This is a genomic window from Rhizobium leguminosarum bv. viciae (assembly GCF_012276115.1).
GTDB lineage: Bacteria > Pseudomonadota > Alphaproteobacteria > Rhizobiales > Rhizobiaceae > Rhizobium > Rhizobium leguminosarum_T.
On the sequence record NZ_WIEU01000024.1, the window covers coordinates 1 to 56,717 of the forward strand.

At 60.8% G+C, this 56,717-nt stretch carries 52 protein-coding genes and 1 pseudogene (1 of these 53 running past the window's edge); 37 read left to right on the top strand and 16 right to left on the bottom strand.

Translation table 11 applies throughout. From position 1 onward, the window contains the following. Positions 1-199 precede the first annotated feature (199 nt). From GFM02_RS35770 to GFM02_RS29095, 7 genes are all read left to right on the top strand, one after another. On the top strand, positions 200-625 hold the full coding sequence (locus tag GFM02_RS35770) for a transposase (RefSeq protein ID WP_205930514.1): 426 nt from the start codon (positions 200-202) through the stop codon (positions 623-625). Between the two features lie 20 nt (positions 626-645). Then, positions 646-1,443 carry a DJ-1/PfpI family protein gene (locus GFM02_RS29070; protein ID WP_026264750.1) on the top strand — a complete coding sequence of 266 codons (798 nt, stop codon included), beginning with the start codon at positions 646-648 and terminating at the stop codon, positions 1,441-1,443. A 171-nt stretch (positions 1,444-1,614) separates the two neighbouring features. Next, entirely contained in the window at positions 1,615-2,370 is a 756-nt protein-coding gene (locus GFM02_RS29075; protein WP_131664920.1) for an alpha/beta hydrolase, read from the top strand. Positions 2,371-2,505: 135 nt separating this feature from the next. Continuing rightward, the gene (locus GFM02_RS29080; protein WP_020048011.1) at positions 2,506-3,480 is read left to right on the top strand and encodes an alpha/beta fold hydrolase; all 975 of its coding nucleotides are present in this window, start codon (positions 2,506-2,508) and stop codon (positions 3,478-3,480) included. A 146-nt stretch (positions 3,481-3,626) separates the two neighbouring features. Continuing rightward, positions 3,627-3,935, top strand: a complete 309-nt coding sequence (locus GFM02_RS29085; protein WP_020048010.1) for a putative quinol monooxygenase — start codon at positions 3,627-3,629, stop codon at positions 3,933-3,935. Between the two features lie 97 nt (positions 3,936-4,032). Further along, entirely contained in the window at positions 4,033-4,905 is an 873-nt protein-coding gene (locus GFM02_RS29090) for an alpha/beta fold hydrolase (protein WP_020048009.1), read from the top strand. 233 nt (positions 4,906-5,138) lie between these two features. Beyond that, a complete protein-coding gene (locus GFM02_RS29095; protein ID WP_168323553.1) occupies positions 5,139-5,714 on the top strand; it encodes a cupin domain-containing protein in 576 nt (191 codons plus the stop codon). A gap of 82 nt (positions 5,715-5,796) precedes the next feature. Here the strand turns inward: GFM02_RS29095 and GFM02_RS29100 are convergent, their stop codons facing one another. After that, positions 5,797-8,700 carry an ATP-binding protein gene (locus tag GFM02_RS29100; protein ID WP_168323554.1) on the bottom strand — a complete coding sequence of 968 codons (2,904 nt, stop codon included), beginning with the start codon at positions 8,698-8,700 and terminating at the stop codon, positions 5,797-5,799. 771 nt (positions 8,701-9,471) lie between these two features. On the opposite strand from GFM02_RS29100, the gene GFM02_RS29105 reads away from it, so the two are divergent. From GFM02_RS29105 to GFM02_RS29155, 11 genes are all read left to right on the top strand, one after another. Further along, entirely contained in the window at positions 9,472-10,074 is a 603-nt protein-coding gene (locus GFM02_RS29105) for an amino acid synthesis family protein (protein WP_168323555.1), read from the top strand. A 14-nt stretch (positions 10,075-10,088) separates the two neighbouring features. Next, complete coding sequence (locus GFM02_RS29110; protein ID WP_168323556.1) at positions 10,089-10,934, top strand: alpha/beta fold hydrolase; 846 nt, start codon at positions 10,089-10,091, stop codon at positions 10,932-10,934. Beyond that, positions 10,931-11,866, top strand: coding sequence for a flavin reductase family protein (locus tag GFM02_RS29115; protein ID WP_168323557.1), 936 nt, complete (start codon positions 10,931-10,933; stop codon positions 11,864-11,866). The genes GFM02_RS29110 and GFM02_RS29115 overlap by 4 nt, the downstream gene beginning before the upstream one ends. Then, positions 11,863-12,903 carry an LLM class flavin-dependent oxidoreductase gene (locus tag GFM02_RS29120; RefSeq protein ID WP_168323558.1) on the top strand — a complete coding sequence of 347 codons (1,041 nt, stop codon included), beginning with the start codon at positions 11,863-11,865 and terminating at the stop codon, positions 12,901-12,903. Before GFM02_RS29115 ends, GFM02_RS29120 begins: the two co-directional genes overlap by 4 nt. A 4-nt stretch (positions 12,904-12,907) precedes the next feature. Further along, complete coding sequence (locus tag GFM02_RS29125; RefSeq protein ID WP_168323559.1) at positions 12,908-14,371, top strand: aldehyde dehydrogenase; 1,464 nt, start codon at positions 12,908-12,910, stop codon at positions 14,369-14,371. A gap of 5 nt (positions 14,372-14,376) precedes the next feature. Then, positions 14,377-14,700, top strand: a complete 324-nt coding sequence (locus tag GFM02_RS29130; protein WP_003538302.1) for an NIPSNAP family protein — start codon at positions 14,377-14,379, stop codon at positions 14,698-14,700. A 44-nt stretch (positions 14,701-14,744) separates the two neighbouring features. After that, complete coding sequence (locus tag GFM02_RS29135) at positions 14,745-15,755, top strand: ABC transporter substrate-binding protein (protein WP_168323560.1); 1,011 nt, start codon at positions 14,745-14,747, stop codon at positions 15,753-15,755. Positions 15,756-15,867: 112 nt separating this feature from the next. Beyond that, the gene (locus tag GFM02_RS29140; protein WP_168323561.1) at positions 15,868-16,740 is read left to right on the top strand and encodes an ABC transporter permease; all 873 of its coding nucleotides are present in this window, start codon (positions 15,868-15,870) and stop codon (positions 16,738-16,740) included. Between the two features lies 1 nt (position 16,741). Next, positions 16,742-17,542: an ABC transporter permease gene (locus tag GFM02_RS29145; protein WP_168323562.1), complete on the top strand. Its 801-nt coding sequence runs from the start codon at positions 16,742-16,744 to the stop codon at positions 17,540-17,542. Continuing rightward, positions 17,539-18,618, top strand: coding sequence for an ABC transporter ATP-binding protein (locus tag GFM02_RS29150; RefSeq protein ID WP_168323563.1), 1,080 nt, complete (start codon positions 17,539-17,541; stop codon positions 18,616-18,618). Before GFM02_RS29145 ends, GFM02_RS29150 begins: the two co-directional genes overlap by 4 nt. A 10-nt stretch (positions 18,619-18,628) precedes the next feature. Beyond that, positions 18,629-20,083, top strand: coding sequence for an NAD-dependent succinate-semialdehyde dehydrogenase (locus GFM02_RS29155; protein ID WP_168323564.1), 1,455 nt, complete (start codon positions 18,629-18,631; stop codon positions 20,081-20,083). A gap of 57 nt (positions 20,084-20,140) precedes the next feature. Here GFM02_RS29155 and GFM02_RS29160 read toward each other — a convergent pair whose 3' ends face one another. The 5 genes from GFM02_RS29160 to GFM02_RS29180 form a co-directional block, all read right to left on the bottom strand. After that, positions 20,141-20,497 carry a RidA family protein gene (locus GFM02_RS29160; RefSeq protein ID WP_168304018.1) on the bottom strand — a complete coding sequence of 119 codons (357 nt, stop codon included), beginning with the start codon at positions 20,495-20,497 and terminating at the stop codon, positions 20,141-20,143. Between the two features lie 15 nt (positions 20,498-20,512). Beyond that, positions 20,513-21,334: an ABC transporter permease gene (locus tag GFM02_RS29165; RefSeq protein WP_164049027.1), complete on the bottom strand. Its 822-nt coding sequence runs from the start codon at positions 21,332-21,334 to the stop codon at positions 20,513-20,515. Next, the gene (locus GFM02_RS29170; RefSeq protein ID WP_168304019.1) at positions 21,334-22,590 is read right to left on the bottom strand and encodes an ABC transporter permease; all 1,257 of its coding nucleotides are present in this window, start codon (positions 22,588-22,590) and stop codon (positions 21,334-21,336) included. Before GFM02_RS29170 ends, GFM02_RS29165 begins: the two co-directional genes overlap by 1 nt. Before the next feature lie 68 nt (positions 22,591-22,658). Further along, on the bottom strand, positions 22,659-23,708 hold the full coding sequence (locus GFM02_RS29175) for an ABC transporter substrate-binding protein (protein WP_168304020.1): 1,050 nt from the start codon (positions 23,706-23,708) through the stop codon (positions 22,659-22,661). Between the two features lie 48 nt (positions 23,709-23,756). Continuing rightward, on the bottom strand, positions 23,757-24,839 hold the full coding sequence (locus tag GFM02_RS29180) for an ABC transporter ATP-binding protein (protein ID WP_168304021.1): 1,083 nt from the start codon (positions 24,837-24,839) through the stop codon (positions 23,757-23,759). A 231-nt stretch (positions 24,840-25,070) separates the two neighbouring features. Here GFM02_RS29180 and GFM02_RS29185 point away from each other — a divergent pair, with 231 nt between their 5' ends. The 4 genes from GFM02_RS29185 (at position 25,071) to GFM02_RS29200 (ending at position 28,527) form a co-directional block, all read left to right on the top strand. After that, positions 25,071-26,468, top strand: a complete 1,398-nt coding sequence (locus GFM02_RS29185) for a PLP-dependent aminotransferase family protein (RefSeq protein WP_168304022.1) — start codon at positions 25,071-25,073, stop codon at positions 26,466-26,468. 3 nt (positions 26,469-26,471) lie between these two features. After that, positions 26,472-27,764 carry an NAD(P)/FAD-dependent oxidoreductase gene (locus tag GFM02_RS29190; RefSeq protein ID WP_168304023.1) on the top strand — a complete coding sequence of 431 codons (1,293 nt, stop codon included), beginning with the start codon at positions 26,472-26,474 and terminating at the stop codon, positions 27,762-27,764. Between the two features lie 116 nt (positions 27,765-27,880). After that, positions 27,881-28,132 carry an AbrB/MazE/SpoVT family DNA-binding domain-containing protein gene (locus GFM02_RS29195; RefSeq protein WP_003538685.1) on the top strand — a complete coding sequence of 84 codons (252 nt, stop codon included), beginning with the start codon at positions 27,881-27,883 and terminating at the stop codon, positions 28,130-28,132. Next, a complete protein-coding gene (locus GFM02_RS29200; RefSeq protein ID WP_168256815.1) occupies positions 28,129-28,527 on the top strand; it encodes a type II toxin-antitoxin system VapC family toxin in 399 nt (132 codons plus the stop codon). The genes GFM02_RS29195 and GFM02_RS29200 overlap by 4 nt, the downstream gene beginning before the upstream one ends. A gap of 119 nt (positions 28,528-28,646) precedes the next feature. On the opposite strand, the gene GFM02_RS29205 is transcribed toward GFM02_RS29200, so the two are convergent. The 5 genes from GFM02_RS29205 to GFM02_RS29225 all read right to left on the bottom strand — a co-directional run bounded on the left by GFM02_RS29205 (position 28,647) and on the right by GFM02_RS29225 (position 35,040). After that, positions 28,647-29,624 carry an ABC transporter ATP-binding protein gene (locus tag GFM02_RS29205; protein WP_168269531.1) on the bottom strand — a complete coding sequence of 326 codons (978 nt, stop codon included), beginning with the start codon at positions 29,622-29,624 and terminating at the stop codon, positions 28,647-28,649. 4 nt (positions 29,625-29,628) lie between these two features. Continuing rightward, positions 29,629-30,456, bottom strand: coding sequence for a carbohydrate ABC transporter permease (locus tag GFM02_RS29210; protein ID WP_168323565.1), 828 nt, complete (start codon positions 30,454-30,456; stop codon positions 29,629-29,631). Beyond that, positions 30,453-31,331, bottom strand: a complete 879-nt coding sequence (locus GFM02_RS29215; protein WP_168269527.1) for a carbohydrate ABC transporter permease — start codon at positions 31,329-31,331, stop codon at positions 30,453-30,455. The genes GFM02_RS29210 and GFM02_RS29215 overlap by 4 nt, the downstream gene beginning before the upstream one ends. A 66-nt stretch (positions 31,332-31,397) precedes the next feature. Beyond that, positions 31,398-32,681, bottom strand: coding sequence for an ABC transporter substrate-binding protein (locus tag GFM02_RS29220; protein ID WP_168323566.1), 1,284 nt, complete (start codon positions 32,679-32,681; stop codon positions 31,398-31,400). Positions 32,682-32,718: 37 nt separating this feature from the next. Continuing rightward, positions 32,719-35,040, bottom strand: coding sequence for an alpha-L-rhamnosidase (locus GFM02_RS29225; RefSeq protein ID WP_168323567.1), 2,322 nt, complete (start codon positions 35,038-35,040; stop codon positions 32,719-32,721). 140 nt (positions 35,041-35,180) lie between these two features. Here GFM02_RS29225 and GFM02_RS29230 point away from each other — a divergent pair, with 140 nt between their 5' ends. Next, a complete protein-coding gene (locus tag GFM02_RS29230; protein WP_168323568.1) occupies positions 35,181-36,239 on the top strand; it encodes a LacI family DNA-binding transcriptional regulator in 1,059 nt (352 codons plus the stop codon). 35 nt (positions 36,240-36,274) lie between these two features. Here GFM02_RS29230 and GFM02_RS29235 read toward each other — a convergent pair whose 3' ends face one another. Then, a complete protein-coding gene (locus GFM02_RS29235; protein WP_168323569.1) occupies positions 36,275-37,291 on the bottom strand; it encodes a LacI family DNA-binding transcriptional regulator in 1,017 nt (338 codons plus the stop codon). 179 nt (positions 37,292-37,470) lie between these two features. Here GFM02_RS29235 and GFM02_RS29240 point away from each other — a divergent pair, with 179 nt between their 5' ends. From GFM02_RS29240 to GFM02_RS29260, 5 genes are all read left to right on the top strand, one after another. Next, positions 37,471-38,718 carry an ABC transporter substrate-binding protein gene (locus GFM02_RS29240; protein ID WP_168323570.1) on the top strand — a complete coding sequence of 416 codons (1,248 nt, stop codon included), beginning with the start codon at positions 37,471-37,473 and terminating at the stop codon, positions 38,716-38,718. Between the two features lie 84 nt (positions 38,719-38,802). After that, positions 38,803-39,726 (top strand): carbohydrate ABC transporter permease, encoded by a 924-nt coding sequence (locus tag GFM02_RS29245; protein ID WP_168323571.1) that lies wholly within the window; start codon positions 38,803-38,805, stop codon positions 39,724-39,726. Then, positions 39,727-40,596 (top strand): carbohydrate ABC transporter permease, encoded by an 870-nt coding sequence (locus GFM02_RS29250; protein WP_168323572.1) that lies wholly within the window; start codon positions 39,727-39,729, stop codon positions 40,594-40,596. It abuts the gene before it with no gap. Positions 40,597-40,622: 26 nt separating this feature from the next. Further along, the gene (locus tag GFM02_RS29255; RefSeq protein ID WP_168323573.1) at positions 40,623-42,566 is read left to right on the top strand and encodes a glycoside hydrolase family 127 protein; all 1,944 of its coding nucleotides are present in this window, start codon (positions 40,623-40,625) and stop codon (positions 42,564-42,566) included. Positions 42,567-42,575: 9 nt separating this feature from the next. Next, positions 42,576-43,676, top strand: coding sequence for an ABC transporter ATP-binding protein (locus GFM02_RS29260; RefSeq protein ID WP_168323574.1), 1,101 nt, complete (start codon positions 42,576-42,578; stop codon positions 43,674-43,676). A gap of 49 nt (positions 43,677-43,725) precedes the next feature. On the opposite strand, the gene GFM02_RS29265 is transcribed toward GFM02_RS29260, so the two are convergent. Further along, positions 43,726-44,637: a dihydrodipicolinate synthase family protein gene (locus GFM02_RS29265; protein ID WP_168323575.1), complete on the bottom strand. Its 912-nt coding sequence runs from the start codon at positions 44,635-44,637 to the stop codon at positions 43,726-43,728. Positions 44,638-44,787: 150 nt separating this feature from the next. On the opposite strand from GFM02_RS29265, the gene GFM02_RS29270 reads away from it, so the two are divergent. Further along, positions 44,788-45,492, top strand: coding sequence for a GntR family transcriptional regulator (locus GFM02_RS29270; protein ID WP_168323576.1), 705 nt, complete (start codon positions 44,788-44,790; stop codon positions 45,490-45,492). A gap of 28 nt (positions 45,493-45,520) precedes the next feature. Here GFM02_RS29270 and GFM02_RS35630 read toward each other — a convergent pair. Then, a pseudogene (locus tag GFM02_RS35630) lies at positions 45,521-45,673 on the bottom strand (alpha/beta fold hydrolase); the annotation flags it as partial. 159 nt (positions 45,674-45,832) lie between these two features. Here GFM02_RS35630 and GFM02_RS29280 point away from each other — a divergent pair. The 3 genes from GFM02_RS29280 to GFM02_RS29290 all read left to right on the top strand — a co-directional run bounded on the left by GFM02_RS29280 (position 45,833) and on the right by GFM02_RS29290 (position 48,084). Next, entirely contained in the window at positions 45,833-46,975 is a 1,143-nt protein-coding gene (locus GFM02_RS29280; RefSeq protein ID WP_168323577.1) for a M24 family metallopeptidase, read from the top strand. Between the two features lie 43 nt (positions 46,976-47,018). Continuing rightward, on the top strand, positions 47,019-47,210 hold the full coding sequence (locus tag GFM02_RS29285) for a hypothetical protein (protein WP_168323578.1): 192 nt from the start codon (positions 47,019-47,021) through the stop codon (positions 47,208-47,210). Between the two features lie 133 nt (positions 47,211-47,343). Continuing rightward, positions 47,344-48,084: a DUF4231 domain-containing protein gene (locus GFM02_RS29290; RefSeq protein WP_168304036.1), complete on the top strand. Its 741-nt coding sequence runs from the start codon at positions 47,344-47,346 to the stop codon at positions 48,082-48,084. A 105-nt stretch (positions 48,085-48,189) separates the two neighbouring features. Here GFM02_RS29290 and GFM02_RS29295 read toward each other — a convergent pair whose 3' ends face one another. Beyond that, entirely contained in the window at positions 48,190-49,527 is a 1,338-nt protein-coding gene (locus GFM02_RS29295) for an alpha-L-fucosidase (RefSeq protein WP_168323579.1), read from the bottom strand. A gap of 91 nt (positions 49,528-49,618) precedes the next feature. Beyond that, on the bottom strand, positions 49,619-50,626 hold the full coding sequence (locus GFM02_RS29300; RefSeq protein ID WP_168323618.1) for a LacI family DNA-binding transcriptional regulator: 1,008 nt from the start codon (positions 50,624-50,626) through the stop codon (positions 49,619-49,621). A gap of 191 nt (positions 50,627-50,817) precedes the next feature. Here GFM02_RS29300 and GFM02_RS29305 point away from each other — a divergent pair, with 191 nt between their 5' ends. The 5 genes from GFM02_RS29305 to GFM02_RS29325 form a co-directional block, all read left to right on the top strand. Further along, on the top strand, positions 50,818-52,743 hold the full coding sequence (locus tag GFM02_RS29305; RefSeq protein WP_168323580.1) for an ABC transporter substrate-binding protein: 1,926 nt from the start codon (positions 50,818-50,820) through the stop codon (positions 52,741-52,743). Between the two features lie 107 nt (positions 52,744-52,850). Then, positions 52,851-53,837 (top strand): ABC transporter permease, encoded by a 987-nt coding sequence (locus tag GFM02_RS29310; RefSeq protein ID WP_168323581.1) that lies wholly within the window; start codon positions 52,851-52,853, stop codon positions 53,835-53,837. A gap of 12 nt (positions 53,838-53,849) precedes the next feature. Continuing rightward, positions 53,850-54,983, top strand: coding sequence for an ABC transporter permease (locus tag GFM02_RS29315; RefSeq protein ID WP_168323582.1), 1,134 nt, complete (start codon positions 53,850-53,852; stop codon positions 54,981-54,983). Further along, positions 54,973-56,019 (top strand): ABC transporter ATP-binding protein, encoded by a 1,047-nt coding sequence (locus GFM02_RS29320; RefSeq protein WP_168323583.1) that lies wholly within the window; start codon positions 54,973-54,975, stop codon positions 56,017-56,019. The genes GFM02_RS29315 and GFM02_RS29320 overlap by 11 nt, the downstream gene beginning before the upstream one ends. After that, a protein-coding gene (locus tag GFM02_RS29325; RefSeq protein WP_205930516.1) for an ABC transporter ATP-binding protein crosses the window boundary here: on the top strand, positions 56,019-56,717 show its 5' portion. 360 nt of this gene lie beyond the right edge of the window; 699 of the gene's 1,059 nt are visible here — the first part of the coding sequence; the start codon lies at positions 56,019-56,021; the stop codon falls past the right edge of the window. Before GFM02_RS29320 ends, GFM02_RS29325 begins: the two co-directional genes overlap by 1 nt.

Here is a 56,717-nt window from a genome sequence, read left to right on the forward strand (position 1 = left end):
TTCACTATTTTGTATTGCTCGACGGATTGCCTCTGTCGTTGTGGCGCTCCCGTGTAGAACCTGGCCCATAGTGCCTCCCTCCATTCTAAGGAAAATAATGCACCATCAAATGCCGGGACTAAACACCTAGGGTCTGTTGAGATTCAGGGTTTCACCGATGGACGCATCATGATTCAAGCTCCTTTTGAAGAGTTTGAGGATGATTCGCACAGATTTGCCGGATAGGCAGTGGGAGAAGATAGCTCCCCATTGCCATGGCAAGGACACCGATCCCGGTCGCAGCGGCAACAACAACCGTCTCTTTCTTGAGACAGTCCTCTGGAGGGCTCGAACCAACAGTCCCTGGCGCGTTAGCCCCGCGTCGGTAAGCGGCGCGAGCTCCTCGAACTTCAGGTGCTTCCAGCATCTCCGATGCGCCGCTCGACGCCCACCGGCGCCTCGCAGAGGCAGCGCAACGCGTGCTCAAGGGTGTGGTCCGCCTCGTCTCGGCCCTGGTACGCCGCCGGTGCCGGAGAACAACTTTCACCGGATCAAGCGCCGTAAAAGCACCTTACCGGATTTAACCGCACCTAACCCCCATCTAGGGGAGAAAAGTATAAGACTTACTCCATCGCTGCACTCGTAATGCAAGGCACGGAGGAAGTCATGAGTAAGGGAAAAGTCGTGGTTCTTGGGTCGAACGCGACCCGGATCGAGACGAAGGGCGGTTATTGGGGCGTCACCGGCCAGTATCTCAATGAGACGGTCGTACCGGCGATGGCCCTGATCGAAGCCGGCTATGAGGTGGTGCTTGCGACGCCGGACGGAACACCGCCGACGATCGACCGGGCGTCGGACGCAGCCGCACATTTCGGCGGAGACGAGGCGGCTTATGCCCGCGCGAAGGACTACTACGCAAACGACCCGTCGATGAAGGCGCGCACCCTGCGCTCGGTACTCGATGAAGGACTGGACAGCTATGTTGGCCTGCACATTCCCGGCGGCCAGGCGCCGATCGTCGACCTGATGCAGGACCAGGAGATCGGCGAGATCCTGCGCCACTTCCACGAGCATTCTAAGCCCACCGCGATGCTATGCCACGGCCCGATCTCTGCCGTTGCGGCAATGCCCTATGCGCGCGAGTTCCGCGCGGCGCTGATCGCCGGCGATCCCGAGAAGGCGAAGGAATGGGCCAAGGGCTGGCAATATGCGGGCTACAAGATGACGGTCTTTTCGGCGACCGAGGAGAAGGTCATCGAGGACACCATCCTGCACGCCAAGATCTATTTCGACATGCCGTTCGCGCTAAACCTTGCGGGCGGCATCGTGGGCACCACGCCCGTCGACTTCGACCCCTATGTGATCGAGGATCGCGAATTGATCACCGGGCAGAATCCCCGTTCGGATCATCCGATTGCCGTGGCCCTGATCGCTGCGTTGGACCGGAAGCGCGCTGCAGCGTGACACGGCAGTGGCGCGTGGCCGCCTCGAAGCTCCCCGACGGCGATGGCTATCTCGCCGCGCTCATCAACTACCGCTTTATGGCCATGGCGTGTGGAGCACCGACGGGACAGTCGAAAAACTCCTCGCCGCGGCCGAATAGGCGGCTCAACTCAGAGATTGATGGAGACACTGATGAAACGGTCAATTTGGAGATTACTCGCTGCCATGATTGCTCTTGCTCCGGTCGCCTCCGCCGCCGCGGAGAAGCCAGTCTCGATCGCGCTTGTGCATGGAGCGTTCGTCGACGCCTCCGGCTGGCAGCTTGTCTACAACATGCTGTCAGCGGACGGATATGAAGTCCTGGTTGTCCAGAACCCCACGATCACCTTGGATGGTGATGTCGCGGCGACCAAGAGGGTCATCGCGAATGCCAAGCATCCGGTAGTGCTTGTCGGCCACTCCTATGGCGGGGCTGTAATTACCGAGGCCGGCGCCGACGCAAAGGTCAGGAGCCTTGTCTATATCGCTGCCTTTGCACCGGCGGCGGGAGAGTCGGTGTTTGATCTGGCGACTGCGCCGACGCCAGGCGAAGAAGGGGCTCCGCTGCTACCGCCAAGCGACGGTTTCATCCTTGTCGATCCAGCGAAGTTTCCCGCCGCTTTCGCCGCCGACGTCGATATCTCGACGACGCGGTTTATGGCTGCAGCTCAGGTGCCTTGGGGGCTCGGGGCCGTTCAGACCAAGATAACCAGCCCAGCCTGGAAGCAGAAGCCGAGCTATTTCATGGTGACTGCGCTGGATCGCATGGTTCCACCGAGCCGACAGCGCTCCATGGCCGCGAGGGCTGGCGCGAAGGTTATCGAAATCCAGAGCAGCCATGCGGTGATGCTATCGCATCCCAAGGATGTCGTCGACTTCATCACTAGCGCTGCGGCCGGGCCAAAGTAGCTATGGTGCTCGGACTACTGCCGCCGTGCCGCGGCGAGTGAAGCAAGACGGCCGTCATGGCTCACTGCGTCGAGATTTCCTTCTAAATATTGGAATCGACCTCGCGCTCAGCCGCAACTAATTATGGAGATGAAAATGAACCGACTGATCATTTCCCTGGTGCTTGCTACCGTCAGCCTGGTGCAGGTTCCTCAGGCGTTCGCCGCTCCGGCTCAGAACTCAGCGGCCAGTCCCCGGACGCCAATCACCGTCTTCTATCGTTCGACCAAGATCGATGGCGTCGACATGTTCTATCGTGAAGCCGGCCCGGCCGAGGGGCCGGTCGTGCTGCTTCTGCACGGCTTCCCGACATCCTCGCACATGTTCCGCAACCTCATTCCGCTGCTGGCAGATCGCTATCACGTCATCGCACCCGACTATCCGGGCTTCGGTCAGAGTGATGCACCCGATCACACCAAGTTCGCCTACACCTTCGGCCACTATGCAGACATGGTCGATACGCTGATGACCCAGCTCGGCGCCAAGAAATATGCGATGTATCTCATGGATTACGGCGCACCGGTCGGCTACCGTCTGGCTCTCAAGCACCCGGAACGGGTGAGCGGGTTGATCGTCCAGAACGGCAATGCCTATGAAGAAGGCCTGCGCGAGTTCTGGGATCCGATCAAGGCCTACTGGGCCGACGATTCGAAAGAGAAGCGCGAGGCTCTCTCCAATCTGGTGGTCCTCGAGACCACCAAGTTCCAGTACACGGACGGCGTCAAGGACCTCACCCGCATCAGCCCCGACAACTGGGTTCACGATCAGGCCTTGCTCGACCGGCCGGGCAACAAGGATATCCAGCTCGATCTCTTCCACGATTACGGCACGAACGTCCCGCTCTACCCGCAGTTCCAGGCCTTCTTCCGCGAACGCAAGCCGCCGACGCTGATCGTCTGGGGTAAGAATGACAAGATCTTCCCAGAGGACGGCGCCCATCCTTACCCGCGGGATCTTCCAGACGCTGAAATGCACCTCCTCGACACAGGCCATTTCGCCCTTGAAGACAAGCTGGATGAGATGGCGCCGCTCATTCACGATTTCCTCGATCGAAAAGTCGCAAGGCGTTAATCGGGAGTCATTGGCCACGCCCCGGCGCTCATTTCAGGCGGACACTGCAACGCTTCCGCTCGCTTTGGACGCTGGCCAACTGGGGGGCTCGGTATCAATTGCCACAGCCTTGATTGGCTTATGTCGGAGATTGAAAGGCTTAGTCCATGTCATCGTACGTTAAGATCACAGCAATCCTTAACTCTCGGCCAGACAAGGCAGAGAAGCTGCAGGCACTGCTTCTCGGAATGGCGACGGACTGCCGAGCAGAGCCGGGCAATCTGCGGTGGGATATTTGGCAGGACCAGTCTCGTCCCGACCGGTATGTTCTCGATGAACTGTATGTGGATGGCGCAGCCGTCGCAGCACACCGTGAGACCCACCACTATAAGAACTATCTCGCGCAGATCGGTGACTTAGCAGACCGCACCGCGTTGGTGCTGAGTCCGGTCGAGGTCGGGCATGCGCGTGTTTAACACTATATTTGCGAGATCGGGACGAGCCTTAATCTCACGCTCGATCTCCGACACCTGAGAATGAGAATGTTAGCCACTATGCTATGGGGAACAAGCGATGAGCTGGCACCGGGTGCGATATAAGAAGGTCAATCTCGGTGAGGTGGAGATGTTTTATCGCGAGGTAGGTGCTGAAGCAGCGCCTGTTCTGCTGCTGCTTCACGGCTTCCCAACGTCAAGCCACATGTACCGCGATCTCATTCTCCAACTCGCGGACAGACACAGGATAGTAGCGCCGGACCTTCCAGGGTTTGGATCAACAAAGGCACCCGCGCGTGGTGCATACGCCTACACGTTCGGCAATCTTTATAAGGCCGTTTTGGCGTTGGTGGACACGCTGAAGCTTGAACGGTTCGGACTGATGGTTTTCGATTATGGCGCGCCCGTCGGTTTTCGTTTAGCCGCGGCATATCCGAACCGAATTTCCGCCATCATCACGCAAAACGGCAATGTCTACGAAGTGGGATTAAGGGAGGCCAACATACAGCCCATGAGGGCCTATTGGGAAAATCCCAGCCCAGCGAATCGCGACGCGCTACGTTCGTTCCTCACCGTAGACGCCACACGGTTTCAGTACACACATGGCGTGCCCGAGGACAAACTCGAACTCGTCAGCCCCGACGCCGTTGCGCACGATCAGGCCATTCTCGACCGCGATCCGGAAGTGCAACTCGACTTGTTCGGCGACTATAAGTCGAACATCGCTCTCTATCCACGCTGGCAAGAGTATCTGCGGGCGACGAGGCCGCCTGTTCTAGCCGTTTGGGGAAACGGAGATCCCTTCTTCGCCCCGGCTGGCGCACATGCCTTCCGCAACGATGTTCCCGACGCCGAGATTCATCTCTTCGATACGGGGCACTTTGCCCTGGAGACTGACGGACCGGAAATCGCAGCGCTGATCAGGGATTTTCTAGGTCGTAAGGGCTGCTAGGAGTTCGAGAATGAAGCGCGCAAGTGAAGGACGATCAATGGATCAGTCTGGATCGAAAGATAAGACGTTAATGATCTGCGGAGAACTCCTTCACGAGCCGTTCAATGACTTGGGCAAGGAAGACGTAACCGCCTAAATATCGCTGGGTCACATCGCGACTCTAGAAATACTGGACGTCTCTTCGCTACTATGTCGCACTACAGGACCACCACCTATCCTCAAGGAGCATATCCATGTCCTTTCCGGGAATCCACCGCGTCGTCACCGGACATGATGCCGATGGCAAATCTATTGTCGCGATCAACGGACCGCTGCCAACAATCGTCGAATTGAATGCTATTCCTGGGATGATCTTCCACGAGGTTTGGGAAACGCGCGGCACACCGGCGCAGGTGGACAATGGTGCCGATCCGACCACCGGTGCGCTGATGCACCAGCCGCCAAAGCACGGCACCCGCATCCGCTTCGTCGACATGCCGCCAGACGCCGAATACCTTGCCGATGGCACATTGCAGATGAAGGAGCTGTTTAATGAGGTCAATGACCCCGGCGGTTTGACTGTAAAGACAGATTCGCCGCACCCGATGATGCACCGGAGCGAGGCCATCGACTATGGCATCGTTATCGAGGGTGAGATGACGCTGATGCTCGACGATTCCGAAGTGCCGCTCAAGCCCTACAGTGTCGTAATCCAGCGCGGCACCAACCACGCGTGGGCGAACCGCTCTGGCAAAATGTGCCGCATGTTGTTCATTCAAATAGACGGACAATATGAGCCGTCGATCGCTGCGGCGCTTGCGCGTCGATAAGCCGACGCCGATGCTCTGCTTTTGCGCCGGCTCGGGGGAATTCTTTAGCAGGGAATCGAAGGTAGGCCACTTGAAGGTCGGATCACGGCCGAGTTGTTAAGAGTGGGCCTCGATTTCTCTGGAGAGTGCTGAGCGAGCCGAGGATGTCGGCGGCGGCAACAAGGTCGCGCGTCTCGAACCCCTCCGTGAATTCGCTGAATATGGGCAATAGCATCTGATAAGCATCGTCGGCCCTCGACTGAGCGCACCAGAGGCGTGCGAGGTCGAGGGCCGTACGCAATCGCCATGACGAGGCACCTATTGCCTGCGCAAGTGTCATTGACTTTTTGAGTTGCATCTCAGCCCTGTCCGCCTGGCCTTGGGCAAGCAGAATGGAGGCTTGGACTCGCGACACCTCGGGCAGGCACCACAGGTCATTTTTCGCATCTGCTCGGTCAAGCGCGGCTCGGATCGTAGCCTCCGCGTCGCCAAGACGCCCACGCCGGGCTTGGAAGTCTGCGAGGACGCTTAGGTAGAAGGGCAATCGCGCTAGGTGCCTCGTGGAGTGGAATTCCGCAATGGCCCGCTCGAGGTCGTCAATACGTTGGGCCGCATCGTCGCCTTGCGCGCATGCTAGCGCCGCACGATAGAACATCGCGACTGGACGCCGGACGTCGAATCCGTGCCGCCTCGCTTGGTCATCGAGCATGGTGACATAACGACCACACTCGTCATAATGTCCTGCCCAATAGAATACCGGACAGACCCATGAGAGCGCATTGCCCAGTGAAAGGTGATGCTTGGTCTTGGACGCGTAGTCGACCGTTGCCCGCGCGGTGTCCAGAGCGATGTCTGGTGAACCCGTCAACCATTGTGCATGCGACAATAGATTCGTCACATCGACGATCCTATCGGAGAGGTACCGCACGTGCCGCCTTAAGCGTTGGGTATCGCTGATGTCTTCCAGATTGAGCAGGTGACGACGTTCGAAGCGTTGCCGGACGTCGTGGAGCTGGCCGATGAAGAGTTTGCCGATCCCGAGGGCTACTTCCGCCTCCAACACGGCGGAGGGGACCTCCGCGGCTGCAACCGAGGCGAAGGTCTCAAGTGTGCGGACCGCGGCGTCGTTCTCGCCGCGGAAAAGTTCAAACACTCCGATCAACCGAAGGCAACGAACACGGCAATCGGTGTCGCCAATTTGAACGGCGATGTCCAACGCCCGTTGCATGGCGTTTCGCGCCTGAGGCATGAGGCCTTGCGTGAACATAGTAGCGCCACCAAGCCACACCTGAAGCTGCATCTCAAACACGCTGCCGGCGAGTCCCGCCGGGCCAAGTTCTTCAATCGCCTGCGAAACATGAACGCGGCATTCTTCGGTGAGCGACAGATGGTTCCAGAGCAGGAGTCCAGCGACGGTCAGCCGGATGCGCAGAGACCGGTTCACTGTATCCTGAGCTGCCCACGCTAACGCACCACGCAAATCGTCGAGTACACGCCCATAGGCGGCTTCCCATTCACGGGCAGGGCGCTCAGCCCATTCTGCCGTGGCCCGCTCGAGCACCGTGCACACATGCTCCGCGTGGCGTTGGCGAATTATCTGATCCTCGCCGCTGACCCGCAGTCGTTCGAGACAATAAGCTCGCGTTGTTTCAAGGAGACGATATGCGACGCCGTCGGTGTCGACATCAAACGCAAGCAAAGACTTCGCTGCAAGCTGTGCCACGGCGTCCGCCGTTTCGGCGGGAGCGACGTTCGACACTGCCGAAGCGCCTTCGATATCGAAAAGACCTGCGAAAACGGATACAGCGCGTAGCAGCGCGGTCTCGCTTTCCGTCAGCAGGCCGTAGCTCCAGTCGAGCGTTTCAATCAGGGTGCGATGCCGCTCCGGGCCCGCCCGCCGCCCGACAAGAAGGCGGAATCGATCATCGAGTTGCTTCAACAGACCGCCGACTCCGAATGCATCGATGCGTGTCGCGGCAAGTTCTATTGCAAGCGCCAGGCCATCAAGTCTCCGGCATATCTCGGCAGCGGCCGGCGCATCGACGTCATGCAGCTCAAACAGTTCGAAGCTGTCGGTTGCTCGGTCCACAAAAAGCTCAATGGCAGGGAATGACAGTGCTTCGGCGGCGCTCAGCCGAGACGAGCGCGGCGGCGCGCCTAATCCCGGCAGCCTTCGCACGCGTTCCCCTTTCACTCGAAGTGGTTCTCGGCTGGTGGCGAGGATCCTCACGCCGGCAACTTCAGCCAGGAGGCGGTCTGCGCAGGACGCCGCAGCGTCAATGATGTGTTCGCAACTGTCGAGCACGAGCAACACCTCGCGATCGCGCAAGGAGTCACACAGGCTGGCAAGGGCGTCTGCAGAATGGACCGCCAGGCCGAGCGCTGTCGCTATGGCGTTGGGCGTTAGGGCCGGGTCCTTCAGAAGCGCCAGATCAACAAGCCAGACGCCATCCTTAAACGCCTTAAGTTCGTGCTCGGCGACAGCGAGCGCCACTGTCGTCTTTCCGATACCGCCGGCGCCAACGACCGACACCAGGCGGGATTCTCCCAGATCCCGTCGAATAGCATCAATTGTATCTGCCCTTCCAAAGATCGTCGACGTCGCAATCGGCAAATTGTGATTGCGTGGTGTTGGCGAACGAAAGGGCGCCGCAAGGCCCGATGATCCATGTCTCTGGACGGGAGAAGTGAACTGATATCCGCGCCCTGTCACGGTCGCGATATATTTCGCGGCGCCGGGTCCGTCCCCAAGCGTTCGCCGCAACGCCGCCATGTTGACCTTGAGGTTACCTTCGTCAACGATGATGTTTGGCCAAGCGCGAGCCATTAACTCGCGTTTGCTTACAAGTTCGCCAGGCCGCTCAACTAGTGCCGTCAGGATATCCAGCGCGCGGCCTCCTATCCGAACGGGCGCCTCGCCTTGCAAGAGCAGTTGGCGCTCGGGAATCAGCATGAACGGCCCGAAGGAGTAGGACCGCGAAGGCCGCTCGGCGAGGTCGCTTGTCATAGTTCCTTTCCTTCGAAAATCCCCTCTTGGTACGAATGAAAATTTAAATAGCACTTCGGTGAACAGTCATGCAGGGGGTAAACCAACATCTCGCCACATCTGGAGCTATACGGCTCATAAGGCCATTCGTGTTCCCCCTCTGAGTATCGATGCGATAAACCCGGTCGATCGACTAAGCGAGGCCACGGAGCACGCTACCAATAGGATGGCGCCGCGAAGAAGTATTCCTAAGATGTTGATGAAATGAAGCAAGAAATTTCCGAATTTTGGTAGAGATGAATTCGTATCAAGAGCAATCCAACTATAATAGTCGCCCTACGGTGTTTTGACTAGAGCATGATGCCGAAACGTGTAAGCGTCTTTTGGACGACATCCTGTTCTAGGCGCGGCGGAGACTGCTACGGTCTTCGTCAGCGGTGGATGGCAAAGCGCCGGCACCGAGCATCTGCCGATGTTACGCCAGCAGGCGCAATCACATTCCCAGGAATTCAGCAGACCCCGCACTCCACGCTTGACACCCAACTTTGCTCAATGTGATGGTATGCCATATTAAATAATATAGGTGGTATCATATGAACTGGATTCGGCCTGCGCCTACGGCCTCGCCGGGTCGTTTGTCAGCTGACAACGCACTGAAGGACGAAAGCGCTGCGCGGAGATTCGAGCGCGTACGCGCGCCACCGCCTCGGCCAGAATCTGTCGTCGGAAAGCCGACTTGACACTCCTGTATTATGGTATACCATAATACATAGTTGAGAAATGAGGTGCTCGATGGCCATTCAAATTCGCAAGACGGGACTGCAGATCGAAACGACGCTGATCGAAGGCGGTAAGGCCGCGGCGGTTCCGCTGAAGCTGTTTACCGCCTTCGCGGTCGTGAAGAATCCCTGGGCAGGTCGCGGCTTTGTAGACGACCTTAAGCCCGAAATTAACGCAGGCGCTCCGGTGCTCGGCGAGTTGCTGACCAAGATGATCATCGATGCAGTTGGGTCCGGCGAGGCTGTCGAAGGCTATGGAAAGTCCGCTGTCGTCGGCCTGGACGGCGAGATCGAACACGGGTCCGCGCTCATCCACACGCTGCGCTTCGGCAATTTTTATCGCCAGGCCGTCGGCGCCAAGTCCTATCTCGCCTTCTGCAACACACGCGGTCCGGCCAATGCACCGATCATGATCCCGCTGATGGACAAGAACGATGAAGGCCGCCGTTCGCACTACCTGACCATCCAGACGTCGATCCCCGACGCGCCTGCTGCCGACGAGATCGTCGTGGCTCTTGGCGCTTCGATAGGCGGGCGCCCGCATCACCGCATCGGCGACCGCTACCAGGATCTCAAAGCCCTGGGGCAGGACGTTGCCAATCCTGCGGGCGTTTGAGGGAGCGCTCCGAGATGCTGACAGCCGGATCGACCACACGCACCGCTGCAGCAACAAACGCCGCCGGTGCCTTGCCCCGAAAGACGACGGCAAGCGGAACGGCCTATCACGAGGCCGGCAGCGGTGAGCCGCTGGTTCTCATTCATGGCGTCGGCATGCGGCTCGAGGCCTGGGCTCCGCAGATCGCATTTCTGTCTGCAGGCCATCGCGTCATCGCTGTCGACATGCCGGGACATGGTGAGAGCGTAAAGCTGCCGGCGGGCTGCCGGCTCGAGGAGTTCGTCGCCTGGTTCGGACGTTTTCTCGACGAGATGGCAATCGACACGGCAAATGTTGCCGGGCACTCGATGGGCGCACTGGTTTCGGGAGGTGCGGCCGCGACCTTTGGCGAGCGGATCAGCCGCGTCGCTTACCTCAACGGCGTCTACAGGCGTGACCCTGAAGCAAAGGCCGCCGTGCTTTCGCGCGCCGCGGCCATTCCGGTATCGGGCGTCGACAAGGAAGGCCCTCTGGCCCGTTGGTTCGGCGATGATGCAGACAGCGTCGCTGCGCGTGAATTGACGCGAAAATGGCTGAACCTCGTCGATCCCCAGGGATATGCCGTCGCTTATGCCGCCTTCGCGGGCGGAGATGAGACCTATGCTGACGGCTGGAAAGACGTGGCTGGCCCGGCGCTGTTTCTGACGGGGTCCGATGATCCGAACTCGACGCCCTTGATGGCGACGCAAATGGCAGAGCTTGCGCCGCGGGGCTACGCCCGCATCGTCGAAGGTCATCGCCATATGGTGAACCTGACCGCACCTGATATCGTCAATTCGCTGCTCGCTGAGTGGCTGTCGTTCGGGGAGCATGAACGATGACAATCCAGACTGTCGACCCAAGAGCACTGCGAGATGCATTCGGGGCTTTTCCGACCGGCGTGACTGTCGTCACCGCCTGCGACGGGGAAGGACATCCGATCGGCTTCACAGCGAACTCCTTCACCTCGGTCTCGCTCAATCCGCCTTTGCTCCTGGTCTGCCTTGCCAAGACGTCGCGCAATTTTGCCATCATGACCGGAGCGCAGCATTTTGCGATCAACGTGCTTTCGGAAACGCAGAAAAACGTGTCGAACACCTTTGCACGCCCGGTCGAGGACAGGTTTGCGGCGGTCGAATGGGCGAAGGGATCGGCAGGCTGCCCGATATTCTCGAACGTGGCGGCCTGGTTCGAATGCGCCATGGAAGAGGTCATCGAGGCTGGCGACCACGTCATCTTGATGGGCCGCATCGAAGCTTTCGACAATAGCGGCCGCAACGGTCTCGGCTATGCGCGTGGCGGTTATTTCACGCCGACGCTCGCAAGCAAGGCGGTGTCAGCGGCAAGCGAAGGCAATATGGAACTTGCAGCCGTTGTCGAGCGCCGCGGAGAGGTTCTGCTGCTCGGCGAGGATGTGCTCTCCCTGCCAAGCGTCGACGCCCATGACGGCAGCCCGACCGAGGCACTGCAAAAATACCTGGAAACATCAACCGGGCTGAAGGTCAGCATCGGCTTTCTCTATTCGGTTTACGAGGGCAAGAGCGACGGCAAGCAGCACATTGTCTATCACGCAGTTGCCGGAGAGGGCGAGCCGGCCGGCGGCCGGTTCCTGAAGCCTGATGCATTGGTTGCGGCAAAGTTCAAGACCAGTTCGACCGCCGATATTATCAGCCGTTTCGCGATGGAAAGCTCGATCGGCAATTTCGGCGTCTATTTCGGCGACGAGACCGGCGGCACCGTTCACCCAATTCCAGCCAAGGACGCAAAAGCATGAAGTTCTCCCTCTTCGTCCATATGGAACGGCTCGACGCCAGCCAAAGCCACAAGAGCCTCTACGAGGAATTTGTCGCGCTCTGCGAGATCGCCGACAAGGGCGGCATGCATGCGATCTGGACGGGCGAACACCATGGCATGGATTTCACCATTGCGCCCAATCCGTTCGTGACCATTGCCGATCTGGCGCGCCGCACATCGCGGGCACGGCTCGGAACGGGGACGGTCATCGCCCCCTTCTGGCATCCGATCAAGCTCGCCGGCGAGGCGGCCATGGCCGACATCATCTGCGATGGACGACTTGACATCGGCATCGCGCGCGGAGCCTATTCCTTCGAATATGAGCGCCTGCTGCCCGGGCTCGATGCCTGGGGTGCCGGCCAGCGCATGCGCGAGCTCATCCCGGCCGTCAAGGGCATATGGGCCGGCGACTACGCGCATGATGGGGAATTCTTCAAGTTTCCGTCGACCACCTCGGCGCCGAAGCCGCTGCAGCAGCCGAACCCGCCCATATGGGTGGCGGCGCGCGATCCGAACTCGCACGAATTCGCCGTGGCCAACGGCTGCAACGTTCAGGTCACGCCACTCTGGCAGGGCGACGACGAGGTTCGGTCGTTGATGGAGCGCTTCAACGACGCCTGCGCCAAGAATCCCGAGATCGAGCGACCCAAGATCATGTTGCTGCGCCATACCTATGTCGGTTCGTCGGAGGACGATGTCGCCCAGGCCGCCCATGAACTCAGCGTGTACTACAATTATTTCTTCGCCTGGTTCAAGAATGAGAAGCCGATTGCCCAGGGTCTGATCGAACGGATTCCGGATGAACAGATCAGAGCAAACGCGATGCTGTCGGACCAGGTCATGCGCACCAACAATGTCGTTGGCGACGCTGAGACCGTCATCGACCGGCTCAAGGCGTATGAAGCGCTCGGCTATGACGAATATTCCTTCTGGATCGACACCGGCATGAGCTTCGAGCGCAAGAAGGCGTCGCTCGAGCGCTTTATCACCGAGGTCATGCCAGCTTTTCAGGAGTAAGACCATGCGACGTTTCCAGCACTACATCGACGGTGAATTCTCAGATGGCGAGGCCTGCTATCCGAGTATCGATCCAGCCACCGGCGCGGTCTGGGCTGAGATGCCCGAAGCGCGCGAGGGCGATGTCGATCGGGCTGTAAAAGCTGCCGACAGGGCGCTTTACGAAGGCCCCTGGCCGAAAATGACGGCCACCCAACGCGGCAAGTTGCTTTACAAGCTGGCCGATCTGGTTGCCGCCAACGCGCAGGTCCTCGCGGAACTGGAGACGCGCGACACCGGCAAGATCATCCGCGAAACCTCGGCGCAGATCGCTTATGTCGCCGAATACTATCGCTACTATGCCGGAATCGCCGACAAGATCGAAGGCGCCTACCTGCCGATCGACAAACCTGACATGGATGTCTGGCTTCGCCGCGAGCCGATCGGCGTCGTTGCGATGGTCGTGCCGTGGAACAGCCAGCTTTTCCTGTCGGCGGTGAAGATCGGCCCGGCGCTGGCGGCCGGCTGCACGATGGTGGTCAAGGCCTCGGAAGACGGGCCGGCGCCGCTTCTCGAATTTGCGCGGCTCGTGCACGAGGCAGGCTTTCCCGCCGGCGTCGTCAATATAATCACGGGTTTCGGCGCCTCCTGCGGCGCCGCCCTCGGCCGGCACCCGAAGGTCGCCCACGTCGCTTTTACCGGCGGCCCTGAAACCGCCCGGCACGTCGTTCGCAACTCGGCCGAAAACCTCGCCTCCACCTCGCTTGAACTCGGCGGCAAGTCGCCGTTCATCGTCTTTGCCGACGCAGATCTAGAAAGTGCGGCCAATGCCCAGGTCGCGGGCATTTTCGCCGCGACAGGGCAGAGCTGCGTTGCCGGGTCACGGCTGATCGTCGAACGCAGCATCAAGGACCAATTCGTCGCCCTGCTGCGTAAGAAGGCGGAGGCGATCCGAGTCGGTGCTCCGCTCGATATGGCGACCGAAGTCGGCCCGCTCGCCACCAAGCGCCAGCAGGACAACATCGGCGCCCTCGTCGCCAGGTCGATCGAAAGCGGCGCCCGCCTCGTCACGGGAGGGCGCAAGATCGACGGCGACGGCTATTATTTCCCGCCGACGATTCTCGACTGCGACGATGTCGCCTCGCCCTCGCTGATCGAGGAATTTTTCGGGCCGGTCCTGTCCGTCGTGTCGTTCGAGACGGAGGCCGAGGCGCTGCGGCTTGCCAACGATACCCGCTATGGCTTGGCTTCCGGCGTCTTCACCCAGAACCTGACCCGGGCGCACCGGCTGATGAAGGGGCTCCGTGCCGGGATCGTCTGGGTCAACACCTATCGCGTGGTGTCGCCGATTGCGCCGTTCGGCGGCTTCGGCCTGTCAGGCCATGGTAGGGAAGGCGGCATGGCCGCGGCTCTCGACTATACCCGCACCAAGACGATCTGGCTGAGGACATCGGACGATCCGATTCCCGATCCCTTCGTGATGAGGTAGCGCCGATGTTTTACGAAATCCGCACCTACCGGCTGAAGAACGGCACCATCCCGCAATATCTCAAAGTCGTCGAGGAAGAGGGGATCGAGATCCAGAAGAGCCATCTCGGTACGCTCGTCGGTTACTTCTTTTCGGAGATCGGAACAATCAACGAGATCGTTCACATCTGGGCTTTTGCGAGCCTGGACGACCGGGAAGCGAGGCGCCAGAGGCTTTTGGCCGATCCCCGATGGCAGGCCTTTCTGCCCAAGATCCGCGATCTGATCGAGGTGGCGGAAAACAAGATTATGAAGCCAGCTAACTTTTCTCCCAGGAGCGAGGCGCACTGACAGCATAAGGCATACAGGACAAACCAGAACAAGGATAAGGGAACATGAAAACAACATTTGCTTTCGCGGCGGTTGCCGCATTCGTGGCTGTGTCCGTACCGGCGCACGCCGACAACATGGTCTTTTCGAGCTGGGGAGGAACGACCCAGGACGCGCAGAAGGCCGCATGGGCAAGCCCGTTCACGGAGAAGACCGGTATCACCGTCGTACAGGACGGGCCGACGGATTACGGCAAGCTCAAGGCGATGGTCGAGGCCGGTCAGGTTACCTGGGACGTGGTCGACGTCGAAGGCGACTATGCCGCCCAGGCCGGCAAGAATGGCCAGCTGGAGAAACTCGATTTCTCCGTCATCGACAAATCCAAGCTCGATCCGCGCTTCGTGACCGACTATTCGGTCGGCAGTTTCTATTATTCCTTCGTGATCGGCTGCAATGCCGATGCCGTCAGCACCTGCCCGAAAACATGGGCGGACCTGTTCGACACGGCAAAGTTTCCGGGAAAGCGCACATTATACAAGTGGTCGGCTCCCGGCGTGATCGAAGCGGCGCTGCTTGCCGACGGCGTGGCTGCCGACAAGCTCTATCCGCTTGATCTCGACCGCGCCTTCAAGAAGCTCGATACGATCAAATCGGATATCGTCTGGTGGTCGGGCGGCGCACAGTCGCAGCAGCTTCTGGCATCCGCCGAGGCTCCCTTCGGCAGTGTCTGGAATGGCCGCATGACTGCGCTTGCGGCAAGCGGCATCAAGACCGAGACCTCATGGGAACAGAACATCACCGCTGCGGATTCGCTCGTCGTGCCGAAGGGTTCGCCGAACGTGGAAGCCGCGATGAAGTTCATTGCAATGGCGACCGCGGCCGAACCGCAGGCCGCCCTTGCAAAAGCCACCGGATATGCGCCAATCAACGTTGAGTCGGCCAAGCTGATGGATCCGGAGACGGCCAAGACCCTGCCGGATCAGCAGACGGCCAGCCAGGTGAATGCCGACATGAACTACTGGGCGGACAATCGCGATGCCATCGGCGAGAAGTGGTACGCCTGGCAGGCGAAATAACCTGAAACTTGAGATGAACGGGCACGGCGAATGTTCGCCGTGCCTCCCGCAGCGTCGGTGCCCATTGTTGGACCTCGGCGCCTGCGGAAATTGACGGGTGGGAAGGACTGTCATGTCGACATTTAGCGATGCCTCCGGCGCAATTGCGCCCGTGCCAAAGGCGCGCAAAGCAACAGGTTTCGGCGGGGTCCTTCCGGCCCTCGCCTTCGTGGCGATCTTCTTCATCGCGCCGGTGGCGGTACTGCTGCTGCGCAGCGTGCTGGAACCGGTGCCAGGCTTTGGAAACTATGCTCAGCTGATCGGGTCCGCGACCTATCTCAAGATTTTCGCCAACACCTTCATCGTCTCAGGTCTCGTCACGGTGATTTCGCTGCTGATCGGATTTCCCGTTGCCTGGGCACTGGCAATCATGCCCGGGCGGCTGACCTCGGTGATTTTTGCAATCCTGCTCCTGTCGATGTGGACCAACCTGCTGGCCCGCACCTATGCCTGGATGGTGCTGCTGCAGCGGACGGGGCTCATCAACAAGATGCTGATCGGAATGGGGCTGATCGACAAGCCCTTAGCACTCGTCAACAATCTGACGGGGGTCACGATCGGCATGACCTATATCATGCTGCCCTTCATCATCCTGCCGCTCTACGGCGTGATTAGGAAGATCGACCCGTCGACCCTGCAGGCGGCAGCACTTTGCGGCGCCAACCGGTGGCAGTGCCTGACCCGCGTTCTACTGCCCTTGGCCATGCCCGGCATGGCAGCCGGTGCCCTCATGGTCTTCGTCATGTCCCTTGGTTATTTCGTCACGCCGTCGCTTCTCGGCGGCACCGCGAACATGATGCTCGCAGAGTTGATCGCGCAATTCGTGCAGTCGCTGGTCAACTGGGGAATGGGAGGTGCCGCGGCGCTGGTTCTCCTCGTGGTGACCCTGGCGCTTTATGCCGTGCAGCTACGCTTCGTCGGCAACCAGAACCCTGGAGGGCGTTGACATGTTGCTCAATTTCGACCGGCTCGGCTGGTGGAAATATATCCTGCTGGCGGTCACGCTTCTGGCGGCGGCCTTTCTGCTGCTGCCGATTGTCTTTATCGCGGCGCTCTCCTTCGGCTCTTCGCAGTGGCTGATCTTTCCACCGCCCGGCTGGACGTTTCAGTGGTACAGCGAGCTCTTTGCCGATCCGCGCTGGCTGGAATCGGCCTGGACGAGCTTCAAGATCGCGGTCATCGTAACGATCCTGTCGGTGCTGCTCGGGCTCGTAACCTCCTTCGGGCTGGTGCGCGGTTCGTTCCTGTTCCGCGATGCGCTGAAAGCGCTGTTCGTGACGCCAATGATCCTGCCCGTCGTGGTCCTTGCGGTTGCCCTTTACGCCTTCTTCCTGAGGATCGGCCTCGGCGGCACCTTGGCTGGCTTCGTCATTTCGCACCTCGTTCTCGCACTGCCCTTCTCGATCCTGTCCATCTCAAGTGCGCTGGAGGGCTTCGACAAGTCGATCGAGGATGCGGCGGTTCTTTGTGGCGCTTCGCCTCTGGAAGCAAAGATCAGGGTCACCCTGCCGGCGATCAGCCACGGGCTGTTTTCGGCGGCCGTCTTCTCGTTCCTGACATCCTGGGATGAGGTGGTGGTGGCGATCTTCATGTCCAGCCCGACCCTGCAGACGCTGCCCGTAAAAGTATGGGCGACGCTGCGGCAGGACCTGACGCCCGTTGTCGCTGCGGCGTCGACCCTTCTCATCCTTTTGACGATCATCTTGATGGCGCTGGTTGCCGTCGTGCGTAAGGTACTGAAACAATGAAAGAACCATTCCTTCAGATCCGCGGAATACGCAAGGAATACGGCCCGGTGGTCGCCGTCCACGACGTCAATCTCGACGTTCGGCGCGGGGAGTTCCTGACCTTTCTCGGACCGTCCGGATCCGGCAAGAGCACGACGCTCTACATCCTGGCCGGTTTTGAAACGCCGACGAAAGGCGACATTACGCTGGAAGGCAAGACCCTGCTCGCCACGCCGTCGCACAAGCGCAACATCGGCATGGTGTTCCAGCGCTACACCCTGTTTCCGCATTTGACGGTGGGTGAGAATATCGCATTTCCGCTGAAGGTCAGGCGCAAATCCAAGGCCGAGGTCGACAGCAAGGTGAAGGAGATGCTGCGCCTCGTCAGGCTCGAAGGCTTCGAGGATCGAAAGCCTGCGCAAATGTCCGGCGGTCAGCAGCAACGCGTCGCCCTTGCCAGAGCCCTTGCCTATGATCCGCCGGTACTTCTGATGGACGAGCCGCTGTCGGCGCTCGACAAGAAGCTGCGTGAGGAAATCCAGCATGAGATACGCCGGATCCACCAGCAGACCGAAGTGACGATCCTCTATGTCACGCACGACCAGGAGGAGGCGCTGCGGCTCTCCAACCGCATCGCCGTCTTTTCCAAGGGCGTCATCGACCAGATCGGGACAGGCCCGGAACTCTACGCCAATCCGCGGACCCGCTTCGTGGCCGAATTCATCGGCGACAGCGACTTCATTTCATGCGACCTGCTGTCATCCTCCGATGGGCAGGCCACCATCTCGCTTGGCGGCGGGAGCGTCTTCAATCATATTCCGGTGCATGGAAAAGGAACCTCCGGGACGAGGGCAGCCCTGATGCTGAGGCCGGAGCGCATTCGGTTGTCGCGAAACCAGGCGGCCGGAGCGGGTCTTGCCGCAACGGTCAGCGACATTACCTTCCTCGGTAACAATATTCACGTCTCGACCGAGACGGCGACGGGCGAGGCACTGGCGGTTCGCCTGCCGTTTGGTCACGAGGCTATCGCGGGGCTCAGCCGTGGCGATATAGTCCATCTGAATTTCGATCCCGGTGCCGCTCACGTATTCTGTTGAAAGTTGTCATATGAAGCTCAATGATCCCTCGCTGTTCCGTCAGGCATGCCCCATCGCCGATCGCTGGATCGAAGCGGAAGGCCGCAAGGCGGCGACGGTCCGCAATCCGGCGACAGGCGAGCCGCTGGGGGTGGTGCCTGACCTCGGCGCCGCGGAAACGGAAGATGCCATCCGCGCCGCGGTTATCGCCCAGAAGCTTTGGGCGAAGAAGACCGCCGGGGAGCGCGCCGCCGTTCTCAAGAAATGGCACCGGCTGATGATCGAAAATCGCGACGATCTGGCGATGATCCTGACGCTGGAGCAGGGAAAACCCCTGGCCGAGGCCAAAGGGGAGATCACCTATGGTGCGAGCTTCATCGAATGGTTCGCCGAGGAGGCGAGACGCATCAACGGCGAGGTCGTACCAGGACATCAGCCGGACAAGCGGATCCTCGTCCTTCGCCAGCCGGCAGGCGTAGTGGCGGCGATCACGCCCTGGAACTTTCCGAACGCGATGATCACCCGCAAGATTGGCCCCGCGCTTGCCGCCGGCTGTGCCGTCGTTCTCAAGCCGGCGCTGCAGACGCCATTCTCCGCCATTGCGATCGCCGTTCTCGGTGAGCGCGCCGGCCTGCCGCCGGGGCTTCTCAACATCGTCACGGGTGACGCAGCGGCAATTGGCGGGGTGCTGACGGCAAGCCGTGACGTTCGGGTCCTGACATTCACGGGCTCCACCCGGACGGGCGAGCTGCTTTACCGACAATGCGCGCCGACGATCAAAAAGCTCGGCCTCGAACTTGGCGGCAATGCACCCTTCATCGTGTTCGACGATGCCGATCTCGACGCTGCCGTCGAAGGCGCGCTCATCGCCAAGTTCCGCAACAACGGTCAGACCTGCGTCTGCGCCAATCGCCTTTATGTCCAGGACGGCGTCTATGAGGCGTTTGCCGCCAAGCTCGCCGCGGCCGTTTCGGGCTTGAAGGTCGGCAACGGTCTCGACCGTGACGTCGTGCTTGGCCCGCTGATCGACGATAATGCTGTCGCCAAGGTCGAAAGCCATATCAGCGATGCCGTTTCAAAGGGTGCCGGGATCGTCTTAGGCGGCAAACGCCACGCGCTCGGCGGCCATTTCTTCGAGCCGACGATCCTGCGCGATGTTGCTGCCGGCATGCAGGTGGCGCGTGAGGAAACTTTCGGGCCGCTTGCACCGCTTTTCCGCTTCCGCGACGAAGAGGACGTCATCGAACAGGCAAACGACACCGAGTTCGGGCTCGCTTCGTATTTTTACGCCCGCGATCTGTCGCGGGTATTTCGCGTCGCCGAAGCGCTCGAATATGGGATGGTCGGCGTCAATACCGGTCTCGTCTCGACGGCCGAGGCTCCGTTCGGCGGCGTGAAGATGTCGGGTCTCGGTCGCGAAGGATCCAGGCATGGCTTGGACGAATATACCGAACTTAAATATGTGTGCCTGGGCGGTATTGCCTAACCTTGGTCGATGCTTGCGGTTTATCCGCACCGGCGAAATGACGTCCGGCGCCGACCGTCAGTTCCCGACCGCTGCGATGATGCCGATCTCGACGGCGAATTCCGGTCCGGCGAGCCTTGCCTCGACCGTGGCGCGCGCCGGCGCATGACCCGAAGGCACCCAGGCGTCCCAGACGGCATTCATGTCTTCGAAGCTGGAGATATCGGCAAGCCAGATCGTCGTGCTGACGATCCGTGTCGGATTGCTGCCCACGCTTTCCAGAAGCCGCGTGATCCGCGCCAGGATGTTGGTCGTCTGTTCGCGCACGGACGCGCCCGGCGCGTCGATTGCGACCTGGCCTGCGAGGAACACGAAGCCGCCATAGGTCACGCCCTGGCTCATCCGTTTTCCGGTTTCGTAGCGTTCGATCTGCATGCTCAACTCCCTGAATTAATCCCTATGCGCAATCTTCTGGCGTTCGGCGCGGCGCTGCAGCCATTGGATCGTGGCGAGAAACAGCGTCGAAAACAGGATGAGGAGCGTGGCGACGGCGGCGATCGTCGGACTCAGCGTTTCGCGCACGCCGCTCCACATCTGGCGCGGCAGCGTGCGTTCTTCGGAACCGGCGATGAAAAGCGCAATCACCACTTCGTCGAACGAGGTCACGAAGGCAAAGAGCGCGCCGGACGCCACCCCCGGCGCGATGATCGGCAGCATGATGCGCAAGGTCGCTTCGACCGGGGCTGCGCCGAGACTGGATGCCGCCCGCATCAGATTGTGATCGAAGCTTGCCAGCGTGGCGGTCACGGTGATCACCACGAAGGGGGCGCCGATCGCCGTATGCGCCAACACTAGCCCGGTCAGGCTGTTGAGCAGCCCGACGGCCGCGAAGGCATAATAGATGCCGACCGCCGAAACGATGACCGGCACGATCATCGGCGAAATCAGAATGGCGGTCAGCGTTGCACGTGCCGGGCAGGAGGGCCGGCTGAGGCCGATCGCGGCGAGCGTGCCGAGAAAGGTCGATAGAAGCGTGGCGAAGACGGCGACGATGATGCTGTTCTTGAGCGCCAGCTGCCAGACGTTGGAATCGAAGAATTCGCGATACCACCGCAGCGACAGGCCGGGCATGGGATAGGTGAAGAACGGCTCGGCATTGAAGGAGAGTGGCACGATCGCCACGATCGGTGCGATCAGGAACAGGATCACCAGGCCGCCAGCCAGCCACAAGAGGATCGAAAACAACCGCGGGAAAGAAAGGAAGTTCGTCATCAGCCTATCCTCAGCCGGTCGATGCCGACAATGCGATTGTAGACGGCATAGAGGATCAACACCGCCGCCAGCAGGATCGTGCTCAAAGCCGCCGCCATGCCCCAGTTCGTGACCTGATTTGAGTAATAGGCGATGAAATAGCTCACCATCTGGTCTCCCGGCCCGCCGACCAGGGCCGGGGTGATGTAGTAGCCAAGCGCCAGAATGAAGACGAGCAACCCGCCGGCACTGACACCAGGCATGCTCATCGGCAGGTATATGCGGAAGAAGGCCGACATCGGCGGCGCGCCAAGCGACGAGGCGGCACGCAGATAGACCGGAGGTATGCTCTTCATGACGCTGTAGATCGGCAGCACCATAAAGGGCAGGAGAATATGAGTCATGGCGATCAGCACGCCGACGCGATTGTAGATCAGGTCGAGGGGATGCGCTGGGTCGATCAGGCCCAACCAAATGAGCGCCGAGTTGATCACGCCGCGTCCCTGCAGCAAGACGACCCAGGCGCTGGTGCGGACCAGAAGCGAGGTCCAGAACGGCAGGAGCACCAGGATCATCAGCGTATTGGCGACCGCTCCTTTCGATCGGGCGATCAGGGCGGCAAGGGGATAGCCGAGAAACAGGCAGATCACGGTCACCGAAGCGCTGACGACGAATGTGCGGATCAGGACATCGACATGGACCGCATTCTCCGCCGAGACCCTGCCGATGGCGCCCGAAGCACCGCGCTCCAGGTCGAGCGAGGCGAGCAGGTAATAATCGGTGAAGGGCGGCGACGCATTCTTGATGAGCGTCCAGTAGTGCGGGGTCTCCCATTTGGGATCGATGGCGACGAAGGCAGTCTTATAGGGCGGCTCCGCATTGCGGATCGTACGAGCGGTTTTCAACAGCATCGAGCGCATGCCGGTCTCGTAATAGTTGAGACGCTTGGCCACTTCGGCAATCTGGTCGCGCGGCGATTGTTTCAGATCGGTGGCAAAGGCAGCAAACAGCGTTTCGTCGGGCGCAGACTGCTCATCCCAGGCTGATAGAGCCGACATCGTGTAGGGCAGGGCGGCGGAAGCCGCCCTGTTGTCGACCGCGCGTGTCAACAACAGGGCAATGGGCAGGACGAAGACGAGCAGCAGGAAGATCAACAGAGGCGCGATCAGCAGCAGCGCTCTCAGCTGCGCCTTGCTTTTCGCACTGCCGAGCCTTTTCGCCCGCGTGCGAGCGGCAATCCTTGCCTCATCGCCATCATTCATTGTCGCGATCGCCATCGCTCTGCCTTCCTGAGGGAGAAAAAGGGGCGGACGAGGTCAGGGGGACACCCGCCCGCCCGACGAGGTTACTGTGCGAGCCACTTGCTGAAGCGTTCAGTCAACTCCTCATCATGATCGGCCCAGAACTCGGAAGAGACGACAAAGGCGTTCTTCGTATTTTCAGGCGCTGTCGGCAGATCGACGAGAATATCCGGCGGAACCTTTGCGATGGCCGCTTTCAGGGTCGGGCCATAGGAGATATATTTGGACTGCTGCGCCATCACGTCGGGATTGACGGTGAAGGCGACGAATTTGTCCGCCAGTTCCTTGTTCTTCGAGCCTTTCGGCTCGGCCCAGAGATTGAAGTCCATTCCCTGGCCGTCCCAGACGATCTTGAAGTTCTTGCCGCTGTTCTTGACGGCATCGTAGATGCGGCCGTTCCATGCCGTCGTCATCACCACTTCGCCGTCGGCGAGAAGCTGCGGCGGCTGCGCGCCCGCCGTCCACCAGACCTTCACATCCTTCTTGATCGTGTCGAGCTTCTTGAAGGCGCGGTCGACGCCCTCCGACGTGCCGAGCACATCGTAAACCTCGGCGGGTTTGACGCCGTCGGCAATCAAGGCGAATTCCAACGTGGTCTTTGGAGACTTGCGCAAGGCGCGCGGTCCGGGGAACTTGGCCGTGTCGAACAGATCGGCCATGGTCGTTGGCCCGCCATTCGGGAACTTGGCGGCATCATAAGCATAGATGGTGCCGAAGACGATCGTCGCGACGGCGCAATCCATCGCAGCGCCGTCGATGAAGGCGTCCTTGCCGCCGAGCTTCGAGTAGTCGATCGTTTCGAGCCAGCCCTCGTCGCAGCCTTGCAACGCATGGCTGGGTTCGACATCGACGACATCCCAGGTCACTTGGCCTGTTTCGACCATGCCCTTCAGCTTGGCCGTGGAGCCGTCCCATTCGTCCTGGAGGATCTTGGCGCCGGCTTCCTTGGCGAACGGCTTGAAAAAGGCCTCCTCCTGGCTCTTCGTATAGGCGCCACCCCAGGATGTGACGGTCAGCGTATCCTCGGCAAATGCGGCTCCTGCGATGGCAAGAGTGATGACGGAACTGAGAAGCATGTAGTTTAAACGCATCATGGTGGTTCCCCTTTTTGTAGCTGCGTTTGCGAAAGAATGAATGTCCGGTCAGGAGAGCGCGAGCACGCGGCAATCCTCCGGCGTCCAGCCGATGAAAGTATTCGCGCCTGGCGCATGAACCGGAATGTCCTGGCCGGCTGCCACTTTGATGAAGACGTCGTCGCAGCCACAGGCTGAGACGCGCAACCTGACATGGTCGCCGTGATAGATGATTTCCTTGAGCGTCGCGGTGAACCGGTTGGGAACCTCGGCTGCGGGCGCCAGCTGAATCCGCTCCGGCCGCAACACCAGCGTTGCCCGCGCGCCTTCCTTCAACCCCTCTCCGGCATGGCCGGTGATGATCGAACCATCGGGGGCGCGAATCCGGCAGACGGCATTTTCGATCGCGACGACTTCGCCCGATATCGCATTGTTTTCGCCGATGAAGGTTGCGACGAAGGGGTTTGCCGGCGTCTCGTAGAGCGCATGCGGCGGTGCGATCTGCTGCAGGATGCCGTCATTGAACACGCCGACCCGATCCGACATGGTCAGAGCCTCGCTCTGGTCGTGGGTGACGTAGACGACGTTGATGCCGAGGCGGGCATGCAGGTGCTTGATCTCGAGCTGCATATGTTCGCGAAGCTGCTTGTCGAGCGCACCGAGCGGCTCGTCCATCAGCACGAGCTGCGGCTCGAAGACCAGAGCCCGGGCGAGCGCGATGCGCTGCTGTTGTCCGCCGGAAAGCTGGTTGGGTCGACGCGTTTCGAAGCTCGCCATTCGCACCATGTCGAGCGCGCGGCGCACCCGCTCGGTGATCTCCGCCTTGCCGAGCCGGCGCATTTTCAGCGGGAAGGCGACGTTCTCGCCGACGGTCATATGCGGGAAAAGTGCGTAATTCTGGAAGACCACACCGATATTGCGGCGATGCGGCGGAACGCTGTCGATCCTGTTGTCGGCAAGGGTGATCGTCCCGTCGGTCGGCGCCTCGAAGCCGGCCAGCATCATCAGCGTCGTGGTCTTGCCGGATCCGGACGGACCGAGAAGGGTCAGAAATTCCCCTTTGGCGATGTCGAGGTCCAGGCCGCGCACGACATAGCTGACGCCGTCATAGGATTTACGCACGCCTTCGAAAGCAATGAAGCGCTCGCTCATGAATACCTCCTCGGCGGGTCCCTGCCTCTTTGTCTCGATGCTGGGTCATATTGTCTCGGTCTTCTTCGGCTTGTCAAGTCACACAAACAATTTTGTGTGGTGACGGGAGCAGGGTCTCGAAAACATCAGAAAAGCGTGCTATGTCGCACGAAAGCAAGCTGAATCGCAGCGCCACGGCGATTGATGCGCGCGTTCGGCTTATGGGATTTATGCCGCTGTTACAGGAATTGTATGTCTGAAAGATCGGAAGTGACCCGGACAAATCAGGAGAGGGAAACGCGGATACCGGCCTATCTGGAGCTCGCAAACGAGCTCGAGGCGAGGATCCGCTCGGGGGCCTTGCCCCCCGGCAGCCAGCTTCCGCCGCAGCGTGACCTCGCGCGGGAGCGGTCGCTCAACGTCTCCACAGTCACGCGCGCCTACCGCGAATTGCAGAACCTCAATCTTGTGATGGGCAGCACCCGGCGCGGCACGATCGTCATGGGCGACGGCGCCATGCCGCGGGTCGACCGGGCGGCGAGCCCGGCCGGTATCATCGATCTGACGGTCAACCGGCCGGCCGTCGACGATTTCCAGCAGCGCTTGGCGCAATCTTTGCCTGACCTGTCGTCCGACCGGCGCTTTCGCCAGATGCAGGAATACCAGCCGCCGGAAGGGCCGGCCTGGGCACGCCACGCGGCGAGAAAATGGATATCGCTCAACGGTTTCGACCCGTCCGAAGACGATATCGTAGTCACCAGCGGCGCCCAGCACGCTTTGCTGGCGGTGATCAGCAGCCTGATAGAGCCCGGCGACACCATCGTCTGCGATCGACTGACCTATTACGGCCTGATCGCGCTTGCCCAAATGTTCCGCTTCCGCATTATCGGCATTGGAAGTGACGATCAGGGCATGTCGGCGGCGGAGCTCGACGATATCTGCCGCCAGGAGACCGTGCGCGCCGTCTTCACGGTTCCCTCGATGCACAATCCGACCGTCGTCACCATGAGCGAGGCTCGCCGGCGCGAACTGGTCGATGTTGCGGAAAAGCACGATCTCGTCATCATAGAGGATGATGTCTATGGACCGATGCTCGGGACCCGGGCAAGCGCCTTGATCACGCTTGCGCCGAGCAGAACCTACCATATATCAGCGCTCTCCAAGGCGCTGGCGCCGGGTCTGCGCGTCGGCTATCTCTCCTGCCCGCCCGGCCGGGCGCTGCTGTCTGCCGAGGCGGTTCGCACGACCGCCTGGATGCCCTCTCCGCTGCCGCTGCTGCTTGCGACCCGCTGGCTGGAGGACGGCACGGCCGAAGCGATCCTGAAGGCTCAGCTTGCGGAGCTGCGCGCACGCCACGCGATCGTCACGACGATCCTTGCCGGCCATTCCTTCTCCGCCGATCCGCGCTGCATGTTTTTATGGCTGAGGTTGCCGGCGCCATGGCGATGCGAGGATTTTGCCGCCAATCTGCGCGCCCATGGCGTTGCCGTCATGGCTGCCACCGCCTTTGCCTGTGACCGTCAGCCGGTCGAGCATGCCGTTCGCGTCAATGTCGGCTGCGCATCGTCGCGTGATGAACTTGCAACGGCGCTACGCATCATTGCCGCCACGCTGAACGATCGTCCCCGCGCTCTGGCCGGCCTGGTCTAGGCGATGAACAAGTCGCTGCCGGAGCTTCAGCCCTTGCCCGACGCCGAGCGCCAGCATGTGGCTGTGGTCGGTGCCGGATTGGTCGGCCTCTGCACGGCCCTTTGGCTGCAAAGAATGGGGCACCGGGTCACGATTATCGATCCGGCGCCGCCCTTGGGCGATGCATCCTACCGGCAGGCCTGCTCCTATGGGAATGCCTGCACCTTTGCGCCGCACGGCGTCGTTCCCGTCGCGACGCCGGGCGTCATCTGGCTTGTGCCGGGCATGCTGCTCAATCCGCTCGGTCCGCTGGCGATCGTCTGGAGATACCTGCCGCAACTGGTACCGTGGCTGCGCGCCTTCCTGGCATCGAGCGGGAAATCCGAGGTCGAGCGGATCGCCGGCACACTGGCGGTGCTGCTTTCCCACGCCGATGCCGCTTGGCGACCGCTTGTCACGCAGGCAGGCGCCGAGCGGCTGAAACGGCATGACGGCTGCCTGTATCTCTATAAGAGCGAAGCGCAATTCCGGGCGGCTGACGCCGAGAACGCGCTGCGTGAGCGTCATGGCGTCGCCATGGACCGGCTGAACCGCGCCGATATCCAGAACATGGAGCCTAATCTTGCGCCGCTCTACCACAAGGGCGTGCTGTTCCGTGACGCTTATGTCTTTTCCAGCCCCAGGCAACTCGCCTTCGCGCTTGCGGAGGCTGTTATAAACGGCGGAGGGGAAATCGTCCGCGGCGAAGTCTCGGCGATCGAGCCGCGCGACAACGGCATCGGCCTGCGGATCGCGGACAAGCAAATCCTTGCGGACCATGCGGTCGTGGCCGCCGGCGCCCATTCGCGCAAACTGACGGCATCGATCGGCGATCTCGTCCTGCTCGACACCGAGCGCGGTTATCACGTCCTGTTCCCGCAAGCGGGCCATCTGCTGTCGCGCCCGGTCTGCTATCCCGAACACGGTTTCTACATGGTGCCGATGGCAGATGGATTGCGTGCGGCCGGAACTGTCGAACTCGGCGGACTTGCCGCTCCGTTGAACCCCAAGCGGACCGCGATGATCCGTGACGGCGTGAAAATGCTCCTGCCGGCGGCCGGACAGGGCAGCGACGAGTGGCTGGGTTTTCGCCCGTCCATGCCGGATTCACTTCCGGTGATCGGTAGCTCCCGGCACTTGCCTCGTGTCACCTATGCCTTCGGCCACGGCCATCTCGGTCTGACGCTGTCGGCTCTGACCGGCTATCTGGTTTCCCAACTGGTCGCAGGACAGCGCCCGGCTGTCGATCTGGCGCCCCTGCGTCCCGACCGGTTTTGAGAAGGCGGCTCTTATCGGCACTCTTTCGTCGGTTGGAGCGAGCCGCCTACCAATGAGCCTTGAATGTAAGGAAAAATTCCATTACTTTTCTATCGGTTTACGATGGGAGATTTGGCATGGCTTCCCTTGCCGTCACAATGAAAGGGCAAATCACGCTGAGACGGGATTTGCTGACGCACCTTGGGGTCAAACCGGGGGAGCGGATCGAATTCGACAAGCTGCCTGGGGGCGAGCTGCGGGTAAAGGCTGCTCGTCCGACGGGGACAATCGACGACTTTATCGGTCGGCATGCCGGCAAGATGAAGAAGCCCTTGACCATCGAAGAGATGAACGAAATCGCGGCTTCCGGCTGGGCCGGCGAGGAATGAAGGTTTCAGTCGATACCAACATTCTTGCTCGAGCCGTCCTGCAGGACGATGCCGAGCAGGGCAGGGCAGCGGCAAAGCTCCTCAAGGAAGCATCGCTGATCGCGGTTTCCCTGCCGAGCTTATGTGAACTGGTCTGGATACTGCGTCGAGCAGCCAGGCTATCAAAGGAAGATGTTTCACAGACGATCCACGACCTGCTCAACGCGGGGAATGTGGCGATGAACCGTCCTGCGGTCGAAGCAGGACTGGCCATGCTGGAGGCGGGTGGCGATTTCGCAGATGGCGTGATTGCCCATGAAGGAGCATGGCTTGGCGGCGAGAGCTTCGTATCTTTCGACAAGCAGGCGGTCGAACTGATAATCCGCCAAGGCCAGCCCGCGCGTCTTCTCGCCTGAAATTCCGCAGGCTCATAAGCGGGTAGGAAGGAAAGCAGCGCTTTTCGTCTGGTGCCGATCAGGTCGATGCTGAGCGGTTGCAAGCGTTTCAACGCTGAGACGACCGGCGAGCATTGACTTCAGAACCGATGTTCCGCTCCTTCGACCGGATTTGCCCAGACCGTCATACCAGGCGCAAACGGCGTCTCGCCTTCGGCGCGCACCACCATCTCGCCGAGTTCGGGGACGTCGAGGTAGAGGATTGCGTCGGCGCCAAGCCGCTCGAGATGCCGGATCCTGCCCTGCCATTGCCCGGCACCGTCCGAAAGCCGGATATGCTCAGGGCGGATGCCATAGGTCGTGCAGTTCAATCGCCGTGCCGTCTCGCCGCCATAGAGGTTCATCTTCGGGCTGCCGATAAAGCCGGCGACGAATGGTGTCGCGGGCTTGCGGTAGAGTTCCATCGGGCTGCCGATCTGCTCGACCGCGCCTCCATTCAGGACGACGATCTTGTCCGCCATCGTCATCGCTTCGACCTGGTCGTGGGTGACATAGATCATCGTCGACTTCAGGCGGGCGTGCAGATCGGCGATCTCGAGGCGCATCTGGGCTCTGAGCGAAGCGTCGAGATTGGAGAGCGGCTCGTCGAACAGGAAAACTTTGGGGTCGCGAACGATCGCCCGGCCGATGGCGACGCGCTGCCTCTGGCCGCCGGAGAGTGCTTTCGGTTTTCTCTGCAAGAGATGGGTGAGCTGCAATGTTTCGGCGGCCGCCGCCACCTTGGCGGCGATCTCAGCCTTCGGGCGGCGGGCGAGCGAAAGCCCGAAGCCGATATTCTCCGCCACGGTCATGTGCGGGTAGAGCGCGTAGCTCTGGAATACCATGGCAATGCCGCGCTCGGAGGGTTCGGCATAGGTCACATCCTTGCCGCCGATGGTCAGCGCGCCTGACGTCGTTTCCTCCAGGCCGGCGATGATGCGCAGCAGTGTCGACTTTCCGCATCCAGATGGGCCGACGAAAACGACGAACTCGCCGGAGGCGACCTCCAGATCGATCCCCTTGATGACTTCGAGGGCGCCAAAGCTCTTGCGAACCTGTTTGAGAGTGAGCTCAGCCATTCTGCTACCCTTTGACTGCGCCGGCCGTCATGCCCGCGACGATCTGACGGTTGAAGAAGATGAAGACGATCAGCGGCGGGATCGTCACGAGGAGGATGTTCATGAAGAGGAGATTGTACTGGCTCGTGTACATGCTCTGGAAGTTATAGAGCGTCAGCTGCACGGTCACGTTCTCCTTGCCGGGAAGATAGTAGAGCGGGTTGGTGAAATCGTTGAAGATCGCAATCGACTGGACGACGATGTTGGTGACGGTCACCGGCTTCAGCAGCGGCAGGATCACCCTGAAGAAGATCTGCCGGGGCTTGGCGCCGTCGATCAGCGCCGCCTCGTCGAGATCGCGCGGTATGGTCGAGATGAACGACCGGTAGAGCAAGGTCGAGAAGGAGAGATTATAGGCAACCTGGATCAGGATCATCCCGGTCATGGTCTTGAAGAGACCGATCTCCTGCAGGAGGCCGATGGTGGGCACGACGGCCGGCGGCATCATCAGGCCCATGAACAGGGCAACGGAGGCCACCCTGTTCCAGACGGTCCTGCGACGCTGCATCACATAGCCGACCATCGCCGACAGCAGGATCAGGATCGTGACGGAGGCGACGGTGATCAGGGTGGAGTTGAAATAGGCGAGCACGAGCTGGTAGTCGCGCGCCTTGAAAACGGCCACCAGATTATCCCAGAACAGCCACTGCGAGGGCAATTCGAAATCGAGGCGGGACGCTTCGGATTTCGATTTGACCGCCTGCAGGGCGACGAAAATGAACGGCATCACGAAGATGACGGCCGCGACGGCAAGGGCTATCGCGCCGGTCACGTAAGGGCGGATGCTTCTCATTCTTCGACCCCACGCCGGTTGAGCCAAAGGGTGAGTGGCAGGATGATCACGGCAATCAGCGCAAACAGGATGACGTTTCCGGCGGTCGACAGACCGTAGAAGCCCGCCTGATACTGTTTGTAGATGACCGAGGCGACCACATCCGAGGAGAAACCGGGCCCGCCGCGGGTCATCGCCCATATCAGATCAAAGGATCGAAGCCCGCCGATCAACGACAAGGTCACCACGGTGATGGTGGCGGGACGCACGAGCGGCAGGGTGATGCGGGAAAATTGCTGGAGACGTGTGGCCCCGTCAATTCTCGCCGCCTCGTAATAATCGGGGCTGATCGCAGCAAGACCGGCGATGAAGATCAAGGTGGCGAGGCCGACACCCTTCCAGAGATCGACGAGGGCCACGGAAAAAAGCGCGAGTGCCGGATTGGTCAGCCATCCCGGCCCGGGAATGCCGAGCGTTTCGAGCGTGACATTGATGATGCCCCTGGTCGGATGCATCATCACCGTGAAGGTGATGCCGATGCCGATCGTCGAGACCAGGACGGGAAAGAAGACCAGTGTGCGCAGGAAGCCGCGGGCGAAAATATTGCTGGTCAGCAGCACGGCGAGCAGCAACCCGCAGACCGTCTTCAGGCCGGATGTCGTCACGGCATAGATCAACGTGTTGACCAGTCCCTTGACCAGGAAGGGTTCGGAAAAGAACTGCTGAAAGTTTTCAAGCCCGATGAATTCGGCGGTCGAAAGATCCCAGCGTGTGAGGCTGAACCAGAGAGAGGATACGGTGGGAACCAGAAACAGCACGCAGTAGATGATTGCGGCCGGAACGAAAAACCACAGCGGGTAGGGCGATTTGCGCGAGCGGGGGCGTGTCTCGGTCATGACTACCTCTTCGATCGGGTGGAGCCTCGCCCCTTTAGGAGCGAGGTCAACTAGCCCGATAGACCGCTACCAGTTGGGCAGGCCGAGTTGCTTGGCCTGTTTGCGCACGTCGTCGTCATAAAGTTTTGCCGCGTCGGCAGGCTGGCGAATACCGGAGCCGACTTCGACGGTGATCTGCTCGAGAGCCGGCCCCTTGACCGGCGAAACAAATTCCAGCGCCGGGGTCGTCTTGTCCTTGGCCTCGAAATAGGGGAGCATGTCCTCTATCGCAGGCGGCACGTCGGCCGGCAGGTCGCAGCCGTCGATCAGGGAAGGCCCCTGAACGGCATTGGTTTCCACCATGATCTTGCAGGCCTCGACGCTTCCTGCGAAATCCACGAATTTCTTCGCTTCCTCTGCGTGCTGACTGGTAAGGGGAATGTAGAGGGCGGGCGGCATCCAGACCGTCAGGCCATTCGTCGCCGCGTCGTCGCTCGGCTGCGCGAAGAAACCGACATCTGCGAGGTTCTCGGGATAATTCTGCTTGAGCGCGCCGATTGCGAAGCTCAGCATTGGATAATGCGCTGCCTCGCCCGTTGCCACCATTCTCAAGCCATCGTCATAGCTTGCCGCGCCGAAATCCTCGTTCATCAGGCCAGCGTCGTGAACGTCCTTCAGCCGTTCGAAGCCTTTCATGGCCGCCGGCGTCTCGGCGTATTTCGCCTTGTTGGCAGTGTAGTCGGCAGCGAAGTTCGGCACGGCGGCATGGAGGTTGTAATAGTCCGCCAGAACGAATAACTGCGAGGTCCAGGTATCGCGATAGGTCTGCGCCACGGCGACCTTGCCTGATGCCTTGACCTTTGCGTTGTTCGCCATGAAGTCCGCCCATGTCTTCGGGACTGACAGGCCGAGGTCCTGGTAGATTTTCCTGTTGTAGAGGATGCCGCCCGCCATCGCCGTGCCGAAGGGAACACCGTAGAGCTTGCCGTCGGCGCGGACGACCGACTTGAAGCCTTCGTCCACCTTCGCCTGGGACGCAAGACCGCTCAGATCGACAAGCGTCTGCGCGGGTTTCAGCGCCTGGAGCAGCGAGCCGGAATTATAGAGAAACACATCGGACATCTCGCCCGTCGCCAGGCGCGTCTTGATGATGTTGTCACCCTCGCCACCTCCTGCCCGCGGCTCGATTTCGATCGTCACGTCAGGCGCCTTTGTCTGATAGGCGGCAACAAGTGCCTCGGCCGCCGCGACGGTGTCCGGGTTGTTGTCGATCAGGAATGACAGCGTGGTGTCTGCATGCGACGGGCCGGCCGCGGCCAGTGCCAAAAGCGCGGACGCGCCCGCAAGAATGAACTTTATCCGATGTGTCATGACGTTCCTCCTCTGAACGGTGTGACCTGTATGCTCCTCAAGAATTGGGTAGAGAAAAGACCAGTCGGTGCGTTCCCGGGGGAAGGACGGTTTCTTCGATGACCGGCTCTCCGTTGAGCGACGGGTTTTGATGGCGTTTTCCGGGCCGGAAACGGCCGATGCAGCCTTCCGGAAGGGTTAGCACATAGGTGACCTTGTTGCCGTCGCACTGCCAGCCGGCCTCGATGCGTCCCTGGCTGATGTCATGATGCGCCGAAACCGGCGAAAGAGACGGAATCGGCGCCGGGTCGACAATGACCTCGGCAAATCCGGGTGCGCTCGGGTTCGGTGAAATTCCGGCGACGCTTTCGAACAGCCACTGGCAGACCGCGCCATAGGCATAGTGGTTGTAGCTGTTCATATCAGGTTCGTAGATGGTGCCGTCAGGCGCCATGGAATCCCAGCGCTCCCAGATCGTCGTCGCCCCCTTCGACACCTGGTAGAGCCAGCCCGGCACATCCTCCTGCAGGAAGACTTTTTCGGCCAGATCGTCCATGCCGAGCTTCGTCAGCGCCGGCAGCAGGGCCGGCGTGCCGATGAAGCCAGTGCCAATCTTGTAGTCGGCATCGATGATCACCTGCCGGAAATGCTGCTGTGCGGCTTGCCTGTGCTCCTCCGGTATCAGGTCGTGAAGGAAGGCCAACGCATAGGACGTCTGGTCATTGTGCGCGAGCCGTCCCGCCGGCGTAACGAACTCATTGGCGAATGTCAGCCGGATCTCGTTTGCGCGCTGTTTCATCTTCTCTTCAAGGACGTGCTCACCGAGAGTGGCTGCGATCCTTGCCAGAAGGTCGGTCGAGATGAAGTGGTAGAGCGTCGCCGCGCAGTCGTCGGCGATCGTCGGACGAGGCTTTCGATTGTCGCCGACCGGCTGCAGCCAGTCGCCGAAGGTGAAGCCGCGGGCGCCCCAATGCGAGGGCGGACGCACGAGCGGACCATCCGAGATCGACCAGACGAAATCGACCCAGCGCACCATGGAATCCAGGCACTCCGCCAGAACGGCCCGGTCGCCGTAATGAGCGTAGAGTACCCAGGGGATGACGACGATCGCGTCGCCCCAGCCGGTCGAGCCGGCATAACCCGGGAAATTGGCCGGATGTAAGCGCGTCGGATCCGGCGAAAAATGTGAGACGGCGCCGTCCTCGCGCTGATCGGCCATCACATCGCGTAGATATTTCCTGAGGAACGACTGGCTGTCGCTCAGCCAGCACGCCGTCGCGGCAAACACCTGGGCATCCCCCGTCCAGCCGAGGCGTTCGTCGCGCTGCGGGCAATCGGTCGGCACTTCGACGAAATTGGCGCGTTGGGACCAGATGGTATTCTCGACGAGGCGATTGACCAGCGCATTGCCCGAGGTGAAACCGCCGGCAGGCTCGGGCACAGATGAGATCGGGATGGATGCGATTGCGAGGATCTTCGCATCGCCCTTGATCGTCACCCTGGCATAGCGGAAGCCGTGGAAGGTGAAATGCGGCGCGTAGGTCTCGTCGCCGTCTCCCCGCAGCGTGTAGACGGTGTGCGCGGCGGCCGTGCGATAGTTGCGATTGTCGAAATGACGGTCGGGACCGAGAACTTCCGAATGCTCCACCCGGACTTCGGCGCCAGCAGCGCCTCGGACGGTATATCTAACATAGCCGCCGGCATTCTGGCCGAAGTCATAGACCGTCCTGCCGCCATCGTCAGTCCAGCTTTCGACTGGAGCAAGCGGCTGCAACTCCCGCACCGCCGCAGTTTCATGCTCGACGAGCAGTGCCCTGTCGAACGGCAATCTCTCGGTGCCGTGGGTCTCGGCATAGTTTTCCTCGCGGGCATCATAGACTTCGCCAAAGTAGATCCCCGACTGCAGGATCGGCAGAACACCGCTTCGCCATGTCGCGTCGGTGGAAAGAACGGTGCCATCAGCTCCGATCAGATCCGCAATGGCGCCGATCCTGTCGCCCCAGCAGTTCGGGATCGCCTTGGCGCCCCACATCAAGGGCGATCGGTACCATCCGTCGGCAAGCCAGATTTCAACGCGGTTCGGCCCCGGCTTGAGCAGGGTCGAGACGTCGTATCGCTGATAGGCAATGCGATCGTCGTAGTTCGTCCAGCCTGGTGTCAAGAGGTCGCTGCCGACACGAACGCCGTTGATGAAGCAGCGATAGAGGCCAAGTGCGGAGATAAAGAGCTCGACGGGAAGCTTGGCGCCATCATGTTCGAAAGTCTTGGAGACGAAGCTTGCGGCCGTTCCCTGGCCGCCATCCGATAGTGGCGCGATCATATCCCCGGACCAGGCGCGCGAAACGAGGTTGCCGCTGATGGCTGCCGGCTGAAAGTTCATCAAGTCCTCCCGACGAGTTGTAGAACGTTCTCCATATAACGTTCTACATTTTCTTCGGAAGCGCAATAGAATTTTCGTTGCCAGTCTGCCATGGTGATTCTGCGGGCGATGTTGACGACCCGCAGCAAGCCAGAGAGTTCATGTCAATCGAAGACAAACAAAAGCCGCAACGAAACGGTCGCGTGACGATCCGGACCGTGGCAGCTCACGCGGGCGTATCGGTCGCAGCGGTTTCCAAGGTGATGCGAAACGCCTATGGCGTCAGTGATGCGCTGCGCGCAAGGGTGACCGATGCCATCGAGACACTCGCCTATCGCCCTTCGCGGGCAGCTAGAGGGCTGCGTGGCCGGAGTTTTACCATCGGCGTGCTCCTGATCGATATCCGCAATCCCTTCCTTCCGGAGGTGATTGCCGGCGTGAACGAGGTGCTTGGGCCTTCGCACTACCAGGCGATGATCGGCGTCAGCGATGCGCGCGTGCAGCTGGAGACGTCGTTGATCGAGTCGATGATCGACTACAAGATGGACGGCCTTATCCTCGTTGCGCCGCGGTTGCCCTCGGACATCCTGGCAAAATTCGCGGTCCAGATACCGATCGTCGCGGTCGGTTACCACGATGCCAGCGCCACGGCCTTCGACACCGTCAATGCCGACGATCAGCGCGGGGCGGAGATCGCCGTGGAAGCGCTTCTTGCCTGCGGCTATCGCGACATCGAAATGCTGAGCCTTGGCGAGCGCCAGGGGCACGCGGTCTCCGTCGTCCGCCAGCGCGAGATCGGGTTTCGCCGGGCGATGCAGCGTGGCGGGCTCGGCTCCTCGCCAGCGATCAGCAAAATTCCGATTGCTTCGCCAAAGCGGGAAGAGGCGATGCGAAAGTTCCTATCGAGGAAGGACAGGCCGCGCGCCGTGTTCTGCTGGAGCGATCTCGACGCGATCACCCTTCTGAGCCTGGCTATGGAGATGGGTGTGCGCGTGCCCGAAGATCTCGCCGTCATCGGATACGACAATTCGTCGACCGCAGCACTCGGCCTCGTCAATCTCGCAAGCATCGATCAATCGGGCAGGGAGCTTGGCCAGATCGCAACCCGAGCCCTCATTTCCAGAATAGAAGGCCGCACCGCTTCCGAGCATATTTTCCAGATACCGTCACTGGTCAGCCGCAACAGCCTGACCCGTTCCGGCAATTCCACGGACAGATAATAGCGACGACGGGCCGGTGTTGCTTGCCGTCGCTTTCAGTCGGATTGAAGGGGGCTGCCGCAAGACTGCCGCACGACCAGGCGACACGGCAATCTGGTGATGCCGGCAGGGACCGGTTCACCCTTGGAGAGGCTGAGGATTGCCAGGCCGGCGCGATGGCCGAGTTCCTTCAATTCCATGTCGATGGTGGTCAGCGGCGGGCGCGTCTGACGCGCCACGACTTCCCAATTGTCGAAACCGACGACGGCGACATCCGCCGGGATTTCCACATTCAGGTCGCGCAGCGCGTCGATGACGCCGCGGGCGATTTCATCGCTGCCGCAGAAGATGGCGTCGGGCTTTGGGCCGGACCGGGCGAAGACCGTCTGGACGGCTTCGTGACCCCATTCCTCCGACCACTCGCCGAACATCGCTTCGGCACCGTCGCCGCAGGCGTCGAGATAGGATTGGGCGCGGATGCGAGCGGCCAGGTAATCCCGCGGGCCGGTGATGTGCAGGATCCGCGACCGGCCCAGTTCCTTGAGATGGTCGACGGCGAGGCGGGCGCCCTGTTCGTCGTCGGGAAAGAAGGTGACGCTGTCGGCTGGCCCCTCGGCAAAGACGTAGACGACGGGTATCGGCAGGCGGGACAGCTGGACCGGCGGCTCGAGGTCGAGGCGGGTCGCGGTGAATATGATGCCGTCGACCTGCCTGTCGAGCAGCGCCTCCAGGTGCAGCTGGGCGAGCCTCGGATCATTGTTCGTCGCGCAGAGGAAGACGGACACGCCGTGATCGACGAGCACTTCCGACACCCCGGCCGCCATCGGCAGCGTCAGTCTGCCATAGGTGTCGTTGGTCAGCATGCCGATCGCATGGCTTCGCTTGCTTAGCAACCCACGGGCGAGCGCATTGGGCCGAAACCCAATCTCTTCTGCCACGCGCCGGACCCGTTCGCGGGTCTCCGCATTCGTTCGGCCGGTGCCGTTCAGCGCGTTCGACGCCGTCGAAATGCTGACGCCCGCAGCCTTTGCCACGTCGTAGATCGTCCGTCTCCGATCACCAGTATTCTTCAAACCACGCCTCGTCTTCAATTCTTGCTAAAAGCTTTTAGCAGAAAAAAGCATGCTGTTAAAAGGTTTTATCAATCGCACACCAGATTTATGCACACAGACTGTCGACACCAAAAAAATTCTGATCTAACGTCCGTTTCGTCCGAAGGCCTGAGGCCTGAACGAGAAAAAGGGGAACAAGCATGCTTCGACTGAAAACAACGATCACTGCTCTTGCGCTGCTGGCAAGCTCTTCTCTCGCCAGCGCCGAAGAAATCACCCTATGGGTGCGCACGTCCTCCGGCGCCGTCCTTCAGGGGCTGGCCGACAAATACAACGCATCGCACTCCGACAAGGTCAACGTTACCCAGATCACGGCAGAGCAGATGGTGCCGAAGCTGGGTGCGGCGATTGCCGGCAGCGCGGCTCCTGACGGTGCGGTGCTCGACCTGATCTACCTCCCGACCTTTGCCGCCGCGGATGGTCTTGAGGATATCTCCGACTTCGTGAAGGGCTTGCCTTATTCCTCCGCCATGAGCCCGTCGCACATCCGCCTTGCCACCTATGACGGCAAGATCTACGGCGTGCCGGCCCTGCCGGATGCCTCGATCATCGCCTATAACACCGATCTGTTCACCAAGGCCGGCCTCGACCCCAACAAGGCGCCGGCATCGATGGGGGAGATCGCCGCCGATGCCAAGAAGATCGCCGCGCTCGGCAACGAGACCTACGGCTTCTATTTCGTGGCGAATTCGGGAAGCTGGCTGATCTACGACTTCCTGCCGCATCTCTGGGCCGCCAATGCCGACGTGCTGAGCGATGACGGCCGCAGTGCTACCGTCGATACGCCGGCGCTGCGCGAGACCATCGCTGCCTATCGCGATATGTGGAAGGCCGGTGCGATCCATCCGACCTCGCGTTCCGGCAACGGCAACAATGCCGTCGAGGCCTTCGCCTCGGGCAAGGTCGGCATCCTGATGACCGGCTCCTACATCGTCAATCTGCTGACCAGCAAATATCCCGACGTGAAATTCGCCGTTGCACCGATCCCCGGACCGAAGGGCGGTGAATCGAGCTTTGCCGGCGGCGATACGCTTTCCCTGATAAAGGGCATCAGCGACGAGAAGAAGAAAGTCGCGCTCGATTTCGTCAATTTCTACATGCAACCCGAGCAGCAGGTCTATATCACCCAGGAATCGGGGATGCCCTCGCGCACCGACCTCGCAGCGGAAGCCTATGCAAAGTTCGACCCGCGCAATCTCGTCGCCTACAATATCCTCTCCAAGGCGCGCACGCCCTACACATTTTCGTCGGACGAACTCTTCGTCAGCCGCACCGGACCCTTCCTCAATCTGATCCAGGGCACGATCTTCGGTGACGATGTCGACGGAACGATCGCCAAGACGCAGGCCGACTTCACCCGCATCCTCGAACGCACCAATCCGAACTGAGTCCGACGGGGCTTCGGCAGGGTATCTGTAGATACCCTGCCGTTCCCTTCACGTCCCGACATTCAAACGGAAGGAGGAGTTGCGGTGATATCCTCGACACGTCGCAACCGGAGGCGCACAGCCGCAACCGGAGAGCCCGAGCCGAAGGGTTGGCTCGGCCTTGCCTTCATCCTGCCGGGCTTGTTGTTCATCGTCGTGCTCTTCCTCGTGCCGCTTGTCATGACGGTCTGGATGAGCTTCTACAACTGGCCGCTTCTCGGCCGGACGAAGTTCGTCGGCCTGTCCAACTATGCCGAACTGATCGGCGACACCCAGCTCTGGCATTCCCTGGGCTTCACGCTGCTCTACACCGTGCTGGTCACGGCTGCGATCTTCCTGGTGGCCTTTCCCCTGGCGCTGCTCGTCGACCGGCCGCTGCGGATCGCCGGTTTTTTCCGCACGATCTATTTCATGCCTGTTGTCATCGGCTTCGGGGCGGCCTCGACACTGTGGATGTGGCTGCTCAATCCCGATAGCGGCGTCTTTGCGCAGCTGCTGCGCGGCGCGGGCATCATCGACAGCGCGCCGAGGCCGCTCGAAAGTTTCTGGCCAGCCCTCGGCGTCGTCATCCTGATGGTCGTCTGGAAAACGGCGGGCTTCACGATGATCATCCTCCTGACCGGCCTTCAGAGCATATCGAACGACGTCATCGAAGCCGCCAGGATCGACGGCGCGAGCGTCTGGAGCCGGTTTCGCCGGATCACGCTGCCTTTGATGAGGAACTCGGTGGTGCTGGCGCTCGTCCTCAACGTCACTTCATCGATGCTGGCCTTCGACCAGTTCTTCATCATCACCCAGGGCGGCCCCGAGAACAGCACGATCTCCGCGGTCTTCTCGATCTATCTCGCGTCGTTCTCATCCTACCGTCTCGGTTATGGCTCGGCGATCTCCTTTGCCCTGCTCGTCGTGCTGGTGGCGATCAGCGCGATACAGTTCGTCCTGCTGCGCCAGCGGCCGGAGGAGGGTTGATTGGAACGGCTCAACCATAATCTCGCAGCGAAGCCGGTGAGCGAGCGGCTCGGTTATCTCGCTTTCATTCTGACGGCATGCGTCTTTGCCGTCTTCTTCGTGATGCCGATCGTCTGGTCCTTCGCCAATTCCTTCAAGCCCGCGGCCGCAGCACTTGCCGATCCGGCAGCGCTTTTCTCGAAAGCCTTCTCGCTCGAGAACTACCGCCGCCTCGAGCATGTCGGCGCCGGCTGGTACGTCTATGCCGGCAATTCAGTGCTGATTGCCGCCGGAACGGTGATCCTCACGGTGCTCGTCTCTGTGCCGGCGGGATACGGTTTTTCGAAATTCCGCTTTCCCGGCCAGTCGCTGCTCTTCGTGCTGATCATGGCGACGATGATGATCCCGTTCCAATCGATCCTGACGCCGCTTTTCCTGATCCTGAAAGTCTTCCGCCTGCAGAACAATCTTTTCGGCCTGGTGCTGATCTACGTGACCTTCCAGCTTCCTTTTTCCGTTTTTATGATGCGCAACGCCTTCGACGCGGTGCCGAAGGCGCTGATCGAGGCGGCGCGGATAGATGGCGCGTCGCAGGCAACGATCCTGCGCCGGATCATGCTGCCGATCGCTCTTCCCGGTGTCGCCACTGTTGCGATGTTCGCCTTCCTGAATTCCTGGAACGAATTCCTCGCTGCCCTCATCTTTCTGTCCGATCAGAACAAGTTCACGCTGCCGATCATGCTGGTGAATGTTTCGTCGGGCATCTATGGCATCATCGACTGGGGCGCGCTTCAGGCCGGCATAGCCGTGACCATGGTCCCCTGCATCCTGCTTTTCCTTCTCTTGCAACGATATTACGTGCGCGGCCTGACGGCCGGCGCCGTGAAGTAACAGCGCTCGTCCGCTCAGGAGTCCTCATGACCAGCTCACCTCGCTTTCAACCGGCACGCGCCGCGGGACGGCAGCGATACAGACCTGCCGACCATTCCGGTGTCGTATTCGATGGCGGTTTCTGGCAGAGCTGGACGGAGACGGTCCGCAACGTCACCATCCCGACGCAGCACAAGCGGCTGGAAGAGGAGGGCTTCCTCGAGGTGCTCGATTTTGACAAGCCGGCCGGGCCGCTGGTGCGCCCGATCCAGCCGAGCGGACTGTCGATGCAGCATTTCTTCGATTCCGATTTCGGCAAATGGATCGAGGCCGCAAGTTACACGCTGAAGGCTCACCCGAATGCTGCGCTCGAAGCGAAGATCGATGATATCGTCGCAAAGCTCGAAAAAGGGCAGATGGCGGATGGTTACCTCAACAGCTGGTTCATTCGCCGCGAGCCGGACAGGCGCTGGACCAATCTGCGCGACCTGCACGAGATGTATTCGATGGGCCACTTGCTGGAAGGGGCCGTCGCCTATTACGAGGCGACGGGAAAGCGTCGTTTCCTCGATGTGATGATCCGCGCCGTCGACCATATCATCGCCACCTTCGGTGCGGAGCCCGGAAAGCTCAGGGGTTATGATGCCCATGAGGAAATCGAGCTGGCGCTGGTCAAGCTCTATCGCGTGACGCGCGATCCGCGGCATTTGAAACTTGCGACCTATTTCGTCGACGAACGTGGCCGGATGCCCTCATATTACGACGAGGAGGCTCGCAAGCGCGGCGAGAGCCCTGATGATTACGTCTACAAGACATATGCCTATAGCCAGGCTCATATGCCGGTGCGCGACCAGCACCAGGTCGTCGGACACGCGGTTCGCGCCATGTACCTGTTTTCTGCGATGGCGGATCTCTTCCGTGAAAACGACGATCCGACATTGAAGGAAGCCTGCGACCGGCTTTTCGACAATCTGGTCAGCCGCCAGCTCTACGTGACCGGCGGCCTTGGCCAATCGGCATCCAATGAAGGGTTCACCCGGGAATTCGACCTGCCGAACGAGACGGCCTATGCCGAGACATGCGCAGCCGTCGCGCTCGGCTTCTGGAGCCATCGCATGGCGCAGGTCGATCTCGATAGCAAGTTCACCGACAGACTGGAAACGGTGCTCTACAACGGCGCGCTTTCCGGCATCTCGCGCGACGGCGAGCATTATTTTTATGAGAACGTCCTTGAAAGCCACGGGCAGCACCGCCGGTGGAAATGGCATTACTGCCCCTGCTGCCCGACCAACATTGCCCGTTTCATCACCTCGCTCGGCCAATATTTCTATTCGACTGATGATCATGAGCTCGCCGTCCATCTCTACGGCACCAATTCCGCCGAGCTGACAGTCGGCGACAGCTTCGTGCGCCTGATCCAGGAGACGTTATATCCCTGGGATGGCGACATCAGCCTGCGGTTCGCCGTCGAGCGGCCAAGCCGGTTTCAGCTTCGTCTTCGCATCCCCGGATGGTGCAGGCAGGCGCAGATCTCGGTCAACGGCGTTGCCGTCGATCTCGATCAATGCGTGACGAAGGGTTATGCCGCAATATCAAGGGAATGGCGCAATGGTGACGAGGTCCGCATCGGCTTCTCGATGCCGGTCGAGCGCATCTACGCACATCCTGCCGTCTCCGAAGACGGCGGACGCGTCGCGCTGCGGCGCGGGCCTGTCGTCTATTGCATCGAGGAGACGGACCTCGGCGGCGAGCCGCAGCGGCTCCGCCTGCCGGCATCTGAGGAAATTTCCGCCCGTTACGATGCCGCGCTTCTCGGCGGAGCGACCGTCCTCGAAGGCAACGCGCTCGAAGCCGATATAACCGATTGGCAGAATGCACTCTATCGCACCGCGCCTCCGTCGCTGAAGGAGCGGCCCTTCACGGCGATCCCCTATCACCTCTGGGCCAATCGCGAGCCCGGAGCGATGGCGATCTGGTTGCAGGAGGTCTAGGAGAAAATCATGGCACGGCTGGAACTCAAGAGCATCGTCAAATCCTATGGCATCTACGAGGCCGTGCGCGGCATCAGCCTTGACATCGAAGACAATGAATTCGTCGTTTTCGTCGGTCCCTCGGGATGCGGAAAATCGACGACATTGCGGATGATCGCGGGTCTCGAACACATTACCGGCGGTGAGATCGTCATCGGCGACCAGGTCGTCAACCGGCTCGGCCCGGGCAAACGCGATATCGCCATGGTCTTTCAGAACTACGCGCTCTATCCGCACATGACGGTGCGGGAGAATATTTCGTTCTGCCTGGAGCAGCAGAAGCTCGCCAAGAGCGAGATCGATGCGCGTATCATCAGGGCGGCGGAAACCCTGCATATCAGCGAGCTGCTCGGCCGGCGCCCGGGCCAGCTTTCGGGCGGCCAGCGTCAGCGCGTCGCGATGGGACGCGCGATCGTGCGGAACCCGAAAGTCTTTCTCTTCGACGAGCCGTTGTCCAACCTCGATGCCAAGCTTCGCGTGCAGATGCGTACGGAGATCAAGCGGCTGCACCAGCTGTTGCCGACGACGACCGTCTACGTCACGCACGACCAGGTCGAAGCGATGACCATGGCGGATCGTGTCGTGGTGATGAATGGCGGCATCATCGAGCAGGCGGGGCCGCCGCAGGCGCTCTATCATCGGCCCGTCAGCCAGTTCGTCGCCGGCTTCATCGGCTCGCCGTCGATGAATTTCCTGTCCGCGACGCTGCTATCAGGAGAGAAGGGCCTCGTCGTCAAACTGACTGACGGCAGTGAGCTTGCCGTGCCGGAAGCGCGCGCCCGCGACTATGCCAGCCATGCCGGCAAACCAGTCGTGTTCGGGATCCGGCCGGAATCGATCACCGACCGCCAGGCCCGTCCTGGTTATGCCGACATCGAAGCGAGGATCGATCTTGTGGAGCCTCTCGGGCCGGAGACCATGGTCTATTTCGGCATCGGCGAGGCAAGTCTTTGCGCCTGCGTCGATCCCGAGAGCGGGCCCAGGCCGATGTCGACGATGCCGCTCTCGTTCAACATGAACCAGATGCATCTGTTCGATCCGGCGAGCGGCCGGTCGCTGGCGCTTGCCTGAACCGCAAACATGGAAAGGCCGGCAACCGCGGGGTCGCCGGCCTCGTTGATCAGGCAGCCTGGCGGATCTTCGAAGGACGCGTGGCAGCGGCCTTCTCGACCATGGCGGTGACTTCGGCGCGGCGGGCGCCCGAAAGCGGCATGCGCGGCATGCGAACGCGCTCGGAGCCGCGGCCCATGATCTGCTCGGCAAGCTTGATCGACTGCACGAGGTCGTGTTCGGCATCGAGGTGCAGAAGCGGCATGAACCAGCGATAGATCTTGCGGGCCTCTTCCCAGTCGCCTCGTTCGGCGGCGGCAACGAGCTGCACGGATTCCTCCGGGAAGGCGCTGGTCAAGCCCGAGACCCAGCCCTTGGCACCGAGCATCAGGCCTTCAAGCGCGACGTCGTCGAGACCCGCGAAGATATCGAAACGATCGCCGAATTCATTGATGAGATCGGTGAAGCGGCGCGGATCCGGCGCACTTTCCTTGACCGCCTTGATGTTCGGCACGTCGGCAAGCACCTTCAGCACATCGGCGCCGATATTGACGCGGTAGGCCGGCGGATTGTTGTACAGCATGATCGGCAGCGAGGTCGCTTCGGCGACGGTGCGGAAATGTGCAATCAGCTCTTCGGGCTTCGGTACATAAACCATGGCCGGCAGCAGCATCAGGCCGTCGGCGCCGAGCTTTTCGGCGTCGCGAGCATAGGCGACGGCACGGCGCGTGTCGAATTCGGACACGCCCGTCACCACGGGAACGCGGCCGTTGACGACCTCGACGGCAGCTTTCAAGATCGTGCGCTTCTCATCGGGGTCCAGCGAATTGTTCTCGCCACATGTGCCCATGACGATTAGTCCGTTGACACCATCGTTTACAAGCGCGTCCTGGACGCGCTGGGTCGAGGGCAAGTCAACGGAAAGATCATCGTTGAACTGTGTCGTTACGGCGGGAAATACGCCCTTCCATCCTGTGGTCATTGATCGAGCCTCGTTGAAATTAGTTGCCTTATATACAAACTGTCGACAAGATTCAATGATGTGATTTTACAAATTTGAGGCCCCCGAAGACCGACATTGCGAGAATCGGCCGAAACGAAATACAAGGCTCTAACGAAAGAGGGCGGACGAATGCGGAACGACGCGGAAAATGTGCGGGTGCGCGGCTCAGGCACGCAGAGCGTCTATGTGACGCTCAGGCGGGAAATCCTGTCGATGGTGCTGGAACCCGGCAGTCCGCTCGACGAGGTGCGGCTGTCGGAACGTTTCCGGATGTCGCGGACTCCCATTCGCGAGGCGCTGTTGCGGCTCGCCGCCGACGGGCTCGTCACGACGCTGCCGAACAGGAACACGATCGTTGCGACGATCGATTTCGCAAGCCTGCCCACCTATTTCGAAGCGCTGACGCTGATGTACCGGGTGACGACGCGCGGCGCCGCACAACGGCGAAACGCTGAGATCATGAAGACCGTCCGCCGACATCAGAAGGACTTCGCCGACGCGGTAGCCGCGCGCGACGCCTATGCGATGATCGAAGCAAACCGCGAATTTCACGTCGCGATCGCCGAACTTGCCGGCAATCCCTATTACACGGCCTTCTTCGCCAGGCTGCTCGACGAGGGCCGCCGCATCCTGCGCCTTTACTACTCGACATTCGACGACCGCCTGCCGCGCCAGTATGTCGACGAACACGAGGAAATGATCGCCGCAATCGAAGCCGGCGACGTCGAACGGGCCGACCAACTGGCGATCGCCCACGCCGCCCAGATCGTCCGCCAGATCCAGGAATATCTCGCCCGCGATCTGGACCGGCCGGTAGCGATCAGCATGTCCTGATACGACGAGAGCAATGAACCATTCGACCTCAGGAGGCGAGGGGGCCGCCCTGCTCCCTGACCAAGGTCATCAGCCTGTGCAGAACAGCCGCCGATTGGCGAACACCGTCATGCTCGAATTCGTTGGTCACCCATGCCTGCACGTTGGCGATATGGCGGGCTGTTTCGAGCGAAAGCCCGGCAGCGGTGCGTCTTCAGGCTTCAGCAAGCCATGGCGGCCATCGCTCTCCTCATTTTCATGTCGACATATTGCCTACAGCGGCATTAGTGTCGGTTCAAGATCCTGGCTGCAAGGCGAGGGCTTCATCGATCTGGAAGCGCAGGAAAAGCAGGAAAACAACATGTCGTGGCAGCATACGGTACCCCGCATAACTGAGGATGAACGGCAGAACCGCCTCGCCAGGCTTCGCAAAATGATCGAAGCCGAAGGATTGGCTGCCGTGCTTCTTGGGCCGACCGAAAGCCTGCATTACTTCACGGGGCTGGTCTGGCATCCGAGCGAGAGGTTCCTCGGCGCGCTCGTCACGCCCGCGACCATTTCCTACATCGTTCCGGGGTTCGAGCGCAGCCGTGTCGAAACGCTGCCGCATCTGCCGGGGGAAATCCTGGTCTGGGAAGAGGAGGAGAGCAGCGCTGCTCTCATCGCCCGCCTTGTTGCCCAGGGCGGCAGACTTGCCCTCGACGATGGTTTGCCGCTTTTCTTCTATCATGCATTGGCGGCGGAGATGGGCGCAGTGAGGCTTGCCGATGGCGGGCGGCTGATCCGCGGCCTGCGTTGCATCAAATCGGCCGCGGAGATTGCCCTCATTCAGTATGCGATGGACCTGACGCTTGACGTCCACAGGCAAGTGCATGGGCTCTTGAAGCCGGGCATCAAATCATCCGAGGTGGTCGATTTCATCGACCGGCAGCATCGCCAGGCCGGCGCCGATGCCGGCTCGACATTCTGCATCGTCTCCTTCGGCGCGGCGACCTCGCTTCCGCATGGCGCCGACGGCGATCAGGTTCTTGGTCGCGACGACGTCATTCTCATCGATACTGGCTGCCGGATCGACGGTTATCATTCCGATATCACCAGGACCTATATGCTGGAGGGCGGCGAAAGCGCGTTCGAACGGGCCTGGTGGATCGAGCGCGAGGCGCAACAAGCCGTCTTCGACGCAGCCCAGATCGGTGCCGCCTGCTCGAGCCTCGACGATGCGGCCCGCAAGGTGCTTGCCAAACACTCCCTCGGCCCCGACTATCGCCTGCCAGGTTTGCCGCATCGCGCCGGTCATGGCCTCGGGCTCGAGATCCACGAGGAACCCTACATCGTTCGCGGCAACGACGCGCCGCTTGCCGCCGGCATGTGTTTTTCCAACGAACCGATGATCGTCTTCCCCGGGAAATTCGGGATCCGGCTGGAAGACCATATGTACATGACCGCCGAGGGACCATGCTGGCTGACCAATCCGGCGGCGGGGCCGACCGAGCCATTCTCCTGAGCGGCCCCCATCTCGTACCCACTCAGGCAGCGCCGGTTTTCAAGTGACTGTCAGGCCGGACGAGCATGAGGAGATCATCGCCGCGATCAAGGCTGGCGACGCCGAGCAGGCCGACCGGATGACGATCGCTCACGCCGTGCAGATCGTCCGACAGATCCGGGACTATGTTGCCCGCGATCTCGACCGGCCGCTGGCGATCAGCATAGCCTGGAGCGACCGGATTGAAGAGGCGTAGGCTGCCCCGGCCCGCACGTTGGCGAGGGTTGTCGTCAATTCGATCCGTAAAGTATTACCTCGCAAACGTTACTTGCTTTCTGGCGTGGTAAAAGGTTGACTATGGTTAACCCTATGGTGTCGAGGATAGGATGATGGATTTGTTCAGAAAGGAGGGAGATGACCACGCGCAACTGCAGAAAATGACACTGACCGGCCGATATAGAAATATAGCGGCGATGCTTTCGATAGCAGTGGTTGCCCTGTCTATATTCTTGATATCGATTGGTGCTTTAATTGAATTTTTTCAACCTGAGTTTTTGTCAAACGTCATTCTCGACGACGTCCCTTTGCACTATATCGCCTGGTTCATGATTACCTTCGGGATCACTATCGCCGTCATCAACGTGATTTTGGCGGCAAGGCGAGAGATCGAGCAGGAGACGGCCGAAAGCATGCTTCCATCGGACGCAGCCGAGATCAAAAGGCAGGCTTTGCGTGACCTTCGAACACATCGAAACGGCTATGCGCGCTCCTCCAAGCTCAATCAATATCTCTGGAATTTTCTCACATTGGGGATCATCGTTTTGAGCGGTCTCTCATCGTTGTTTTCCGCCTACGGCCCGGTTGTCCCCAATTGGCTGCCAATGACCGCTTCCGCGCTCGTGGCACTTTTCGGCGTGATAATGGTTCAATTTCGTGTCAGGGATGTATGGCAATTGAGAGAGCAGGGAAGGATTGAAGCGGAGGTGCTCGTCGCCGATGCTCACCTCATCGAGACAACAGACAATCTTGCAACGCTCAAACAGGCAGCCGCCCTCAGAAAGCGCGCCCATGCGCTCGAGATGAAACAACTCAACCAACTCTTCGTAGAAACCACCGAAGCCAATCCGTAAGCCACTGTCGGCATCTGGCGGGGCCGACCGAGCCGTTTATCTGAGCGGGCATATGCCCCGCCCGCTCAGGCAATCTATCTCAGCTGCGCAATCATCCGCCGCCCTTTAATCCTGAATGCCAGCCGCACTCCCCGCCTTGAGCTTAACTTCGATGACCGGGACCACGGTCTGAGGGCGGCGCACCGGCAGGACGAATGTCATTTGATCCTCACCGACGGGGAACTGGGTGTTCGCCCATAGGGTATTGGCCGACGGGCGCAGCCAGGTGACCTCGCTGCCATCATGCAGGAATTGCGCATATTCGACTTGCCCCGCCAGCGCATCGAAATGCAGATGGCGATAGGGCCAGTTGAAGAGATGGATGTAGAGACGATCGCCATTCTGGGTTAGGCGGCAATCGGCCGGAGCGGCGAAGTCGGACTGGGTGCAGCCGACGATGCTGCGCTCGTGCAGTGCCATCCACTCCTCATAAGCGGCAAGGGCTGCGATCGCGCGGTGGTCGAGCGTGCCGCGCGCCGTCGGCCCGACATTCATCAGCAGATTGCCGCCCATGGCAACGGTGCCGACCAGCATCTGCACCAGTTGTTCCGTGCTTTTCCAGGTGTCCTCGTCGCGGTGATAGCCCCAGGAACCGCTGAGCGTGTGGCAAGCTTCCCAGACGACGCGCCTGCCATCGCGGAGCGGCCGGGCGCGCGGCATATATTGCTCCGGCGTGACGATGTCGGGCTGCAAGCCGGCGAGATCGAGCCGATTGTTGATGATGATGCCGGGGGCAAGCTCGCGCACCAGGCGCACGAGTTTCTCGCTTTCCCAATCCTGATGGCCCTTTCCGACCAGCTCTCCGAGCTTCCACTGCGGATAGCTGAAGTCGAACCACATGATGTCGATTTGGCCAAAGTCCGTCAGCAGTTCGCGGACCTGCTCGCGCATGAAGGCGGCATAGCGCTGCATGTCCCGGCCTTCGTTGATTTTCAGCGCATCGGGATGATTGCGCTGCGGGTGGCGCGGATCGACCGTGAAGTCCGGATGATGCCAGTCGATCAGCGAATAGTAGAACCCGATCCTCAGGCCCTCTGCGCGGAAGGCGTCGACGAATGGACCCAGCAGATCTCGTCCATAAGGCGTGTTGGTCACCTTGAAGTCGGTCGCCTTGGTGTCCCAGAGGCAGAAGCCTTCATGGTGCTTGGTCGTCAGCACCACATATTTCATGCCCGCAGCTTTCGCGCGTCTGGCCCATTCGCTGGGGTCGTAGAGATCGGGATCGAAATGATCGAAATATTTCTGGTAGTCGGCATCATCAAGTTCTTCGCGGCTCTTGATCCATTCATGGCGTGCCGGCAGCGCGTAAAGCCCCCAATGCACGAACATGCCGAACCGGTCGTGGACGAACCAGGCCTTTTTCTCCTCAGGCAGGGCTAGTGGCTGCAGATTGTTGATATCCATCGGATATTCCTCCTTTTCCAAACCGTAAGAATTGGAGCATGAATGTCGTCCGAAAACCGCTCACACTTTTCGGCATCATGCTCCGGGGCGTTCAGGTCGTTTCGCGGACGATGAGCTCGGGCACGATGACGATGCCGTGCTGGCGATTTCTGGTGGCGATGCGGCTGAGCAGCAGACGCACGGCTTCCTCCCCCATTTCCCGTTTTTGCACCCGCAAGGTGGTGAGCGCCGGAGACAGCAGTTCGGCAGTCGGTATATCGTCGAAACCGATCAGGGCGATTTGCCCGGGGATCGAAATGCCGGCAGCGCGGCAGGCCTTCATGGCGCCGATCGCATTGAGGTCGTTGTAGCAGACGAGAGCATCGACGCCGGGCGCCTCCGCCAGCAATTGCGTGGCCGCCGTCTGGCCGCCCGCTGCGGTCGGATCGCAATAAACGATGCCCTGTGCCTTGAGCCCGTGGGCCGCCAGCGTCTTGCGAAAGCCGACAAGACGGCTCTTGCCTCCGAACGAACTGCGCGGCCCGGCGATGATCGCGATCCTGCGGCGCCCGCGCTCGACCAGATGGTCGATGGCACGCGAAGCTCCCGTCTCGTAGTCGGTGACAATCGTGCCGGCGACCTCGTTGGGCGCCTCGCGGTTGATGAGCACCACGGCACGGTGGGGGGCCAGCGCCTTGTGAAGCGCGGCGTCGGGCAGCCGCGGGCTGCAGACGATGATCCCGTCGACCCGGTGCCGCAGCAGCGTTTCGATGAGTTCTTCCTCCCGCTTGCTGTTTTCGACGACATTGGACAGAAGCAGGTTGTAGCCGGCAGCGCTCGCGGCATCCTCGGCTCCCCTGATGACTTCGGGAAAGAACGGATTGGTGATGTCGGGAACGAGAAGGCCGATGGCCTTCGATCGATCGGACCGCAATCCGCGCGCAAAGGGATTGGGCCGGTAATTGAGTTCGCTCGCCGCCAAAATAATCCGTTGGCTTGTCTCCGCACTGGCTCCGCCCCGATCATTGAGCACGCGCGATACCGTCATCGGCGACACCCCTGCGGCGCGGGCGACATCGGCAATGGTTATTTTGGATTCTGGCTCTTTAGGGCGGCTCAATTGGATTGTCTCGTCAGAAGGGCAGGACATTACGATAACGATAACTAGCATGATTTCCAGGAAAGCCAAGGCTGCTCAACCCAAGCATAAGGCCATGAGAATCTTTTTGACAAGATTTAACGGTAACGATAACGTTAGAAAGAGGAGAATACGTTAACGATAACCTAGAGCAAAAATGTTGGGAGGAAAGAATGCAACACGTCAGAATCTTAAGACGGCAGGTTGTCTCGACCGTTGCCGCGGCGATCCTCATGGGTGCCGGCTGGGCCGGTGTCGCATTCGGCTTTGAGGAGTCGCCGGAACTGAAGGCGTTGGTCGATGCCGGCAAGCTGCCGCCGGTCGAGAAGCGGCTGCCCAAGGAGCCGCTGGTGCTCACTCCGCTTGAATCGGTCGGCACCTATGGCGGCACCTGGCGCACGGCCACCTTCGGCGGTGGCGACAGCGAGATCGAACGTTCGATCGGCTATACAAGACTGGTCCGCTGGAATCCGGAATGGACCGAGGTGATCCCCGATATCGCCAAGAGCGTCGAGGTCAATGATAACGCCACCGAATATACCTTCACCTTGCGGGAAGGCACACGCTGGTCGGACGGCGAGCCCTTTACCGCGGACGATCTTGTGTGGTGGAACGAGAACGTGCTTCGCAACACCAAGATCACCCCTGCCGCACCCAACTGGCTGACCGCGGGCGGAGAGACCGTCAAGGTCGAAAAGCTCGCCGACGACAAGGTCGTCTTCAAATTTGCCGCGCCGAACGGCCTGTTCCTGATGAATATGGCGACCGTTCGCGGCTCCGATATTCTGGCGGCCGCGCCGGCGCACTACCTCAAGCAATTCCACAAGGATTTCAATCCCGACGACGTCGACGCCCTGGTGAAGGCAGCCGGCGCAACCGACTGGGTCCAGCTCTTCAACAACAAGACCGGCTTTCCCGGCCGCTGGCGCGATCTCGGCCGTCCAACGCTCGATGCCTGGGTGTTGACCGCGCCCTATAACGGCACCACCCAGGTCGTCGCCGAACGCAATCCATACTACGCCAAGGTGGATACCGCAGGAAACCAGCTGCCTTACTTCGATCGAATCACCATCGATGTGATGCAGGATACCCAGGCCATCATCCTGAAGGCGATCAGCGGCGAAATCGACATGCAGAACCGCTTCATCGAGACGACGGACGCTCGTACGGTGATCGTGCAGAATCAGGAGAAAGGCGGCTACGGCCTGTTCATCGCCCGGCCGGCGTGGTCGAACGCCCTGCTGATCACCCTCAACCAGACCCACAAGAATCCGGCCTTGCGGGCTGTCTTTTCTAACAAGGATTTCCGCATCGGCCTCAGCTACGCCATCAACCGCGAAGAGCTCAACCAGCTGATCTATGCCGGACAGGCCAAGCCTTATCAGGCAGCGCCGCGTGAAGGCACTGCGCTCTACGACGAGAAGATGGCGACGCAGTATCTGGAGTATAATGTCGATTTCGCCAATCAATATCTCGACAAGGCCGGGCTTACCAAACATGACGCCGAAGGCTATCGCCTCGGTCAGGACGGCAAGCGGATTACCTTTGCGATCGACGCCTTGACCGGAAGCCCGATCCAGGTGGACGCCCTCGAGATGATCCAGCGCTACTGGCGGGCTGTCGGCATCGACATGCAGCCCCGCCCGGCCGAACGTTCGCTGATCTTCTCCCGCCTGCAGAATAATGAGAATGACGGCCTTGGATGGGTCGGCGGCGGTGGCTACGATTTCCTCGGCCTGCTCGATCCAAAATGGTATTTCCCGCACGAATACGAATCGAGCTTCGCGACGGCCTGGGGCCTCTATTACCAGAACCCCAAGGATCCGAACGCGCAAGAACCGAGCCCCGCTGCCAAGAAGCAGATGGATTTCTACCGGCAGGTGAAGGAAGCGCCGACGCTCGAAAAGCAGTTGGCCGCGATGAAGGAACTGCTGGCGATCACCCGTGACGAATTCTACGTCATCGGCACCAACCTGGAGCCGGACCGCGTCGGCATCGTCAAGACCAATATGCGCAATGTCCCGAAGGTCATTCCCAGCACATCGTTCTACATGACGCCGGGACCGGCAAAGCCCGAGACCTTCTACTATCAGCAATAACGGAACGCGACCGACAGGGATGGCGTCTGCGGGCGCCACCCCATCGACATCAGCCCAGTCCCAATCATCCAATCCGATCGGCGATCGCCGATTGAAGGAGCTTGACCATGGCCGGCTTCATCATCAGACGCCTGCTTTATATGATCCCGATGATGTTTGCGATCTCTGTCGTGACTTTCATCATCATCCAGTTGCCGCCCGGCGACTTCCTGACCGCGATGACCGCGCGTCTTGCCTCCCAGAACGAAACGATCGATCCTAGCGTCATCGCCGGCCTGCGTGAGCGTTATGGCCTCGATCAGCCCTGGGCGGTCCAATACTGGAAATGGATCAGCGGCATCCTGCTGCGCGGCGATTTCGGCCAGTCCCTCGATTGGAACAAGCCGGTCAGCGAGCTGATCTGGGCCCGCATGGGCCTGACCATGGTAGTCTCGGTCACCACACTGCTCTTCGTCTGGGCGGTGGCCTTTCCGATCGGCATCTATTCGGCCGTGCGGCAATATTCGGTGGGAGATTACGTCGCCACCTTCTTTGGCTTTCTCGGCCTTGCCATCCCGAACTTCCTGCTGGCGCTGGTGCTGATGTATGCTTCGGCACAGTATTTCGGCCAAAGCACCGGCGGGCTGTTTTCGCCCGCCTATATCAATGCAGTCTGGAGCTGGGCCAAGCTCGGCGATCTCATCTCGCATATGTGGATCCCGGTCGTTGTGCTCGGCACGGGCGCCACCGCGGCGCTGATCCGCATCATGCGCGCCAACCTGCTCGACGAACTCAACAAGCCCTATGTCGATATGGCCCGCGCCCGGGGCTTGAGCGAAATCCGGCTGCTGCTCAAATATCCGGTGCGGGTGGCGCTTAACCCGTTCATCTCGACTGTCGGCTGGGTGCTGCCGCACCTCGTCTCCGGCTCGGTGGTGGTCTCCATCGTTCTCAGCCTGCCGATCACCGGGCCACTGCTGCTCAACGCCCTCTTTGCCCAGGACATGTATCTGGCCGGCACTTTCATCCTGCTGATGAGCATGCTGACGCTGATCGGCACGCTGATCTCGGACCTGCTGCTCGCCTGGCTCGATCCACGCATTCGCAACGGCTGAAGGACCATATCAATGACCGATCAAGCCATCGCGCTACAGCCTGAACTGATCCAGAATTCCGACGCGGTCGCCGGGCAGTGGAAGCTCATCTGGCGGCGCTTCCGTCGCCATCGGCTGGCGCTGGCGGCCGGCGTCGTCATCTTTTTGATCTACCTGGTCGCCTTGTTTGCCGAGGTTCTCGCCCCGGTTTCATCGCAGACCTACGATTCCCGCTATACCTATGCGCCGCCGCAGCACATCAAGTTCGCCGGCTACGACGCGGCCGGGCAGTTTCATCCCCTCTACGTCAACGGTTATTCGATGAAGGTCGACCCGATCGCGCTCAGCCGCAATTACGTGCCCGATCCGGCCGTCGTCATCCCCCTCGGCTTCTTCGTCAAGGGCGAACCCTACCGGCTCTGGGGGCTGTTTAATTTCGACCGGCACCTGATCGGCCCGATCGAGATGGGCAAACCATTCTACCTGTTCGGCGCCGACCGGCTCGGTCGCGACGTTTTCAGCCGGACGGTCCACGGCACGCGCGTTTCGATGTCCGTGGGGCTGATCGGGGTCGCAATCAGCCTCATCCTCGGCATCGTCCTGGGCGGCATTTCGGGGCTCTCCGGCGGCTGGGTGGACGATGTCATCCAGCGTTCAATCGAGCTCATCAACTCTATCCCGACCATCCCGCTGTGGATGGGCCTTGCGGCTGCCGTCCCGATCAGCGCCGATCCGATCCTGGTCTATCTCTGGATCACGATCATCCTGTCACTGATCGGCTGGACCGACCTGGCGCGGGTGGTGCGCGGGCGCTTCCTGTCGCTCAAGACGGAAGACTTTGTGATCGCCGCCCGTCTCGACGGCTGTTCGCAGATGCGCATCATCTGGCGGCACATGGTTCCGTCCTTCATGAGCCACATCATCGCCTCGGTGACGCTCGCCATCCCGACGATGATCCTCGCGGAAACCGCGCTCTCCTTCCTCGGCATCGGCCTGCGCCCGCCGGTGGTGAGTTGGGGCGTGCTGCTCCAGGAGGCGCAGAACATTCTCGCCGTCTCGAGCGCGCCCTGGCTGTTTCTTCCGGGTCTCGCGGTGATCGTTACCGTGCTCGCCCTCAATTTCCTCGGTGATGGATTACGCGATGCTGCAGATCCCTATGAATACTGATCCCAATTTCGCGGTGGCTGGCCGGCACGGGGATCGCGACCCGCTGATCGAGGTCGTTGATCTCAGGACCCATTTCTTCGAGGGTGCGGGCACCATCAAGGCGGTCGACGGCGTCTCCTTTTCTATCCCGCGCGGCAAAACGGTCTGCGTTGTCGGCGAATCCGGTTCGGGCAAGAGCATCACCGGCCGCTCGATCCTCAACCAGGTTCCACGGGGAGGGCGGATCGTCTCGGGGGCCATCCGCTACCGGCCGGATCCCGCAGCACCCTCGGTCGACCTGGCGGCGCTCAATCCGCGCGGCCACGACATGCGGGCGATCCGCGGTGCCCAGATCGGCCTGATCAGCCAGGAGCCGATGGCCGCACTTTCCCCCGTTCATACGATCGGCAACCAGATGGTCGAGGTGATCCGCCTGCATCTGAAGATGGGAAAGAAGGAGGCGCGCGAACATGCCATCGAGACCTTGGCTCTGGTCGGCATCCCGCGGCCGGCCGAGCGTATGGAAAACTATGCCTTCCAGTTTTCCGGCGGCATGCGCCAGCGCGTCTGCATCGCCTTGGCGCTCGCCTGCCGCCCCAAGCTGCTGATCGCCGACGAACCGACGACGGCGCTCGATGTGACCACCCAGGCCAATATCCTCGATCTGCTCGCCTCGCTGCAGGCCGAATTCGGGCTCTCGGTGCTATTCGTGACCCATGATCTCGGTGTGGTGGCCGAAATCGCCGACGAGGTCGTCGTCATGTATGTCGGTCGGGTCGTGGAGGCAGGCGATGTCGACACGATCTTCCACGCACCCGTTCATCCCTACACCAAGGCGCTGCTGCAATCGGTGCCGCGCATGCATGGGCAACCCACCGAACGGCTGGCGATCATCGATGGCATGGTGCCGTCGCGGTTCAACCGGCCCCCAGGCTGCAGCTTTCATCCCCGATGCAAAGAGGCAAGGGCGGGCCTGTGCGACCAAAAGGATCCGCAGCCCGTCGCCATCGGCGACGGGCATGTCGCCAGCTGTCTGCTTTACGAAGGAAGACAATGATGGCCGATCCCATGACCCAACCAAGCCCGCTGCTCGAACTGAACGATCTCCGGATGCATTTCCCCATTCGCAAGGGCGCATTCCGGCGTGTGGTCGGACACGTAAAGGCGGTCGACGGCGTTTCGCTTCGTGTCGAGGATGGCGAAACACTCGGCATTGTCGGGGAGTCCGGTTGCGGCAAGTCCACGCTCGCCCGCACGGTGCTGCGCATCTATCAGCCGACGAGCGGCGAAATCCGCTATCGCAACCGCAGCGGCGGCACGGTTGATCTCGCCGCTTTGTCGGGTTCTGCCCTCGACGAAATCCATCGCGACCTGCGCATCGTGTTTCAGGATCCGCAATCCTCGCTCAATCCGCGCCTTCCGGCCATCGACATCATCGGTGAGGTGCTTGGTGTCAACGGCATCGCCAAGGGCCGGGAGCTCGAGCACCGGGTCGCTGACCTCATGCAGAGCGTCGGCCTGCGGCCCGAATACATGCACCGCTATCCCCATGCGTTTTCCGGCGGCGAGCGCCAGCGCATCGGCATCGCCCGGGCGCTGGCGTCCAATCCGCGTCTGGTGATCGCCGATGAGGCCGTTTCGGCGCTCGATGTCAGCGTGCAGGCACAAACCATCAACCTGTTGCAGGACCTGCAGGAACAGTTCGGTCTGACCTATCTCTTCGTCGCTCACGACCTCTCGGTCGTCCGGCACATC

What these genes read in the sequence shown, in the direction of transcription:
- GFM02_RS29205 (WP_168269531.1), bottom strand. Translation starts at nt 29,624, where the DNA reads ATGGCTGAGCTCACTCTCAAACAGGTTCGCAAGAGCTTTGGCGCCCTC.
- GFM02_RS29180 (WP_168304021.1), bottom strand. Translation starts at nt 24,839, where the DNA reads ATGAGCGAGCGCTTCATTGCTTTCGAAGGCGTGCGTAAATCCTATGAC.
- GFM02_RS29165 (WP_164049027.1), bottom strand. Translation starts at nt 21,334, where the DNA reads ATGACGAACTTCCTTTCTTTCCCGCGGTTGTTTTCGATCCTCTTGTGG.
- GFM02_RS29295 (WP_168323579.1), bottom strand. Translation starts at nt 49,527, where the DNA reads ATGGATATCAACAATCTGCAGCCACTAGCCCTGCCTGAGGAGAAAAAG.
- GFM02_RS29135 (WP_168323560.1), top strand. Translation starts at nt 14,745, where the DNA reads ATGAAAACAACATTTGCTTTCGCGGCGGTTGCCGCATTCGTGGCTGTG.
- GFM02_RS29315 (WP_168323582.1), top strand. Translation starts at nt 53,850, where the DNA reads ATGACCGATCAAGCCATCGCGCTACAGCCTGAACTGATCCAGAATTCC.
- GFM02_RS29260 (WP_168323574.1), top strand. Translation starts at nt 42,576, where the DNA reads ATGGCACGGCTGGAACTCAAGAGCATCGTCAAATCCTATGGCATCTAC.
- GFM02_RS29100 (WP_168323554.1), bottom strand. Translation starts at nt 8,700, where the DNA reads ATGACAAGCGACCTCGCCGAGCGGCCTTCGCGGTCCTACTCCTTCGGG.
- GFM02_RS29115 (WP_168323557.1), top strand. Translation starts at nt 10,931, where the DNA reads ATGACAATCCAGACTGTCGACCCAAGAGCACTGCGAGATGCATTCGGG.
- GFM02_RS29070 (WP_026264750.1), top strand. Translation starts at nt 646, where the DNA reads ATGAGTAAGGGAAAAGTCGTGGTTCTTGGGTCGAACGCGACCCGGATC.
- GFM02_RS29105 (WP_168323555.1), top strand. Translation starts at nt 9,472, where the DNA reads ATGGCCATTCAAATTCGCAAGACGGGACTGCAGATCGAAACGACGCTG.
- GFM02_RS29170 (WP_168304019.1), bottom strand. Translation starts at nt 22,590, where the DNA reads ATGGCGATCGCGACAATGAATGATGGCGATGAGGCAAGGATTGCCGCT.
- GFM02_RS29310 (WP_168323581.1), top strand. Translation starts at nt 52,851, where the DNA reads ATGGCCGGCTTCATCATCAGACGCCTGCTTTATATGATCCCGATGATG.
- GFM02_RS29215 (WP_168269527.1), bottom strand. Translation starts at nt 31,331, where the DNA reads ATGACCGAGACACGCCCCCGCTCGCGCAAATCGCCCTACCCGCTGTGG.
- GFM02_RS29200 (WP_168256815.1), top strand. Translation starts at nt 28,129, where the DNA reads ATGAAGGTTTCAGTCGATACCAACATTCTTGCTCGAGCCGTCCTGCAG.
- GFM02_RS29130 (WP_003538302.1), top strand. Translation starts at nt 14,377, where the DNA reads ATGTTTTACGAAATCCGCACCTACCGGCTGAAGAACGGCACCATCCCG.
- GFM02_RS29220 (WP_168323566.1), bottom strand. Translation starts at nt 32,681, where the DNA reads ATGACACATCGGATAAAGTTCATTCTTGCGGGCGCGTCCGCGCTTTTG.
- GFM02_RS29085 (WP_020048010.1), top strand. Translation starts at nt 3,627, where the DNA reads ATGTCATCGTACGTTAAGATCACAGCAATCCTTAACTCTCGGCCAGAC.
- GFM02_RS29075 (WP_131664920.1), top strand. Translation starts at nt 1,615, where the DNA reads ATGAAACGGTCAATTTGGAGATTACTCGCTGCCATGATTGCTCTTGCT.
- GFM02_RS29120 (WP_168323558.1), top strand. Translation starts at nt 11,863, where the DNA reads ATGAAGTTCTCCCTCTTCGTCCATATGGAACGGCTCGACGCCAGCCAA.
- GFM02_RS29290 (WP_168304036.1), top strand. Translation starts at nt 47,344, where the DNA reads ATGGATTTGTTCAGAAAGGAGGGAGATGACCACGCGCAACTGCAGAAA.
- GFM02_RS29255 (WP_168323573.1), top strand. Translation starts at nt 40,623, where the DNA reads ATGACCAGCTCACCTCGCTTTCAACCGGCACGCGCCGCGGGACGGCAG.
- GFM02_RS29080 (WP_020048011.1), top strand. Translation starts at nt 2,506, where the DNA reads ATGAACCGACTGATCATTTCCCTGGTGCTTGCTACCGTCAGCCTGGTG.
- GFM02_RS29150 (WP_168323563.1), top strand. Translation starts at nt 17,539, where the DNA reads ATGAAAGAACCATTCCTTCAGATCCGCGGAATACGCAAGGAATACGGC.
- GFM02_RS29125 (WP_168323559.1), top strand. Translation starts at nt 12,908, where the DNA reads ATGCGACGTTTCCAGCACTACATCGACGGTGAATTCTCAGATGGCGAG.
- GFM02_RS29095 (WP_168323553.1), top strand. Translation starts at nt 5,139, where the DNA reads ATGTCCTTTCCGGGAATCCACCGCGTCGTCACCGGACATGATGCCGAT.
- GFM02_RS29090 (WP_020048009.1), top strand. Translation starts at nt 4,033, where the DNA reads ATGAGCTGGCACCGGGTGCGATATAAGAAGGTCAATCTCGGTGAGGTG.
- GFM02_RS29240 (WP_168323570.1), top strand. Translation starts at nt 37,471, where the DNA reads ATGCTTCGACTGAAAACAACGATCACTGCTCTTGCGCTGCTGGCAAGC.
- GFM02_RS29155 (WP_168323564.1), top strand. Translation starts at nt 18,629, where the DNA reads ATGAAGCTCAATGATCCCTCGCTGTTCCGTCAGGCATGCCCCATCGCC.
- GFM02_RS29265 (WP_168323575.1), bottom strand. Translation starts at nt 44,637, where the DNA reads ATGACCACAGGATGGAAGGGCGTATTTCCCGCCGTAACGACACAGTTC.
- GFM02_RS29270 (WP_168323576.1), top strand. Translation starts at nt 44,788, where the DNA reads ATGCGGAACGACGCGGAAAATGTGCGGGTGCGCGGCTCAGGCACGCAG.
- GFM02_RS29140 (WP_168323561.1), top strand. Translation starts at nt 15,868, where the DNA reads ATGTCGACATTTAGCGATGCCTCCGGCGCAATTGCGCCCGTGCCAAAG.
- GFM02_RS29160 (WP_168304018.1), bottom strand. Translation starts at nt 20,497, where the DNA reads ATGCAGATCGAACGCTACGAAACCGGAAAACGGATGAGCCAGGGCGTG.
- GFM02_RS35770 (WP_205930514.1), top strand. Translation starts at nt 200, where the DNA reads ATGATTCGCACAGATTTGCCGGATAGGCAGTGGGAGAAGATAGCTCCC.
- GFM02_RS29175 (WP_168304020.1), bottom strand. Translation starts at nt 23,708, where the DNA reads ATGATGCGTTTAAACTACATGCTTCTCAGTTCCGTCATCACTCTTGCC.
- GFM02_RS29305 (WP_168323580.1), top strand. Translation starts at nt 50,818, where the DNA reads ATGCAACACGTCAGAATCTTAAGACGGCAGGTTGTCTCGACCGTTGCC.
- GFM02_RS29320 (WP_168323583.1), top strand. Translation starts at nt 54,973, where the DNA reads ATGAATACTGATCCCAATTTCGCGGTGGCTGGCCGGCACGGGGATCGC.
- GFM02_RS29210 (WP_168323565.1), bottom strand. Translation starts at nt 30,456, where the DNA reads ATGAGAAGCATCCGCCCTTACGTGACCGGCGCGATAGCCCTTGCCGTC.
- GFM02_RS29230 (WP_168323568.1), top strand. Translation starts at nt 35,181, where the DNA reads ATGTCAATCGAAGACAAACAAAAGCCGCAACGAAACGGTCGCGTGACG.
- GFM02_RS29280 (WP_168323577.1), top strand. Translation starts at nt 45,833, where the DNA reads ATGTCGTGGCAGCATACGGTACCCCGCATAACTGAGGATGAACGGCAG.
- GFM02_RS29225 (WP_168323567.1), bottom strand. Translation starts at nt 35,040, where the DNA reads ATGAACTTTCAGCCGGCAGCCATCAGCGGCAACCTCGTTTCGCGCGCC.
- GFM02_RS29195 (WP_003538685.1), top strand. Translation starts at nt 27,881, where the DNA reads ATGGCTTCCCTTGCCGTCACAATGAAAGGGCAAATCACGCTGAGACGG.
- GFM02_RS29110 (WP_168323556.1), top strand. Translation starts at nt 10,089, where the DNA reads ATGCTGACAGCCGGATCGACCACACGCACCGCTGCAGCAACAAACGCC.
- GFM02_RS29190 (WP_168304023.1), top strand. Translation starts at nt 26,472, where the DNA reads ATGAACAAGTCGCTGCCGGAGCTTCAGCCCTTGCCCGACGCCGAGCGC.
- GFM02_RS29145 (WP_168323562.1), top strand. Translation starts at nt 16,742, where the DNA reads ATGTTGCTCAATTTCGACCGGCTCGGCTGGTGGAAATATATCCTGCTG.
- GFM02_RS29185 (WP_168304022.1), top strand. Translation starts at nt 25,071, where the DNA reads ATGTCTGAAAGATCGGAAGTGACCCGGACAAATCAGGAGAGGGAAACG.